The 57671-nt window shown below is 69.7% G+C and carries 43 protein-coding genes and 1 pseudogene (2 of these 44 only partly in view); 20 read left to right on the top strand and 24 right to left on the bottom strand.

The window, feature by feature from the left end; genetic code table 11:
• Positions 1 to 893, top strand: partial view of a preprotein translocase subunit SecA gene (secA, locus tag O9280_RS00970; protein WP_298337700.1) — the final stretch only. Its footprint begins 1855 nt before the window's first position; the window shows 893 of its 2748 coding nt (coding positions 1856–2748); its start codon lies beyond the left edge, outside the window; it ends in the stop codon at positions 891 to 893.
• A 28-nt stretch (positions 894 to 921) separates the two neighbouring features.
• A complete protein-coding gene (locus O9280_RS00965) occupies positions 922 to 1893 on the top strand; it encodes a Nudix family hydrolase (protein ID WP_298337698.1) in 972 nt (323 codons plus the stop codon).
• Positions 1894 to 1931: 38 nt separating this feature from the next.
• Here O9280_RS00965 and coaE read toward each other — a convergent pair whose 3' ends face one another.
• The 4 genes and pseudogenes from coaE to pilB form a co-directional block, all read right to left on the bottom strand.
• Positions 1932 to 2543: a dephospho-CoA kinase gene (gene coaE / locus O9280_RS00960; RefSeq protein ID WP_298337695.1), complete on the bottom strand. Its 612-nt coding sequence runs from the start codon at positions 2541 to 2543 to the stop codon at positions 1932 to 1934.
• Positions 2544 to 2568: 25 nt separating this feature from the next.
• The gene (locus O9280_RS00955) at positions 2569 to 3450 is read right to left on the bottom strand and encodes an A24 family peptidase (protein WP_298337692.1); all 882 of its coding nucleotides are present in this window, start codon (positions 3448 to 3450) and stop codon (positions 2569 to 2571) included.
• A 3-nt stretch (positions 3451 to 3453) separates the two neighbouring features.
• Positions 3454 to 4596, bottom strand: coding sequence for a type II secretion system F family protein (locus tag O9280_RS00950; RefSeq protein WP_343228718.1), 1143 nt, complete (start codon positions 4594 to 4596; stop codon positions 3454 to 3456).
• Positions 4597 to 4716: 120 nt separating this feature from the next.
• Positions 4717 to 6438: pseudogene (gene pilB / locus O9280_RS00945) on the bottom strand (type IV-A pilus assembly ATPase PilB).
• Between the two features lie 121 nt (positions 6439 to 6559).
• Here pilB and O9280_RS00940 point away from each other — a divergent pair.
• From O9280_RS00940 to O9280_RS00925, 4 genes are read left to right on the top strand one after another with little or no spacing between them, the layout of a single operon-like run.
• Positions 6560 to 7426 carry a glycosyltransferase family 2 protein gene (locus O9280_RS00940; RefSeq protein ID WP_298337686.1) on the top strand — a complete coding sequence of 289 codons (867 nt, stop codon included), beginning with the start codon at positions 6560 to 6562 and terminating at the stop codon, positions 7424 to 7426.
• On the top strand, positions 7426 to 8175 hold the full coding sequence (locus O9280_RS00935; protein ID WP_298337683.1) for a class I SAM-dependent methyltransferase: 750 nt from the start codon (positions 7426 to 7428) through the stop codon (positions 8173 to 8175). The genes O9280_RS00940 and O9280_RS00935 overlap by 1 nt, the downstream gene beginning before the upstream one ends.
• Entirely contained in the window at positions 8172 to 8924 is a 753-nt protein-coding gene (locus O9280_RS00930) for a class I SAM-dependent methyltransferase (RefSeq protein ID WP_298337680.1), read from the top strand. The genes O9280_RS00935 and O9280_RS00930 overlap by 4 nt, the downstream gene beginning before the upstream one ends.
• Positions 8921 to 9808, top strand: coding sequence for a hypothetical protein (locus O9280_RS00925; RefSeq protein WP_298337678.1), 888 nt, complete (start codon positions 8921 to 8923; stop codon positions 9806 to 9808). Before O9280_RS00930 ends, O9280_RS00925 begins: the two co-directional genes overlap by 4 nt.
• On the opposite strand, the gene O9280_RS00920 is transcribed toward O9280_RS00925, so the two are convergent.
• The 6 genes from O9280_RS00920 to O9280_RS00895 all read right to left on the bottom strand — a co-directional run bounded on the left by O9280_RS00920 (position 9766) and on the right by O9280_RS00895 (position 16782).
• A complete protein-coding gene (locus O9280_RS00920) occupies positions 9766 to 10713 on the bottom strand; it encodes an NAD-dependent epimerase/dehydratase family protein (RefSeq protein WP_298337675.1) in 948 nt (315 codons plus the stop codon). The genes O9280_RS00925 and O9280_RS00920 overlap by 43 nt on opposite strands.
• The gene (locus tag O9280_RS00915; protein WP_298337672.1) at positions 10710 to 11828 is read right to left on the bottom strand and encodes a group 1 glycosyl transferase; all 1119 of its coding nucleotides are present in this window, start codon (positions 11826 to 11828) and stop codon (positions 10710 to 10712) included. The genes O9280_RS00920 and O9280_RS00915 overlap by 4 nt, the downstream gene beginning before the upstream one ends.
• A 1-nt stretch (position 11829) precedes the next feature.
• Positions 11830 to 13776: a hypothetical protein gene (locus O9280_RS00910; protein ID WP_298337669.1), complete on the bottom strand. Its 1947-nt coding sequence runs from the start codon at positions 13774 to 13776 to the stop codon at positions 11830 to 11832.
• Positions 13773 to 15656 carry a hypothetical protein gene (locus tag O9280_RS00905; RefSeq protein WP_298337667.1) on the bottom strand — a complete coding sequence of 628 codons (1884 nt, stop codon included), beginning with the start codon at positions 15654 to 15656 and terminating at the stop codon, positions 13773 to 13775. The genes O9280_RS00910 and O9280_RS00905 overlap by 4 nt, the downstream gene beginning before the upstream one ends.
• Positions 15657 to 15710: 54 nt before the next feature.
• Entirely contained in the window at positions 15711 to 16136 is a 426-nt protein-coding gene (locus tag O9280_RS00900) for a pilin (RefSeq protein WP_298337664.1), read from the bottom strand.
• Positions 16137 to 16350: 214 nt separating this feature from the next.
• Entirely contained in the window at positions 16351 to 16782 is a 432-nt protein-coding gene (locus O9280_RS00895; protein ID WP_298337662.1) for a pilin, read from the bottom strand.
• A 125-nt stretch (positions 16783 to 16907) separates the two neighbouring features.
• Here O9280_RS00895 and O9280_RS00890 point away from each other — a divergent pair, with 125 nt between their 5' ends.
• Positions 16908 to 19949, top strand: coding sequence for a fused MFS/spermidine synthase (locus O9280_RS00890; protein WP_298337659.1), 3042 nt, complete (start codon positions 16908 to 16910; stop codon positions 19947 to 19949).
• Here the strand turns inward: O9280_RS00890 and O9280_RS00885 are convergent.
• The 3 genes from O9280_RS00885 to O9280_RS00875 are packed head-to-tail and all read right to left on the bottom strand — an operon-like array spanning position 19906 to position 23665.
• Positions 19906 to 20604 carry a hypothetical protein gene (locus O9280_RS00885; RefSeq protein ID WP_298337656.1) on the bottom strand — a complete coding sequence of 233 codons (699 nt, stop codon included), beginning with the start codon at positions 20602 to 20604 and terminating at the stop codon, positions 19906 to 19908. The genes O9280_RS00890 and O9280_RS00885 overlap by 44 nt on opposite strands.
• Positions 20605 to 20612: 8 nt before the next feature.
• Positions 20613 to 22034: a sigma-54 dependent transcriptional regulator gene (locus O9280_RS00880; protein ID WP_298337653.1), complete on the bottom strand. Its 1422-nt coding sequence runs from the start codon at positions 22032 to 22034 to the stop codon at positions 20613 to 20615.
• Entirely contained in the window at positions 22031 to 23665 is a 1635-nt protein-coding gene (locus O9280_RS00875; RefSeq protein ID WP_298337650.1) for a HAMP domain-containing sensor histidine kinase, read from the bottom strand. Before O9280_RS00875 ends, O9280_RS00880 begins: the two co-directional genes overlap by 4 nt.
• A 169-nt stretch (positions 23666 to 23834) precedes the next feature.
• Between O9280_RS00875 and sucC the strand changes: the two genes are divergently transcribed.
• The 4 genes from sucC (at position 23835) to O9280_RS00855 (ending at position 29573) form a co-directional block, all read left to right on the top strand.
• Positions 23835 to 24995: an ADP-forming succinate--CoA ligase subunit beta gene (sucC, locus tag O9280_RS00870; protein WP_298337647.1), complete on the top strand. Its 1161-nt coding sequence runs from the start codon at positions 23835 to 23837 to the stop codon at positions 24993 to 24995.
• A gap of 22 nt (positions 24996 to 25017) precedes the next feature.
• Positions 25018 to 25893 carry a succinate--CoA ligase subunit alpha gene (sucD, locus tag O9280_RS00865; protein ID WP_298337644.1) on the top strand — a complete coding sequence of 292 codons (876 nt, stop codon included), beginning with the start codon at positions 25018 to 25020 and terminating at the stop codon, positions 25891 to 25893.
• A 90-nt stretch (positions 25894 to 25983) separates the two neighbouring features.
• Complete coding sequence (locus O9280_RS00860; RefSeq protein WP_298337641.1) at positions 25984 to 27939, top strand: acyltransferase family protein; 1956 nt, start codon at positions 25984 to 25986, stop codon at positions 27937 to 27939.
• Positions 27939 to 29573 (top strand): NAD+ synthase, encoded by a 1635-nt coding sequence (locus tag O9280_RS00855; RefSeq protein ID WP_298337638.1) that lies wholly within the window; start codon positions 27939 to 27941, stop codon positions 29571 to 29573. Before O9280_RS00860 ends, O9280_RS00855 begins: the two co-directional genes overlap by 1 nt.
• 64 nt (positions 29574 to 29637) lie before the next feature.
• Here O9280_RS00855 and O9280_RS00850 read toward each other — a convergent pair whose 3' ends face one another.
• The gene (locus O9280_RS00850) at positions 29638 to 30477 is read right to left on the bottom strand and encodes an outer membrane protein assembly factor BamD (protein ID WP_298337635.1); all 840 of its coding nucleotides are present in this window, start codon (positions 30475 to 30477) and stop codon (positions 29638 to 29640) included.
• Positions 30478 to 30561: 84 nt separating this feature from the next.
• On the opposite strand from O9280_RS00850, the gene rluD reads away from it, so the two are divergent.
• The 5 genes from rluD (at position 30562) to clpB (ending at position 38515) form a co-directional block, all read left to right on the top strand.
• On the top strand, positions 30562 to 31584 hold the full coding sequence (rluD, locus tag O9280_RS00845) for a 23S rRNA pseudouridine(1911/1915/1917) synthase RluD (RefSeq protein WP_298337632.1): 1023 nt from the start codon (positions 30562 to 30564) through the stop codon (positions 31582 to 31584).
• Between the two features lie 28 nt (positions 31585 to 31612).
• Positions 31613 to 32401 (top strand): peptidoglycan editing factor PgeF, encoded by a 789-nt coding sequence (pgeF, locus tag O9280_RS00840; protein ID WP_298337629.1) that lies wholly within the window; start codon positions 31613 to 31615, stop codon positions 32399 to 32401.
• A gap of 170 nt (positions 32402 to 32571) precedes the next feature.
• The gene (locus tag O9280_RS00835) at positions 32572 to 34680 is read left to right on the top strand and encodes a S8 family serine peptidase (RefSeq protein ID WP_298337626.1); all 2109 of its coding nucleotides are present in this window, start codon (positions 32572 to 32574) and stop codon (positions 34678 to 34680) included.
• 115 nt (positions 34681 to 34795) lie between these two features.
• Positions 34796 to 35770 (top strand): tetratricopeptide repeat protein, encoded by a 975-nt coding sequence (locus tag O9280_RS00830; protein ID WP_298337623.1) that lies wholly within the window; start codon positions 34796 to 34798, stop codon positions 35768 to 35770.
• Positions 35771 to 35932: 162 nt separating this feature from the next.
• A complete protein-coding gene (clpB, locus tag O9280_RS00825; RefSeq protein WP_298337620.1) occupies positions 35933 to 38515 on the top strand; it encodes an ATP-dependent chaperone ClpB in 2583 nt (860 codons plus the stop codon).
• A gap of 18 nt (positions 38516 to 38533) precedes the next feature.
• Here the strand turns inward: clpB and O9280_RS00820 are convergent, their stop codons facing one another.
• On the bottom strand, positions 38534 to 40270 hold the full coding sequence (locus tag O9280_RS00820; protein ID WP_298337617.1) for a 3-hydroxybutyrate oligomer hydrolase family protein: 1737 nt from the start codon (positions 40268 to 40270) through the stop codon (positions 38534 to 38536).
• 85 nt (positions 40271 to 40355) lie between these two features.
• On the opposite strand from O9280_RS00820, the gene O9280_RS00815 reads away from it, so the two are divergent.
• Together O9280_RS00815 and O9280_RS00810 are read left to right on the top strand one after the other, a co-directional pair.
• Positions 40356 to 41150 (top strand): 3-hydroxybutyrate dehydrogenase, encoded by a 795-nt coding sequence (locus O9280_RS00815; RefSeq protein ID WP_298337614.1) that lies wholly within the window; start codon positions 40356 to 40358, stop codon positions 41148 to 41150.
• 17 nt (positions 41151 to 41167) lie between these two features.
• Positions 41168 to 41809, top strand: coding sequence for a response regulator transcription factor (locus tag O9280_RS00810; RefSeq protein WP_298337611.1), 642 nt, complete (start codon positions 41168 to 41170; stop codon positions 41807 to 41809).
• A 38-nt stretch (positions 41810 to 41847) separates the two neighbouring features.
• Here the strand turns inward: O9280_RS00810 and O9280_RS00805 are convergent, their stop codons facing one another.
• Genes O9280_RS00805 through O9280_RS00795 form a run of 3 tightly spaced genes read right to left on the bottom strand, consistent with a single transcriptional unit; the run spans position 41848 to position 48504 of the window.
• Entirely contained in the window at positions 41848 to 45168 is a 3321-nt protein-coding gene (locus tag O9280_RS00805) for a PAS-domain containing protein (RefSeq protein ID WP_298337608.1), read from the bottom strand.
• A 37-nt stretch (positions 45169 to 45205) separates the two neighbouring features.
• The gene (locus O9280_RS00800; RefSeq protein WP_298337605.1) at positions 45206 to 46228 is read right to left on the bottom strand and encodes a PHB depolymerase family esterase; all 1023 of its coding nucleotides are present in this window, start codon (positions 46226 to 46228) and stop codon (positions 45206 to 45208) included.
• An 8-nt stretch (positions 46229 to 46236) separates the two neighbouring features.
• Positions 46237 to 48504: a TonB-dependent receptor gene (locus O9280_RS00795; protein WP_298337602.1), complete on the bottom strand. Its 2268-nt coding sequence runs from the start codon at positions 48502 to 48504 to the stop codon at positions 46237 to 46239.
• Positions 48505 to 48657: 153 nt separating this feature from the next.
• On the opposite strand from O9280_RS00795, the gene O9280_RS00790 reads away from it, so the two are divergent.
• Positions 48658 to 49971 carry a hypothetical protein gene (locus O9280_RS00790; RefSeq protein WP_298337599.1) on the top strand — a complete coding sequence of 438 codons (1314 nt, stop codon included), beginning with the start codon at positions 48658 to 48660 and terminating at the stop codon, positions 49969 to 49971.
• 439 nt (positions 49972 to 50410) lie between these two features.
• On the opposite strand, the gene O9280_RS00785 is transcribed toward O9280_RS00790, so the two are convergent.
• Positions 50411 to 51721, bottom strand: a complete 1311-nt coding sequence (locus O9280_RS00785; protein ID WP_298337596.1) for an amidohydrolase family protein — start codon at positions 51719 to 51721, stop codon at positions 50411 to 50413.
• On the bottom strand, positions 51721 to 53082 hold the full coding sequence (locus O9280_RS00780; RefSeq protein ID WP_298337593.1) for an amidohydrolase: 1362 nt from the start codon (positions 53080 to 53082) through the stop codon (positions 51721 to 51723). Before O9280_RS00780 ends, O9280_RS00785 begins: the two co-directional genes overlap by 1 nt.
• Positions 53083 to 53221: 139 nt before the next feature.
• On the opposite strand from O9280_RS00780, the gene O9280_RS00775 reads away from it, so the two are divergent.
• Complete coding sequence (locus O9280_RS00775) at positions 53222 to 53995, top strand: AMP nucleosidase (RefSeq protein ID WP_298337586.1); 774 nt, start codon at positions 53222 to 53224, stop codon at positions 53993 to 53995.
• A 39-nt stretch (positions 53996 to 54034) separates the two neighbouring features.
• Here the strand turns inward: O9280_RS00775 and O9280_RS00770 are convergent, their stop codons facing one another.
• The 4 genes from O9280_RS00770 to gltB form a co-directional block, all read right to left on the bottom strand.
• Complete coding sequence (locus O9280_RS00770; protein WP_298337584.1) at positions 54035 to 54349, bottom strand: hypothetical protein; 315 nt, start codon at positions 54347 to 54349, stop codon at positions 54035 to 54037.
• Between the two features lie 188 nt (positions 54350 to 54537).
• Entirely contained in the window at positions 54538 to 55464 is a 927-nt protein-coding gene (grxD, locus tag O9280_RS00765) for a Grx4 family monothiol glutaredoxin (protein ID WP_298337582.1), read from the bottom strand.
• A 51-nt stretch (positions 55465 to 55515) separates the two neighbouring features.
• Entirely contained in the window at positions 55516 to 56931 is a 1416-nt protein-coding gene (locus O9280_RS00760) for an FAD-dependent oxidoreductase (RefSeq protein ID WP_298337579.1), read from the bottom strand.
• Positions 56931 to 57671: the 3' end of a glutamate synthase large subunit gene (gltB, locus tag O9280_RS00755; RefSeq protein ID WP_298337575.1), read on the bottom strand. It continues 3732 nt past the right edge of the window; only the last 741 of its 4473 coding nucleotides appear in the window; its start codon lies beyond the right edge, outside the window — the gene reads right to left on this strand; it ends in the stop codon at positions 56931 to 56933. Before gltB ends, O9280_RS00760 begins: the two co-directional genes overlap by 1 nt.

Here is a 57671-nt window from a genome sequence, read left to right as displayed (position 1 = left end):
CGCGCCAGATCGAGAACGCGCAGCGCAAGGTCGAAGCGCACAACTTCGACATCCGCAAGAACCTGCTCGACTTCGACGACGTCGCCAACGACCAGCGAAAGGTCGTGTACGAGCAGCGCAACGAGTTGCTCGACCAGGGCGAGATCCACGAGACGATCGGCGCCATCCGCGACGACGTTCTGGCCTCGCACACCCGCAAGTACGTCCCCGCGCAGTCCATCGACGAGCAGTGGGACCTGCCGGCGCTCGAGAACAGCCTGCGCGACGAGTTCGGCGTCCAGGTCGACGTGCGCGGCGCGATCACCGCCGGCGCCGAACTTGACGACGAGGGCATCCTCGCGAAGGTCGTCGAGGCCGGCCGCGCCCACTTCGCCGGCAAGGAATCGCAGCTCGGGCCGGAGCTGATGCGCCAGCTCGAAAGCCAGGTGATGCTCTCGATGCTCGACCAGAACTGGAAGGAGCACCTCGCGCGCATGGATTACCTGCGACAGGGCATCCACCTGCGCAGCTACGCGCAGAAGCAGCCGAAGCAGGAGTACAAGCGCGAGGCGTTCGAGCTCTTCGAGGAGATGCTCGACAAGGTGAAGCGCGACATCGTGACGCTGCTCGCCCGCGTGCGCATCCGCACCGAGGAGGAGGTCGCCGCGATGGAGGCCGAGGACCGCCGTCGTGCCGAGGCGCAGGCCCGCGCGATGCAGTTCCAGCACCCGGAAACGGGCAGCTATGGTGCCGACGAGGAAGCGGCCGACGTGCTCGAGGAGCAGCAGCGCCTCGCCCGCATCGCCGCCGCCTCGGGCGCCGGCGCCGGTGCCGCCGGCATGGCCATCGGCCGCAACGACCCGTGCCCCTGCGGCTCGGGGCGCAAGTACAAGCACTGCCACGGGCAGGCCTGAGCGCGGCCCGTCGCCCGGCTGACGGGTGATGGACGCGCCGCTGCACGTCGTCGCTGGCGTCCTGCGGGACGCGCAGGGTCGGGTGCTGTTGGCCCGGCGCCCCGCCGGCAAGGCGGACGCCGGCCTGTGGGAATTCCCCGGCGGCAAGGTCGAGCCCGGCGAGTCCGCGCTCGATGCCCTCCGGCGTGAACTGCACGAGGAGCTGGGCCTTCGCGTCCTCGATGGCGCCCCGCTGATCCGCGTGCCGGTGGCATCGACGGACGATGGTGCCCACATCCGATTGCACCTCGACACGTGGGGCATCGCCGCCTACTCGGGCGATCCCGTCGCCCACGAGCACGACGCCCTCGCCTGGGTGGCGCTGGACGCGCTTGACCGCTACCCGATGCCGCCGGCCGACCGTCCCGTCGTCGCCGCCCTGCGCGAGCCCGACCGCGTGCTGGTCACGCCCGAGCCGGGCGACGGACCCGAAGCCGAAGCCCGATGGCTGGCTGTGGCCGATACCGCGCTGGCCAACGGCCTGCGCCGCGTGCACCTGCGCCTCGCCGACCCCGCGCAGCGCCGACGCCTCGCCTTTGAACTGGCCGCGCGATGCCGGGCCACCGGGGCGGGGCTCTGGGTGCATGGCGATGCCGCGCTCGCGGCCGAGCTGGGCGTGGGCCTGCACTGGCGCGCCTCCCAATTGCGTGCACCGGAGGCCGTCGCGCTGACCCGCCGTCACCGCGAGGCCGGCGGGCGCGTCTGTGCCGCCGTGCATGACGCGGAAGAGCTGGCCTTGGCCGAGACGCTCGGTGTCGACGACCTGCTGCTCGGGCCGGTGAAGCCCACGGACACCCACCCGGGCCAGCTGGGGCTGGGTTGGGAGGCGTTCGAGCGCCTGCGAGCCGGGACGGCCTTGCCGGTTTACGCGCTTGGGGGCGTGGGCCCGGCCGACCTCGTCGAGGCGCGGCGGCATGGCGCGCAGGGCGTGGCGGGCATCCGGGCCTTCTGGCCGGCCTGATCGGGCCGGCGTCAGTCACGCGCCGCTGGGCTGGCGGCTCAGCCGTGGTGCCAGCGGGCGTCCAGCCGGCCGACCGCAGCGTCGAGATCAGCCAAGGAGCCGAGGTTGACGATGACGTCGTCGGCCAGCGCCAGGCGCTGGGCCCGCGAGGCTTGTGCCGCGATCATCCGTTCGGCCAGGGCTGCGTCGATGCCGTCGCGGGCCATCAGGCGCGCCCGCTGCACCGTCACGGGCACATCGACGACCACGATGCGGTCGAGCATCGGCCATGTGGCGCGCCCGCCGCCTTCGGCGAGCAAGGGAATGTCGAGGACGACGTAGTGCGTCGGTGCGGCCTCGGCATGGGCCAGCATCCAGGCGCGTATGCGGGGGTGCAGGAGCGCCTCCAGCGCCTGGCGCTGGCCGGCGTCGCCGAAGACACGGGCCCGCAGCGCGGCGCGGTCCAAGCGACCGTCGGCGGCCAGCACCTCGGGGCCAAAATGGGCGACCACAGCGGCCAGCCCTTCCGTGCCCGGTTCGACCACCGCGCGCGCGGCCAAGTCGGCATCCACCACGACGCCGGCATGCCTGGCCTCGAATGCCCGGGCCACGCTGGATTTGCCGGAGGCCACGCCTCCGGTGAGGCCGATGACAGGGCGGGCGGTGACCATCACGCGAATCGGGAGCCGGCGGGGATCAGGGCGCGGTCGCGCCCGGCGGCAGCATCAGGCCCCAGTAAACCGCCGACAGCTCCGGACCGAACAGGAACCACACCCAGCCGGCGATGGCGAGGAAGGGGCCGAAGGGGATCTGCGTGTCGCTGTCCTTGGCCAGCAGCTTCAGTCCGATGCCGCCGATGACGGCGCCGATGAGGGAGGAGAGCAGCACGATCGGCAGGATGGCCGACACGCCGCACCAGGCACCGAGAGCGGCCAGGAGCTTGAAGTCGCCGTTGCCCATGCCCTGCCGGCCCTTGATGAGGGCGTAGGCCGTGCTGACCGACCACAGGCTCAGATACCCGACGAGCGCACCAAGAATCGCGCTGTGCGCCGGCACGAAGAGTGTCATCACGCTGGCGCCGAGGCCCAGCCAGAGCAGCGGGTAGGTGAGGTCGTCGAACAGGAACTTGGTGCGCCAGTCGATGCCGGCCAGTGCGATCAGCAGGCCGGTGAACAGGAGCGCCGCGCCAGCCTCCAGCCCGGTGCCGAAGCGCCACACGCAGGCGGCGAAGGCGAGGCCGGTGAGTAGCTCGACGATCGGGTACTGGACCGAGATGGGCGTCTTGCAGCCTGAGCAGCGCCCACGCAGGGCCAGCCAGCTGACGACCGGGATGTTCTCGTACCAGCGCAGCGCATGCCCGCACTTCGGGCAATGCGAGCCCTTCACCACGATGCCCGGCGGCTTGGGTTCGTCGACCTCCGGCAGTTCGAGGACGTCGCGGGCCTCGCGGCGCCAGCCCCACATCATCCGCGGCGGCACGCGCAGGATGACCACGTTGAGGAAGCTGCCGACCAGCAGGCCGAACAGAAAGACGGCCGCGATCGCGGCCGTCCGGTTCTGCAGCAGGTAGTCAAGCATCGATCAGACGGCCATGCCCAGCTTGAAGATCGGCAGGTACATCGCGATCACCATGCCGCCGACCAGCGTGCCGAGCACCACGATGATGAAGGGCTCCATCAGGCTCGTCATCGCATCGACCGCGTTGTTGACCTCGTTCTCATAGAACTCCGCCACCTTGAACAACATCGAGTCCAGCGCGCCGGATTCCTCGCCGATGCCGACCATCTGCACCACCATCGGCGGGAAGATGCCGATCTGCTTCATCGCGAGATTCAGCGAGTAACCCACGGCGACGTCGTCCCGGACCTTCGCCACCGCCTCGTCGTACATGATGCTGCCCGTCGCGCCGGCCACGGTGTCCAGCGCCTCGACGAGAGGCACGCCAGCCTTGAAGGTGAGCGCCAAAGTCCGTGCGAAGCGGGAGATGGCCGACATGTGCAGGATCTGGCCGAGGACGGGGACCTTCAGTGCCAGCCTGTCGACCGTACGCTGGAAGTCCCGGGACGCCTTGTAGAGAAGACTCAAGCCGAAGACCGCGGCAAGTGAGGCCCCCAGCATCCACCACCAGTTCGCGACCGTGAACTCCGAGGCGCTGACATACAGCTGGGTGAAGGCGGGGAGCTCGGCGCCGAAGCTGGCGAAGGTCTCCTTGAACTGCGGAATCACATAGATGAGCAGGATGAGGCTCACGATCAGGCCGACTGCCATGACGCCCGCCGGGTAGAACAGCGCCTTCTTGATCTTGCCCTTCAGCGCCTGGATACGCTCGAGGTAGGTCGCCAGCGTGTCCAGCACGGTGTCGAGGACACCCGCGCCCTCGCCGGCCTTGACGAGGTTCCGATACAGGTCGTTGAACTGGATGGGGAACGCCTTCAGGGCCTCACTGAAGGCCGAGCCGCCGGAAACATCATCCCGCAAGGCCTTGATCATGTTGGCGAATCGCGGATTCTTCTGGCCGTTGGAGAGGATTTCCAAGGCCTGCACCATGGGCACGCCCGAGGCCATCATCGTGGCCATCTGGCGGCTGAAGAACGTGATCTCCTGCCCGCTGATCGTCTTCCCGGAGCTTCCGAAAAGCGGCTTGCCCTTCGGCTTGATCGTCCCGGGGTTCATGCCCTGCTTGCGCAGTTCGGCGCGCACGAAGTTGACGGACTTCGCCGACATCTCGCCCTTCAGCGTTTTGCCGCGCCTGTCGGTCGCGACCCAGACAAACTCGCTGAGCGGGTTTTCCCGGGGAGCAGGCTTGCCGGCGTTCTTCGCGGTCTTGGCGGTGGCAGACATGGCTTAGTCCTTCGTCACTCGGTTCATCTCGGCCAAGCTGATCAGCCCGGCCTTGACTTTGTTGATGGCGGAGCGGCGAAGGTCGCCGATCCCCTCGCGGGCGCATACCAGCCCGATGTCCATGGCGTTACCGCCTTCCAGGATGATCTTCTGGATCTCTTCGGTCATCGGCATCACCTGGTAGATGCCGACGCGGCCCTTGTAGCCGCCATTGCACTCGTCGCAGCCGACCGGCTCATAGACCTCCAAGCCGCCCTCGCATTCCTCGGGCTTGAAGCCCTCGGCCACCAGGGCCGCCTGCGGAATATGCACCTTTTTCTTGCAGTCGTGCAGGCGGCGGGCCAAGCGCTGGGCGATGATGAGCGTGACCGAGCTGGTGATGTTGTAGGGCGCAATGCCCATGTTCATCAGGCGGGCCACGGTCTGCGGGGCATCGTTGGTGTGCAGGGTGCTCAGCACCAAGTGGCCGGTCTGGGCGGCCTTGATGGCGATTTCGGCGGTTTCGAGGTCGCGGATTTCGCCCACCATCACCACGTCCGGGTCCTGGCGCAGGAAGCTGCGCAGGGCCGCGGCGAAGTTCATGCCCTTCTTGGGGTTCATCTGCACCTGGTTGATGCCGGGCACGCGGATTTCGACCGGGTCCTCGGCGGTGCTGATGTTGCGCTCCTCGGTGTTGAGGATGTTCAGGCCCGTGTAGAGCGACACGGTCTTGCCCGAGCCGGTGGGGCCGGTGACGAGGATCATGCCGTAGGGCTTGTCGAGCGCGCTGAGGTAGAGCTGCTTCTGTGAATCCTCGTAGCCCAGCTTGTCGATGCCCATCTTCGCGGCGCTACCGTCCAAGATACGCAGCACCGTTTTCTCACCAAACAAGGTGGGGCAGGTGGACACGCGGAAGTCCATCGCCTTCGTCTTGCTGATGTTGAGCTTGATGCGGCCGTCCTGCGGCAGGCGCTTCTCGGCGATGTCGAGGCCCGACATGACCTTCAGTCGGGCGGTGATGCGCTGGGCGAGCTTTACCGGCGCTTTCGAGACAATCCTAAGGACGCCATCCATGCGGAAGCGCACGCGGAAATCGTGCTCGTAAGGCTCGAAGTGAAGGTCGGAGGCGCCGCGCTTGATGGCATCCAGCAGCATCTTGTTGACGAACTAGACGACCGGCGTGTCGTCGCCCTTCGCGTCGTTGCCGCCGGCCTCGGCCTTGTCGTCGTCGCCGGCCTCGGAATCCAGCGCATCGAGGCCCTCGTCGTCACCGCCGGCATCGAAAGCCTCGGCCGCGGTGAAAGCGCGGTCGATCGCACGACGCAGCTGCTCCTCGTCGATCAGGATCGGCTCGACGGTGGCGCCCGCGGCGAACTGGATCTCCTCGATGGCGCGGGTGTTCGTCGGATCACTGATGCCGAGGAACAGCCGGTTGCCGCGCTTGTACAGCGGCAGCACGCCGTGCTTGGTGATCAGCTCCTCGTTGACGGCCTTGACCGCGGCGCGGCCAAGGTCGAAGGCGTTGACCTCGAGCAGGGGGATGCCGAACTCGATGCTGTTGGCGGCGGCCACGGCGGCGCTGCCCACCAGCTTCTTTTCCAACAGCCAGTGCACCACCGGCTGCTTGGCCTTGGGCGCTTCGTCCATCGCCCGGCGGGCGTCGGCCTCGCTCAGGGCGCCGTCCATGACCAAGCGTCGAGCGATGCCCGTGATGCCCACCAAATTGGGGGTGACTTGGGCGTTCATGTCCAGGATACGTTGCCTCTCCAGCGGGAACTCTAGCCCAACCCGTCACGCTTTGCCGCCCCAGTCTGCCGTTGCGATGGCGCAGCGGCTAACCTTGGGTCGGTTTCCCTGACGGCCCGCCATGCTCCTGTCGATCGTCCTGCCCGCCCGCAACGAGTCCGTTGGTCTGGCCAAGGTGTTGCCCGTCCTTCGGGAGCGCTTTCCGGAAGCCGAACTGATCGTCGTCGACGACGGGTCCACCGACGGTACCCCTGCGCTCGCGGAGGGATTGGGCGCGCGGGTTCTGCGCACCCCCTATGGCATGGGCAACGGGGCGGCCATCAAGCGGGGGGCCCGGGCCGCGCTCGGCGAGGTGATCGTGTTCATGGACGCCGACGGCCAGCACGATCCGGCCCACATCCCGGCCCTCTTGGCCCGCATCGAGGACGGCCACGACATGGCCGTGGGCGCCCGCGATGCCTCGGGGCAGGCGAACCGGCACCGCGGTCTGGCGAACGCCTTCTACAACCGGCTGGCCAGCTGGGTAACAGGCCACGCCATCGCCGACCTCACCTCGGGGTTCCGCGCGGTGCGAGCGTCCAAATTCCGCGAGTTCCTGCACCTGCTGCCGAACGGCTTCAGCTACCCCACCACCATCACCATGGCCTTCTTCCGCAGCGGCTACCCGGTGGCCTACGTGCCCATCCCGGTGCACCAGCGCGTGGGTACGGCCAGCCATATCCGTCCGCTCAAGGACGGCGTGCGCTTCCTGCTCATCATCTTCAAGATCGCCACGCTGTATTCGCCGCTGAAGCTCTTCCTGCCCACCGCCGTGGCTTTTTTCCTGCTCGGCGCCGGTTGGTATGGCTGGACCTTCCACGACGCCGGGCGCTTCACCAACATGAGCGCCCTGCTGTTCAGCGCCAGCGTCATCGTCTTCTTGATGGGATTGATCAGTGAACAGATCACTGGGTTGACGTATCTCGCGGCGCGGGAGGAGCGGGAGTAGTGAGGAGTCGTAGCGCGCGCTGGAAGCAGGTCGTCGCTGCGTTGCGCAGCACGCCCTTGCATCCGCAGTGGCTTTATCGCGATCCCCGGAGACACTTCCCGGAAGTGCAGATTCTGTCTGGCGAGGGACGCCTCCTTGACATCGGTGCCGGTGATGGCTGGCTTGGCCAACGTTTGCCAAGTGGATGGCACTGCGTGGCGTTCGATCATCCCGAAGTTGGCCGCGATTGGTACGGCGCGCGTCCCGATGTCTACGGTGATGCGGCTGCCCTGCCGTTTGGCGATTTGTCATTCGACGCCGTCGCTCTCCTCGAGGTCGTTGAACACTTGGAGCGTTTCGACGTCGCTCTTTCCGAGGTCGATCGCGTCCTGAAGCCGGGTGGCCTCGTGCTGTGTTCCATTCCCTTCCTTTACCCCGTCCACGATGCACCGCGTGATTTCCAGCGGATGACGGTCCATGGATTGCATCACCTGGCGGATCGCTTCGGGTGGGAGGTCCAGTCGACCCGGCGCATTTCGCCGGGCTTTCAGTGCCTTGCCGTGCAGTTTGGTGTCGCCATCGGGTCCATCATCGTCGCGCCCGACGGGGTTGGTCTGCTTCGCCGAACGCTGGCGGTCGTCCTTTTGCCCATCGTTCCGGTGGTCAATCTTTTTTGCGCCTTGCTATCGACGCTGTTGCCCGATGTGCTGCCCTTGGCGGGCGGGCACATGATCGTCTATCGCAAAGGCAGTCGAGGCGTTGCCGAATGAGCCGGGGATACCAGCACGACTACGCGGCCGGACGTCCGCAGATGTATGACGTCTCCGAACGCCATCGCAAGGCGGCCACGATGGTGGCCGTGCTTTCGCGGTGCATGGGCGAAAAGCTCCGGGATGCTCGCGTTCTGAATGTCGGATGTTCGGCCGGGTTGATCGACGAGGCATTGGCCCCGTCCGTTGGCTCGGTCACTGGCGTCGACATCGATGCGTCGGCCATCGCGAAGGCCGTTTCGCGTGGGCTGCCAGCGAACGTGACGCTCTTGGCGGGTGACGCGATGGCCTTGGAGTTCGCTGACCAGAGCTTCGACGCGGCCATTTGTTCGCAAGTCTACGAACACGTCCCCGACGTCGAACGGCTCATCGGCGAGATTCATCGCGTTCTGCGCCCGGGTGGGGTTTGCTACTTCGCCGCGACCAACCGCTGGGCCGTGGTCGAGATGCACCACGGCTTGCCGTTCCTGTCGTGGCTGCCAACGTGTTTGGCTGATCGCTACATGCGACTCGCCGGCAAAGGCGATCGCTACTACGAGCGCCATCTTGGGTATGGCGCGCTCCGCCGCCTCGTGGCGGGTTTCGCGGTCCGCGACTTCACAGGTCCGATCCTCGATGACCCGGAAGCGTTCGAGGCGGCGTATCTCTTCCGCGGGAAGGTGAAGCGCTTCGCGGCGCGTCTGATGTTCCGGTTCGCCCGTCCGATATTCCCGGGCTACATCTGGGTGCTCGAGCGTCGGGCAACTTGAAGACCCTCGGGCCGCGATGGCGTTGGCTAGGGGGGCTGCTCGCGGTGGCGTGCCTTGGCGCGTTCGTGTGGCAGTTTTCCGAGGGCCTCAATGACATTCCCGACCAAGCGCGCCGCATGGGTTTCGGCCCGTTTGCCGTCGCGGTATCGGGTTTCGCCGCTGGCGGGTTCGCGGTGTTCCTTGCCTATGCGCGGCTCGCGGTGGCTATGGGCATTCCGCGCGTGCCGTTGCCCGTTCTCGGGCATGTGTACTTCGTTGGGCAACTCCTCAAGTACCTTCCCGGTCGCGTTTGGGGGTTCGCCTTCCAGATCGCCCGTGCATCCGATCTCGCACCGCCATCCCGATGGGCCGCGCTCTTGATGGTGCACTTCGCTGCTGCCGTGGCAGCGCTGGTGGCCGTCGCTGCGGCCATCGAGGCAACGACGGGGCATCGTGGCTTGCCGTGGTCTGTGGCTGCCGTGGGCCTTTCGTTCGGAGCAACGGCGGTCATTGCTTTCGAATGGTCTGGATTTCGGCAGCGCCTGCCTTTCCGTGCAGCCATCGTCGCATCGGCGCTGTTGCACCTTGGGGCACTCCTGCAGGCCTTGGCGCTTGTCCCGCTCGTGCGGTCGCTTGCCCCTGAAGACGACTTCGTCGGCGCCGTGCGTGAGGGAGGCCACTACTTGCTTGCTTGGTTGGCGGGCTACCTGGCGGTGATCACTCCGGCCGGCCTCGGCGTGCGCGAAGGTGCATTCGCGGCCTTGTCAGACGGCCTGGCCCCAGCATCGCTGCTCACTTTGGCGGCTGCCGCGCGGCTCGCGATGATGCTCGCCGATCTCTGCCTTGGACTCGCGTTCCTGCGCTATCCGGGCACATCGAAGGCAGACGAGCCGCCTTCGGCCTGAGCGTCCATCCAGCGCATCGTGGCCTCGATGCCATGACCAAGGGTTGTTTCTGGCTTCCAATCCAACACACGCTTTGCACGTTGGATCGACACCGCGATGCGGGCCACGTCGCCGGGCATGTCCGGCGTCAGGCGACGCGCGATGCGCTTTTCGCCCAGTCGCTCGACGAGGTCCAGCACGTCGTTCACCGAATGCGTGACGCCACTACCGACGTTCATTACCTCGAAGCCCGGTGCCGCTGGCAGGCGGGCCAAGCGTTCCACTGCATCGCCGAAATCATCGATGTAGAGGAAGTCGCGTCGCGACAAGCCGCCGCCACGCACCTCGAACGGCGTGCCGTCCCGCTGCGCGGCGATAGCCCATGGAATCAGGGCAAAGCCGGCTTTGGGTTTCTGTCCTGGACCGTAGACGTTGGTGGCCCGCAGGATGCCCACCCGGATGCCGTGTGACGCCCACAGCGCATGCAGGAACGCTTCGGCCGCGACCTTCCCGGCGCCATAGCTGGACAGTGGGCGCGGCAGTCGGGTTTCCTCGGCGTCGCCCTCGGGCACGTCGCCGTAAACCGTTCCCGCACTGGAAAGGTAGATGAGCCGCGTCGCGGTCCTCCCGACGAGCGCTTGGCTGAGCAGGAGGGTGCTCCGGAGGTTCTCGTCCACTTCCAGCATCGGGTTCGCGCGGCTGGTGGCCGGCGTGGAACGCCCCGCGGCATGGATGACAAGGTCGGTCCCGTCGACCAGTGCGTGGTAGTCGTCCAGCGTCGATAAGGTGATCGACCCGCCTTCGATGCGGGCTTGTGGTCTTCGATCAGGTGCGAGGCCGATCCGCACGTCGTCGCCCGATGCCGAGAAGCGCTTCGCGAGATGGCTACCGATGAAGCCTGCACCACCGAGGATCGCGATCTTCATCGGCCGACTCCGGCAAGGTGGTCGTACAAGGCAGCATAGCGGGCCGCGCAGTCATCCCACGTACCGGCGGAAGCCAAAGCCCAGCTTCTCATGGCAGCACCCGTCGCGAGATTGATGGCGGGGTCTTCCAACCGAGGCACGGCTTCGGCGAATCGGTGTGGCGTATCGACGATGTCGAGCGGGCATCCCTCTTCGCGGAAGTCGAGATGCGCGCGCAGGTCGGAGGCCACGACAGGAAGGCCGCTCGCCGCGGCTTCCAGCATGAGTTGGGGTCGCCCTTCCGGGTGGCGGCTCAGCGTGATGATGCCCGTGGCCGTTGGAAACCAGCGCGTGGCCAAGTCGTGAGCGCTCGCGGCTCCGCGATAGTCGATCCAGTCGGGTATTGCGACTTCATCCTGCAATGGGCCGATCAGCACCAGCCTTCGTCGTCCATCGCTGAAAAGCGGCTCGGCCCAGTCGAACAGGTCGCCGATCTTGCCTTTTGTCACCCGGCTGACGACCAGCCAGGTGGGCGTGTCGTCCGCGATGGATCGTTCGATGTCGAACCAGCGCTGATCGATGCCAAAGGATACCGGTGTGACCTCGCATACGTCGCCGAAAAGGCGGTGCAGCCGCTCGGCCATCCAAGGCGCATTGGGCGCGAGCACGACGCGGCGTCGCTTGAACGCGCGACGCAGCATCATGGGCATGCCAGGGATCGACAGGAGACTCATGTCCGTCCCCAAGGCCGAAACCAAGGCGGGCGCGCCGTCGTCTGGCAGGACGAGTGCGTGCTGCAGCCAGTTCACGTGGTGCAGGTCGAAGCGCGGTTCCGATCGATACGCCCGACGCAGGCGATACATCAGCTCGAGGGGCGCGCGCAGCGTGCGCATGCGTGGGCGTCGGAGCACTTGGGCGATGCCGCCGGAGCGAAGCAGGCCGCCCAGGAAGTCGACGTCGTCCGTTTGGCCAAAGCGCTTCGCGCCCGAGGGTATCTCGCCGGGCGGCAGCCAGCAGGCAAGATCGAGCCCCTCGCGCCGCGCCAGTGCGAACAGCAGGTGGCGAAGGAAAACGCCCTTCCAGTCGGCCGAGTCCGACGGGTAGGACGTGCCGCAAAAGCTCACGCGCATCGTCATGTCATTCCGCCGTCGATGGCAGGGGTGTCCCGGAGGGCACTGCGGGACATCGCGACAGGTCCTCGGCGAGCACGGCGAGATCGCCGTCGAGTGCACCTCGCTTGTCGCGCGCCGCCGTTTGCTTCAGCCATGCCGACGCTTCGGGCGAGCAACGGCTCGCGAGCAGGGCGGCCAGCGCCATGCTCGGCGCGGCATCGTCCGTCTCTGCGACATCGAAGGCCCGCCGGTAGGCGGCTTCCGCCGCAGCGAGATCGCCGAACACCCGCCATTGCAGGTCGCCCATGGCGCGGTGCACCTCCGAGGGCGCCGAGCGCAGCGTGGCCGTGCGTTCGGCCACGCTGCGCAGTGATGCGTCGTCCAGCGGGCACGTCTGTTCCAGTTTGCAACGGGCAAGCGTGGTGAGCGCTGTGGCCGAGGCCGGGAACATCGGGTCGCGCACGCCGGCTTCGAGCTTCTGCCACCACGTCCCCGCCTGCCCGGTGCCACCGCGCGAGTGCAGGATCACGCCGGCCTGGGCCGGCAGCAGGCTAGTGCGCGGCAGGGCGGCGCAGCGGGCCAGCTCACGGTCGGCGGCGGCGAAGGCGGGGTGGGTGGGGTCGAACCCGCTGGCCACGGTGTAGAGCAGGGCGCGGTCGTAGCAGGCGCGGGGTGAGCCGGGCGCGCGCTCGGCATGGAGCTCGGCCAGGCGCACGGGAGAGCCCCAATGCCCGGCGCGCAGCAGGGCCTGCCCGGCGGAGAGCACCAGCCAGACGCCCAGGGCCCACGGCAGGACGCGGGCTGCTGCGGGCGGCGTCTGCCGCAGCAGCGCGGCGGCAGCGAACAGCAGGCCGAAGGCCGGCAGGTAGTTGCGGTGCTCGAACACGGGCTCCAGCGGCAGGTAGCTGCTGGTGATCAGGTGCCCGGCGAGGAAGAACAGCACGCCCGCGGCCAGCCCGGGTTGGCGGCGGCGAAAAGCCAGCGCCGCAGAGACGGCCACCAGGCCGGCCAGCAGCGGCAGCACCGCACCCGTCGGGTGGGCGAGGGCCTGCGCCACCGGCCAGTCGTCGTAGTAGAAGACCATCGTCGACTCGCGCGGCAGCAGCACCCAGCCCACGTAATGCCACAGGGCACCGGGCTGGCTGAGCAGGCGTTCGGCCGCGCCGTAGTCGCGGACGGCGTACGCCTCGTTGCTGAAGTAGGCCGGAGCCAGCCCAATGGCGAGTGCCAAGGCGCCTACTGCGCCGGCGATGGCCATGCCGCGCAGCCAGCGGGCATCGCGCGGATTCGCGGTGACGAAGCGGTAGAGCGTGGCTTCGGCCACCAGCACGTAAGCGAAGAACAGGGCCGCACTTTCCTTCGCGCCCACGCCCACCAGCGCGATGCCCCCCGCGCCGACCAGCCAGGCCCAGCCGCGAGAGTCACCGGCGCCCAATTGGCCCCGTCCACGGTGATAGGCCAGCAAGGCCAGCAGCACGGCGGTGGCGGCCATCAGCTCCATCCGCTGCACCACGTAGAGCACGCTCGAGACCTGCAGCGGCAGGGTGGCCCAGGCCAGGGCCAGCAGCACGGCGGCGGTGGTGTGCTCGCGTCCGGGCAGGGCCAGCGCCAGCCAGCGGCGCGCCAGCAAGGCAACCAGCACAGTGTTCATCAGGTGCCAAAGCAGGCTGTGCAGCTTCCAGCCCAGCGGATGCCAGTCGAACAGCAGGCGGTCGAGCATGAAGCTGGCCATGGCCAGAGGCCGGGCGAGCTCGCTCGCCCGCGACGAGAACAACACGTCCTGCCACTGCGCGCCCAGCGTCGCCCGCGTGAGCGCGCCCAGGGCCGGGTTGTCGACCAGGTTGGAGAAGTCATCGAACAGGAAGCTACCGCGCGCGCCTGCAGCGAAGACGGCGGCCACCACCAGCAGGGCGATGGCGAGCAGGGCGGCGGGCGAGCTGCTAGGGGCAGTGTGCGGAGCGGTGGCAGTCATCCGCGGATCATCGCCTCGAGCGCATCGCGCTCGCGAGCGTCCACGCCCAGGCGATGGCGCAGCCAGCGGTGCAGGCGCGGCATGCCTGCCGGGGCGTCAGCGGCCTCGCAGCCCGGGAATCGGTCGTCCAGCCACGCGAGGGCCTCGGCCTTGCCGCCGTGCTGGGCCAACAGGGCGGCGCCGCGCAGCACCGGGCCGCAGGGTAGGGGGGCGGGAAGGGAGACGAGTGCTGCCGTGGCCTCGGGTATGCGCCCCTGATTGGCGTGCCACGCCGCTTCGCTGAAGGCGAGGTCGCGGCGCGTTGCTTCCCTTCGCCAATGGGGGTTGGCTGCGGCGGCCTCCAGCATCGCTGCCGAAGTCGGCGCGCTCTCGCTGCAGTGTTCATAGCGCTGGTCGTGACGATCGATGGCGCTGAGGCTGATCTCCAAACCGCGCTTGTCGGCGCCCATGGCTTGCGGAACGGCCGCGCGCACCTCGGTGGATACCGCGCCCATCGCGCACTCCAAGTCGAGCAGGGTCAGGGCGAGTTGCGTGCTGCTAGCCATGCTTTCTCGCCACGAAGCGAGCCGAGCGAGCCCGCGCGCTGGGTCTTCGTACCAGAGGTCCCAGGTGGCGGCGTTCACCTGCGCCCGCTCCGAGGCCGGGCTGCGTTGGGCCCACACCTCGGCCAGCAGGCGCGGCTGGCCCCATAGCTGGGCTTCGCCATGAAGCACCAGGGCCACGACGGCGACTGCACCGATGCCGATGGCTGCGCGTAGCGCGGCGGCCACCGGCAGCCGGGCCAGGCCGACCGCCACCGGCAGGAAGAGCAGGGCGCTGGGCAGGTAGTTGCGGTGGGCGAAGGCCAGCTCGAGGTTCACCGGGCCGGCTTCGATCAGGTGCCCGCCCAGGTAGAACAGGCTCGCGCTGGCCAGCACCGGTGCCCGGTGGCCGAGGGCCAGGGCTGCGAGGAGAGCGCCTCCGAGCAGGCCAGCAGGTGCCCAGAAGCGCGGGTCGGCCAGGCCGTCGGGCACCGCGGGCGGGTTGAACATGAGGTCGCCCGAGTGCGGGGCGATGGTGATCAGGTCGGCCAGATAGCCCACGAGGATGCCGGGCTGCGCCAGCAGGCGTCCGGCCAGGCTGAAGTCGCGGAACTGCTCGGCGCCGGCCATGGCGCCGGGCACCTGCAGGGCCAGCAGCAGCCCCAGGCCGATGGCTGGCCCCGCCGCCAGCGCCACCACCCAGCGGCCAGGCCCACCGTGTGGCGGGCTATCGCGCCGCAGCAGGGGTAGCAGGGCGAGGGCCAGCACGGGCAGCAGCAGGCCGTTGAGCTTGCAGGCCACCGCGGCGGCGCCGGCCATCAGGTACAGCGCGGCAAAAGTGAGGCGCCGCTCGGGCGCGGCCCGCCACAGGGCAATGAAGGCCAACAGGCCCAGCAGCGTAAAGGTGGCGGCCAGCAGGGCGTGGCGCTGCACGATGTAGAGCGCGGTAGTGCCCTGCATGGGGTGCAGGGCCCAGAGGGCGGCCGCCACGAATGGCGCCCAGCGCAGGGGGCCGGCCTCGGCGCGCAGCAGGCGCGCCCCCAGCAGCGCCACCAGCACGGCGTTCAGGCCGTGGATGACCACATTGGTGCGCAGGAACGGGCCGGGCGCGGCCGGCCAGCCCTGCGCATCGATCAGGAAGCTCGCCATGGCGAGCGGCCGGCCCAGCGGATCGGCGATTCCGCTCGTCAGGTAGAGCAGCAGCGGTTGCCACCCGTCGAAGGGGCCGAAGGCGCCCAAGGCCGGCAGGTTGGCGTAGTCGTCGAACAGGAAATCGCCGCTGAGGCCCGGCCAGAGTGCGGCCCCGACCAGCAGGGGCAGAAAAACAAAGGCCGCCCAGAGGGCGGCCTTTGCTGACATCCAATGACGCATGCGAGGTGCCGTGCGGCGGGGCCCGCAGCCCGGCGCCTACGCTTAGCGGCAGGAGGTCGGCAGGAACTTGTCTTCCACGGTGCTGGCCGGGATGCAGGTCCAAGCCACCGAGCCGCCATTGTCCGTGGCCGACAGGATCAGCGTCTTGGTGCCGATCTGGGTGTTGGCCTTGCCGCCGAAGGTGGCGGTGATCTTGCCGGCCTTGGTGGTGACACCGGTCACGTACTGGCCGGCGATGCTGGCTGCCGTCGCGAGGCCGGCCGAGGCGTTGGTGTTGGGGAAGGTGCCGCGGTTGGAGTAAAACTCGGCGACCGCGGTGCGGGCGCCCGAGGTGAGGCTGAGGCCTTCCGAGACCTGGCCGCGGATGGTGTAGTCCTGGTAGGCCGGCAGGGCGATGGCGGCGAGGATGGCGATGATCGCGACGACGATCATCAGTTCGATGAGGGTGAAGCCTTTCTGCTGCGTCATGACGGTGATCCTTGTTGCAGAGGTGGATGATGCGCCGGAGGGCGCGTGTGGATGGGGCTAGCCTTCCACGGCCACAGGCCTGTTTCCGGCCTAAAGATTAAAGCACGTGCCGTGCCAGCCTCGCGAGGTCACACCGGGTCAACCGCTGTGACAGGCTGCTCAGTGCAGGCCGAGCTGTGGGGCCGACGGTCAGCGCAACGGCACTTTCTGCCCTTCAGCGGCAGATGGTGGCGCGATAGCGGGGCTGCAGGTCGCCACCGGTGCAGCTCCAGCGGACCGAGCCCTCGCCCGCCACGAAGCTCGGCTCGACAACCACCGTCTTGCCCTGTAGCAGCACGTTGGCCTTGCCGCCGTAGGTGATTTCGACGCCCACGGGGACCACCTTGACCTGCGTGACGTACTGCCCGTTGATGCTGGCCTCGGACGGCAGACCCGCCGAGGCGTTCGACGAGGGAAGGCGCCCGTAGTTGGCCACGAACTCCCAGACAGCCGCTCGTGCCCCCGAGGACAGTGACAGCCCTTCCGCGGCTTGCGACCGGATCGTGTAGTCCTGGTAGGCCGGGAGGGCGATGGCGGCAAGGATGGCGACGATCGCCACGACGATCATCAACTCGATGAGGGTGAAGCCGGCGCTGCGCGTGGGCATGGTGGGGCGATCCGAAAGGCCGATCGGCGTCAAGCAAGATTGATGCCGAAGCGGGTACTCGCGCAAGGAGCGACGTGAGATGGGCTACCCTGCGGCCTCTGGACTGACGACTTGGACTTGTACCCATGCTGGACCGCCGGTGGTTCTCTCCCGCCCTTCTCGGGCTGTTCGTGCTCTCGGGCTTCGCCGGCCTGATCTACCAATCCATCTGGTCGCACTACCTCGGGCTGACGCTGGGCCACGCGGCCTATGCGCAGACCCTGGTGCTGGCCATGTTCATGGGCGGCATGGCGCTGGGTGCCTGGCTGGTGAGCCGCTATGCGCACCGGCTGAAGCGCCTGATCCTCGGCTACGCGGTGATCGAGGGCGTGATTGGTGTGATGGGGCTGGTGTTCCATCCGCTCTTCCTCGCCTACACCGGCGTGTCTCAGGAGTCGGCACTTCCGTTTTTTGGCGGACTGGGTCTCGCTTGGTTGTGGCAATGGGGCTCGGCCGCCGCGCTCATCGCGCCGCAGACGGTGCTCTTGGGCGCCACCTTTCCGCTGATGAGCGCCGGTCTGCTGCGCGCCCGGCTGGGCGAGGACGGCGAGGTGCTGGGCGGGCTGTATTTCACCAACAGCATCGGCGCGGCCTTGGGCGTGCTGGCCGCCACCTTCCTGCTGCTGCCGAGCATCGGCATGCCGGGGGCCATGGCGCTGGCCGGCGGCCTGAACCTGCTGGTGGCGGTGCTGGCCGGGGCCTTGGCCCGCGGCCTGCGCGAAGACACCCTGCCACCGCTGCCGGCGCCGGCCGTCACCACCGAGGTGGATGGTCAAGCCAATCCGGAGCTGGCTCAGCTTTACCGCGTCCTGCTGGGCGCCACCTTCCTGTCCAGCGCGGCTTCGTTCGTCTACGAGATCGGCTGGGTGCGCCTGCTCAACCAGGCCTTGGGCACCACCCTGCACAGCTTCGAGCTGATGCTGGCCACCTTCATCGCCGGCTTGGCTTTCGGTGGCCTGTGGGTGCGCAAGCGCGCCAAGGCGGTGAAGGACGTGGTGCAGTACGCCGGCTTCGTGCAGGTGCTGATGGGCATCGCCGCGCTGGTGTCGGTGCCCTTGCTTTCGTCCAGCTTCGAGTGGGTGGGCTGGACGATGCGCGCGCTGGCCCGCACCGAAGAGGGCTACACGCTCTACACGCTGGCCACGGCTGGCATCGCCATGCTCATCATGTTTCCGGCGGCGTTCTTCGCCGGCATGACCCTGCCACTCTTCACCTCGGCTCTGCTGCGCAAGGGCAGCGGCGAGGCGGCCATCGGCCGGGTGTACGCCGCCAATACCCTGGGCGCCATCGTGGGCGTGATGCTGGCGGTGCACGTGCTCATCCCGATCATCGGCATCCGCCTGACGGTGACGATGGCCGCGCTGGTCGACGCCCTCATCGGCCTGTACCTGCTGCGTGCCGTGAGCCCGGGGGTGTGGATGCCGCGGGTGGCCGTGGCCGCCGTGGCCACGCTGGCCTTCTTCGCGGCCAGCGTGCAGTTCGGCCAGCTTGACCCGCGCGAGCAGATGGCCGGGGTGTTCCGCACCGGCAACGTCAGCGTTCCCGAATCGACCACGGTGCCTTTCCTGCGCGACGGTTCCACCGCCACGATCGGCGTCACGGTGGACGGCTCAACGAAGATGATCTCCACCAACGGCAAGCCGGACGCGTCGCTGACGCCCTCCGACCAAGCCCCGACGATGGACGAGATCACCATGCTGATGGCCGCAGCCCTGCCGCTGGCCACGCACCCGGCGCCGGAGCGGGTGGCCATCATCGGCTGGGGCTCGGGCCTGACCACCCACACCATGCTGGGTAGCTCTGCGCCGAAGGTGGTCGACAACATCGAGATCGAGCACGCCATGTGGGAGGGGGCGAAGTTCTTCGCCGAGCGGGTGGACCGCGCCTACCTCGACCCGCGCTCGAAGGTGCACTTCGACGACGCCCGCACCTTCTTCGCTTCCGGCGGGCGCCGCTACGACGTGATCATCTCCGAGCCCTCGAACCCGTGGGTGAGCGGCGTGGCCAGCCTGTTCACCGAGGAGTTCTACCGCTTCCTGCACGGTCACCTCGAGGACGACGGCCAGCTCGTGCAGTGGATCCAGAGCTACGAGATCGACGACCCGATGGTGGCCACGATGGTGTCGGCTCTGTTGGAGGTCTTCCCACAGTCGGAGCTCTACGTGACCAACACCGCCGACCTGCTGATCCTCGCCCGCAAGACGCCGGGGGCGGGCTATCTGCAGGAGCCGTGGGCCACCGAGCCGCTGGCCTCGGAGCTTCGCCGCGTGGGGCTGGGCTCGCCGGCCGACCTCGCGATCCGCCGAATCGGCGGCCCCTCGGTGCTGCGGACTCTCGTGCGCCTGTACGACGCGCCGCCGCACTCCGACTTCTACCCCACGGTGTCGCTGCGAGGACCGGAGACGCGTTTCCGCAATGCGAGCTCGATGATCCTGCAGCGGCTGGTGTGGTCGGGCCTGCCCGTTCTGGATGCGCTGGAGTGTCGGCGCCCGCCGGCCCAAGCGGCCGGCGTGCTGCCCACCGACATGTCGGTGGCGGTCCGCGATCTCTGGCGCGCCGAGGCCCTCGCCGAGGCGATGGCGGGCCGCGGCACCGGCGCCTTCGCCCAGGAGGAGGGCGTGATGCCACCGATGTTCGCCTATCTGCGCACCGCGCCGCAGGGGCCCGGCGACGCCCGCGAGACCTCGCGCATGCTCGCCGCGATTGCCGAGCATTCGGTCGGCATCCTGGCGGCCGAGCGCATCGGCCCGCTGTGGGCGGAGGCTGCGTGGATCGAGCCCGGCCGGCTGGCGCTGCCCGGCGTGGCCGCCCAGCGCGCCGTGCTGGCAGCGGCGGCGGCCCGCGACTGGCCGGCGCTGGGCCGTGAGGCCCAGGCCCTGTTGGGCAGCGAGGACTTCGCGGGCCTGCATCCTGGGGCACGCGAGCAGGTGCTGGTGCTCGCCATGGTGGCGGCGCTGGCCGAGGGCCGTAGTGAGGCGGTGGCCGAGCTGGAAGCAGCCCACGGCCCCCGAGTGGGGGCTGCGGCGCTGGGCGACCTGCGCGGTTTCCTGATGGCCTACGCCGACGGCGAGATGGCCTGCGCGTTCACGGCCGCCGGATCGCCAGCACCCGCGCTTCCCGCTGGCTGAACCACACTTCCAGCTCCTGCTCGCGGGTGATCAGGGGCAGGCGGCGCACGTCGCCGGGCGCGCCTTCGGGCAGGCCGGCGGCGCGCAGCGCCTCGGCCGCCACCGGCTCGGCGGTGGCGTGCACCTCGGCCAGCGCCGCCCCCGACAGCGGCTGGAAGTACGCCGGCCGGTACTCCACGTCGGGCTTGCCGTCGACCACCTCGAACAGCAGGGCCTGCCGGGCTTCGATGTCGTCGGGCGCCACGGCCAGCATGGGCTGCGCGCCCCAGGCCGGGGCGCTCGCGGCCGCGTTGGCGGGGTACACCTCGTTCGCGGCCACCAGGGTGGCCCGGTACGGGCTGAGCACGAGGTAGGCCGGCCGGCTGACCCACGTGGTGTGCAGGCCGTAGGCGAGGGCGGAGGCCTGGAGCAGGGCGATCACCGTGAGGTCGAAGGCCATGCCCGGCTTGCCGCGCTTGTAGACGAGCAGGGTGATGAGCGGCCCGGCCACCAGGTCGACGGCCGCCACGATCAGCACCAGCCGCATGCCGCCCGCACCCTGCAGCAGCGGGGGCGGGTACCACACGCTGATCACCAGGGCGAGGAAGGTGCCCACGAGGAGGGCGCTGAGGGCAAGGTGCACGGCCGCGGCCCGCGCGGCGCCTTCACGGATCATGCGGACTCCTATTCAATCCCGTACTTCTTCAGCTTGTAGCGCAGCGCCCGGAAGGTGATGCCCAGGGCTTCAGCAGTCTTGGTGCGGTGCCAGCGGTGCGCGTCCAGCGCGGCGATCAGCGTCTCGCGCTCGATCTGGGCCAGCGCGTCGGGCAGGGCGCCTTCGGCCCGGGCGTGGGCCAGGGCTTCGGCGGTGGCCGGCAAGGGCGCATCGGGGGGCTCGGGGCTGTCGGTGTCTGACGGCAAGGCACGGCCGGTCGGCACGGCGGCGGCGTTGCCATGAGCGCCCGGCGCCGGCAGGCCGAGGTCGGCGGCGCGGAGGCTCGGGCCGTCGGCGAGGGCCACGGCGCGCTCCAGCACGTTTTCGAGTTCCCGCACGTTGCCGGGAAAGGGGTAGGCGGCCAGGGCGGCGCGGGCGTCGTCGGCGAGGTCGAGCGCAAGGCCTTGCTCGCGGGCGATGCGGGCCAGCACGGCCTCGGCGATGGCCGGGATGTCCTCGCGGCGCTCGCGCAGCGGCGGCACGGGCAGGGCGATCACGTTGATGCGGTAGAACAGGTCGTGGCGGAAGCGGCCGTCGTCGACCAGTTTCGCCAGGTCCTTGTGGGTGGCCGAGAGGATGCGCACGTCGACCGGCACCTCGCTTGGCGCGCCGACCGGGCGCACGGCCTTTTCCTGGATGACGCGCAGCAGCTTCACCTGCATGTGCAGGGGCAGCTCGGCGATCTCGTCGAGGAACAGCGTGCCGCCCTGCGCGGTCTGGAACAGGCCGTCCTTGTCGGCGTGGGCGCCGGTGAAGCTGCCCTTCCGGTGCCCGAACAGCTCGCTCTCCATCAGCTCCGCGGGGATGGCGCCGCAGTTCACCGGCACGAAGGGGCCATCCTTGCGCGGGCTCTGGGCGTGAACGAGGCGCGCCACCAGTTCCTTGCCGGTACCGGACTCGCCGCAGATGAAGACCGGGGCTTGGCTGCGCGCCACCTTGACGGCGGTCTCGCGCAGCTGGCGCATGGCCGGGGAATCGCCGATCAGGCGCGGCGTGTGGGCCTGCGCCGCGGCGCGGCGCTGCACGCCGAGGTTCAGCGCGTGGGTGACGAGCTGGCGCAGCACGGCCAGATCGACCGGTTTGGTGACGAAATCGAAGGCGCCGGCCTTCAGCGCGGCCACGGCGGCCTCGACATTGCCGTAGGCCGTCATCATGGCCACCGGCGTGTTCGGGTGACGTGCGGCGATGTGTTCGATCAACTGCGTGCCGTTGCCGTCGGGCAGGCGCATGTCGGTGAGGCAGAAGTCGAAATCGTGCGCCTGCAGCTGGTCGCGTGCCTGGGCCAGATCACCCGCGGTTTCCACGCGCAGGCCCATGCGCCCGAGGGTGAGCGCCACCAGCTCGCGGATGTCGCGTTCGTCGTCGACGATGAGGGCGCTGCGCGAAATCATGGGGTCCCGGGGCGTCCTGGTCGCTCGCTAGCGTAACGGCCCGGCAGCCGGATGCGGAAACAGGCGCCGCCGCCCGGCACCGCCACGAAGCGCAGGCCGCCCTGGTTGGCTTCACAGAGCTGGCGGGCGATGTAGAGGCCGAGGCCGGTGCCGTGCTCGCTGGTCGTATAGAAAGGCTCGAACAGCCGGGCGGCCACGGCGGGCGGAATGCCGGGGCCATGGTCGACCACGTCGAGATCGACGGCGCCGGGTTCGGCCGAATCGCCGCTGGCGGGCTGGGCACGCAGCAGCACCCGGGCCGGCTGGCCGGGCAGGCGGCCGTACGCGCGGGCGTTGTCGACCAGCACGGTGAGCACCTGCAGCAGATGGCGCGGGTCGACCATGGCGCTCAAGGGCCCGCTGCTGCGCTCGTCGAGCTGGTCGGCACCCAGCGGATGCATGGTGCGGTACTCGCCAACGAAGCGCTGCAGGAGACGGGGCAGGTCCACCACTTCGGCCTGCGCGCTCTCGCGGCGGGCGAGCCCGAGCACGCTGTCGACGATGCCATCCATGCGCTGGCACTGGCCCTGGATGATTTCCAGTAGTTGGCGGTCGGCCTCGGGCATGCCGGGGGATTCGTCCAGCAGCTGCGCGGCGTGGAGGATGGCCGAGAGCGGGTTGCGGATCTCGTGGGCGATGCTGGCGCCGAGCCGGCCCAGCGTGGCGAGGGTGAGCTCCTCGGCGCGGCCGCTGTAATGGCGCGCATCGTCGAGGAAGCAGAGGTACAGCTCATCGCGGACGCCGGTGGCGGCGAAGCGCGGCAGCAGTTCGGGGCCGTCCTCGCCCACCCGCAGGCTGCGCGGCTGCACCTCGCCCGTGCTGCGCCAACGCCGCAGCAGGGCGTCGAGCGGGGGATGCAGGTCGGCGAGGCGCTGTGCTTCGCCCTTCGCGCCGAGCAGGGCCCAGGCGGCCTCGTTGAACAGGCGGATGCGGTGCTGGCCGTCGACCACCAGCACGCCGGTGCGCATGCGGCGGATCACCAGTTCGTTCAATTCCGCCAGCTGGGCCACTTCGCTGCCGCGCTCGTCGGCCAGCGCCTCGGTGCGGGCGAGCTCGCGGCGCAGGAACTGCGAGAAAGCCGCGCCGGCGAGGTAGCAGACGGCGAACATCGCCGGTTCCACCAGCGGTCGGTCGTCGCGGGCGGCCAGGGTGCTGATGGCGAACTCGCCGAACACGGCACCCGCGGCCAGCAGGGCCAGCGCCATCGCCAGCCGGAAGCCGACGATCAGGCTGCCGATGGTGATGTTGAAGAGCAGCAGCAGGCCGATCGCTGCGTCGAGGCCCTGTTGGGCGGAAAGCGCGGTCGCGGCAATGATGATGTCGAGGGCCAGGCCCCAGCCGCCCTGGATGGGCAGGTTCGCGCCCTCGCGGCGGCTGGCCCAGAGCAGGCCCAGCGAGAGCAGCAGGTACAGCGTGGCGGCCCCGCGCAGCAGTGGGCCGTCGACGGCGCTCAGCAGCCCGAGGTGCCCCGGGGTCCAGGCCAGCGTGGCCAGCAGCACAGCCTCCAGCACGCGATACAGGGCGAAGCCGAACAGCTCGCGCTGCTGCACGCCACCTTGGGGCAGTTGGCTGGTCGAGCGGACGAAGGGCATGGGCGCACTGTAGCGGCCCGGCGCGGCCGGCGGGCCGGTGCGGGCGCCGCGTTTTGCCTTCCCCGCCCCGAGCGACGACAATACGCGCCCCGTCGGCGGGCGCATCCCGAATCGCCACCCCGATGGCCCTCATCCCCGCGGCACCGTGCCGCCCTGACCCAGGTGTCCCATGAATTTCCACGAGTACCAGGCCAAAGAGCTGTTCGCCGAGGTCGGCATTCCCGTTCCCGCCGGCCAGATCGCCCGCACCGCCGATGAAGCCGTCGAGGCCGCCAAGGCGCTCGGGGGCGACTTCTGGGTGGTCAAGGCGCAGATCCACGCGGGTGGCCGCGGCAAGGCCGGTGGCGTGAAGCTCTGCAAGAGCCTCGATGCCGTGAAGGAAGCCGCTGCAGGCTTGCTGGGCCGCAAGATGGAAACCTACCAGTCGGGTGGCCGCGCGCTGCCGATCGACGTGGTGCTGGTGACCGAGGCTTCGGACATCGCGAAAGAGCTGTACATCTCGGCCCTCGTGGACCGCGCGACGCAGTCGATCACCTTCATCTGCTCCGCTGAAGGCGGCGTGGAAATCGAGAAGGTCGCGGCCGAGACGCCGGAACTGATCCACTCGGTGCACGTGAATTTCGTGGAAGGCCTGCAGCCCTACCAGTGCCGCCAGGTCGGCTTCGCGATGGGCTTGAACGCCAAGCAGTGCGGCCAGCTCACCAAGATCATGCTTGGCCTGTTCACCCTGTTCAACAAGTACGACTTGTCGATCATTGAGCTGAACCCGCTCGCCATCAACACGCACGGCGACCTGATCGCGCTCGACGGCAAGGTGAACTCCGACGACAACGCCGACTTCCGCCAGCCGAAGACCACGGCCATGCGCGACATCGCGCAGGAAGACGAGGCCGAGGTGCTGGCCGTCAAGTACAACCTCAACTACGTGACGATGGACGGCAACATCGGCTGTCTCGTCAACGGCGCGGGCCTCGCGATGGCCACGATGGACGTCATCCAGTTGAACGGCGGTTCGCCGGCCAACTTCCTCGACGTCGGCGGCGGCGCCACCAAGGAGCGCGTAACCGAGGCCTTCAAGCTCATCCTGAGCTCGGACAAGGTCAAGGCGATCTTCGTCAACATCTTCGGCGGCATCGTCCGCTGCGACATGATCGCGGAAGGCATCATCGCCGCGGTCAAGGAAGTGGACGTCAAGGTGCCGGTGATCGTGCGTCTCGAAGGCACCAACGTCGAGAAGGGCAAGGAACTGCTGAAGAACTCGGGCCTCGCGATCCAGCCGGCCGACGACATCAACGACGGCGCGAAGAAAGCCGTCGCCGCCGCTGCCTGATCACGACACCAAGGAATCGAACATGAGCGTTCTCGTCAACAAGAACACCAAGGTGATCGTGCAGGGCTTCACCGGCCAGCAGGGCACTTTCCACGCCGAGCAGATGCTCGACTACGGCACCAAGGTCGTCGGCGGCGTCACGCCCGGCAAGGGCGGCACCACGCACATCGGCCTGCCGGTCTTCAACACGGTGCAGGACGCGGTCGATGAGACCGGCGCCGACGCCTCGGTCATCTACGTGCCGCCGCCGTTCGCGGCCGACGCCATCCTCGAAGCGGCCGCCGCCGGCATCCGCCTGATCGTCTGCATCACCGAAGGCATCCCGGTGCTCGACATGCTGCGCGTCAAGCACGTGCTGGCGCAGTGCGACGACGTCGTGCTGATCGGCCCGAACTGCCCCGGCGTGATCACGCCCGGCGAATGCAAGATCGGCATCATGCCGGGCCACATCCACATGCCGGGCAAGATCGGCATCGTGTCGCGCTCGGGCACGCTGACCTATGAAGCCGTGAAGCAGACCACCGACGCCGGCCTCGGCCAGTCGACCTGCATCGGCATCGGCGGCGACCCGATCAACGGCACCAACTTCATCGACGCCCTGCAGCTGTTCCAGGACGACCCGCAGACCGAAGGCATCATCATGGTCGGCGAGATCGGTGGTTCGGCGGAAGAAGAAGCGGCCGAGTTCATCAGCGAGTACGTGACCAAGCCGGTCGTCGGCTTCATCGCTGGATCCTCGGCCCCTCCGGGCAAGCGCATGGGCCACGCTGGCGCCATCGCTTCGGGCGGCCAGGGAACGGCGGAAGGCAAGTTCGCCGCGCTCGAGAAGGCCGGCGTCGTCACCGTGAAGTCGCCGGGCGATCTCGGTGCGGCCATCGCCAAGCTGCTGAAGAAGTAAGGGCCGCGGCGCGGAAGCGCCGGGGTTCGTGAGTACCGGAGGCCGCCCGCAGGGGCGGCCTTCGTGTTTTCGTTGACGTAGACTCGCGGCATGGAGACAACGATGGCGCCGCGTGCGTCGATGACGTACCGGGCGGATATTGACGGGCTGCGGGCGCTCGCCGTCATGTTGGTTGTCCTCGCGCATGCGGGCGTACCTGGCTTTGGCGGCGGGTTCTTCGGCGTCGATGTCTTTTTCGTGATCTCGGGGTTCCTGATCACCGGCCTCCTCGTCGACGAGTTCCGCACAACGGGCAGGTTCGATGCCGCCCGCTTCTATGAGCGTCGCGTAAGGCGCCTGCTGCCCGCGTTTGCGATCGTGATGGCGACGACGCTTGCGCTCGCTGCGATCCTTCTCAGTCCCGCGGAGTTGGCCCGGCATGCGAAGGAAGCCTCGTGGGCCGCGGCATGGATGGCGAACATCCATCAAGTCTGGTCGGACACCAGCTACTTCGGCGAGACGCGGGAGTCCGGCCTTTTCCTCCATGCGTGGTCGCTCAGCGTCGAAGAGCAGTTCTACTTGCTCTGGCCGATCCTTCTGCTCGCGGCGTGGCGTTTGGCTCGGGGGGCGTCAGGACTCCGCCGCTTCGTCCCGCTGGCGACCGTCTTGGCCTTCGCCTGGGGTGTCTGGCGTGCCCACATCGACCCGCTGTCCGCCTACTTCCTGCCGGATGCCCGCGCCTGGCAGCTGATGCTCGGCGCGTGCGCCTTTCTCTGGGTCGATACCCGCCGCCCCTCCGGGTCAGGCCGCTGGTTCGGCGTCCTCGGGTTGATCCTCGTCGTTTCCGCGGCGGTTGGATTCGACAAATCCTCCGGCAACCTCATGTTGCTCGCGGCACTTCCGGCTTTCGGCGCAGCGTTGCTGCTGGTTGCCGGAGCGGGCGGTGTTGGCCGCGTCACCAGTGCTTTGGGTTCGCGCTGGCCCGTCGCTGTCGGTCGCGTCTCTTACGGCTGGTACCTCTGGCATTGGCCCGCGCTGATCTTCGCGGCGCTGCTTGCGCCCGACAACCTCTTGGTGCGTGCGCTCGCCGTGCTCGGCTCGTTTGCAGCCGCCGTTGGCATGTACCACTGGCTTGAGCGCCCAATCCGGAAGCGCAGCGCTGATCGGCCTAGTCGCGTGGTTCTCGCTGGCGCGATGGGCTCGATCGCATTGGCGTTGCTTGCTCTTTGGATCTCGCGCGTGACCGTTCAGCCCGAGGAGGGTGGACATGCGGCTCTACATCCGATCCAGGCCTTGGCCGTCGCGCCCGAGTACAACCACTATGGCTGCGATGACTGGTACCGGTCGTCCGAGCTCCGCCCGTGTTTCGTCCCACCCCAGACGGCGGGGGCTCCGACGGTGATCGTTACTGGCGACAGCATCGGTCTGCAGTTCTTCCCTGCGTTTCGTCAGATCTTCGCGGCGCGAGGTTGGAATCTCATCATCGTGACGAAGTCCGCCTGCCCGATGGTGGACCGCCCCTTCTACTACGCGCGGATCGGAAGGGAGTTCACCGAGTGTTCCCAATGGCGCGCGTCGGTAGCCGAGTTCATTCGCGATTTCGACCCAAACCTCGTTCTGGTCGGCTCGGCGGGCGACTACCCCTTCGACGCGGAACAATGGCGCAGCGGCACCGAAGACTTTCTCCGCTCCATCGCAGGCGAGGGGCGGGAGGTCATTTTGCTGGGCCCAACGCCAATGCTGCCCTTCGACGGCCTCCAATGTCTGATGCGACACCACCATGAGGCTCCTGACGCCGTCGATTCGCCTGAGTGTTCGGTCACCCTCGTCGATGCAGAGTGGCGCGGAGTGAACGGAGCGCTTCGTGCAGCAGTCGAGGCCGTTCCAGATACGCGCTTCGTGGACCTTTCGGCTCTTCCCTGTCCCGAAGGCGTTTGCTCTGCATGGAACCGCGGCCAACTCGCGTTCCGTGACTCGCAGCATCTCAACCCGCCATTCGCGCTCACACTCGCCCCGGAGCTTGAGCAACTCCTCGACATTCAAGAGGCATTGGAGTCCTCGCAGTGATGCTGCGCCTCGCCCTCGCCCAGTTCGACTGCCCCGTCGGTGCCGTCGCCGCCAATGCCGACCGCGTGATCGCGTGGATCGCCGAAGCGCGCGACACGCATCGCGCCGACCTCGTCGTGTTCCCCGAGCTGACGCTCTCCGGCTACCCGCCGGAAGACCTGCTGGAGCGCCCCGGCTTCCTCGCCGAGTGCGCCGCGCAGCTGCAGCGCGTGGCCGAGGCCTGCAGCGGCGGCATCACGGCGGTGGTCGGTTGGCCCGAGGCCGTGGGCGGTGTGGTGTTCAACGCGGCCAGCGTGCTGCGCGACGGGCGCGTCGAAGCGACCTATCGCAAACGGAAACTGCCGAACTACGCCGTGTTCGACGAGCGCCGGCATTTCGCCCCGGGCCACGAGGACTGCGTGGTCGAGGTGGCCGGCGTGCCGGTGGGCGTGATCGTCTGCGAAGACCTCTGGCACCCGGAGCCGATCGCCGCGACGGTGGCCGCCGGCGCTCGATTGGTGGTGGTGCCGAACGCCTCGCCCTTCGAGCGCGACAAGCTGGCCGACCGCGACGCCCTTCTGGCGACGCGCACGGCCGAAGCGCGCACGGCCATCGCCTACCTCAACCTCGTGGGCGGGCAGGATGAACTGGTGTTCGACGGCGCCTCGGTGCTGGCCGACGCCGATGGCCGCCTGCATCCGGCCGCGCGCGCCTTCGAGGACCAGTGGCTGGTCACGGATTTCGACGCCGCGAGCGGCCGCTTCGCGCCCGTGCATTGGCCGGCGGAAGACGACGAGTCGCGCGAGTCGCTGGCCTACCGCGCCGCCGTTCGTGGCCTGCGCGACTACTGCGGCAAGAACGGTTTCAAGACGGCGTGGCTCGGGCTCTCGGGCGGCATCGACTCCGGGCTGGTGCTGGCGATGGCGGTCGACGCGCTGGGCGCGGCGAACGTCACCGCCGTGCGCCTGCCCTCGCGCTACACCTCCGACCTGTCGAACGACCTCGCCGCCGAGCAGGCCGCGGCACTGGGCGTGCGGCTGGAGACCGTCGCGATCGAAGCACCGTTCGAGGGATTCCTCACGGCCCTCGGGCCGCTGTTCGACGGCCTCGCGCCCGACGTGACCGAGGAGAACCTGCAGTCGCGCTGCCGCGGCGCGCTGATGATGGCTTTGGCCAACAAGAAGGGTGGCCTGCTGCTGACCACCGGCAACAAGAGCGAGTACGCGGTCGGCTACGCCACCATCTACGGCGACATGTGCGGCGGCTACGCGCCGATCAAGGACCTCTACAAGATGGAGGTGTTCGCGCTGGCGCGCTGGCGCAACGCGCGGCAGCCGGCGGGCTCGCCGCCGGCCATCCCGGAGACGGTGATCACCCGGCCGCCGTCGGCCGAGCTGCGCGAGAACCAGACCGACCAGGATTCGCTGCCGCCCTACGCGTTGCTCGACGCCATCCTCGAAGCGCACATCGAAGGCCGCGAGGGCCGTGAGGCCCTGCTGGCCCGGGGCTTTCCGATCGAGTCCGTCGATCAGGTGCTGCGCCTGGTCCGCATCAGCGAGTGGAAGCGCCGCCAGGCCGCGCCGGGGCCGAAGCTCTCGCGGCGCGCGTTCGGCCGCGAGCGCCGCTACCCGATCACCAACGGCTGGCGAAGCTGAGGCCGGAAACGCGAAGACCGCCCGGAGGCGGTCTTCGTCGGTACCGATTGAGGCCCGCGAGCCGTCAGCGGCCCGCGGCGAACGGATTCAGCTGACCCCAGAGGCCGCCGCGCTCCGGCCAGTCGCCGCTGAGGTAGGGGTGCTCGGGGTAGTTCTTCTCCAGCACGCGGCGGGCGTCGGCGGCGAGGTCGTCCTGGCCGAGTGCGGCATGGCTGGAGGCCAGCAGGGCGATGCCGTCGGCCTCGAACTCGCTCTGCGGGTAGGTTTCCAGCAGGTACTTCGCGCGATTGATGGCCGACACGTAGGCGCCGCGGCGGTGGTAGTACAGGCCGGTGGTCGCTTCGTGGCGGGCCAGGAAGTTCTTCAGGTAGACCATGCGCTGCCGCGAATCGGCGGCGTAGCGGCTGCTCGGGTAGCGGCGCAGCAGCTCGGCGAAGGCCTCGAAGCTGGCTTGCACGCGGGTGAGGTCGCGGGCCGACATGTCGGCGCGGGCGATCCGCTGCAGGAAGGAGCTGTCGCGATCGAAGCCGTTCAGCGCGCGCAGGTAGTACGCATAGTCGATGGCCGGGTGCGTCGGGTAGGTGCGGACGAAGCGGTCCAGCGTCGAGGTGGCGTCCTCGTGCTTGCCCTGCTTGTACTGCGCGTAGGCCAAGTCGAGCTGGGCCTGCTCGGTGTAGGGGCCGAAGGGGAAGCGGCCGGTCAGGCGGGTCAGGTAAAGCTCGGCGCGCGAATAGTTGCCGCCTTCACGCGATTCGCGGGCTTCGGCATACAGGGCCTCGACCGGGAGGGTCTCGGTGTCCGGTTCGCCACCGCCGAACCAGCCCTTCATGGTCTGGCAACCGGTGGTGCCCAGGGCCAGCAGCGACAGGAGGGCGAGGCGGGTCAGGACGCGCGTGGACGGCATGGACGGCACGGAACGGGCACCAGCGGGGTTCAGGACGGTCGATAATAGCGGAATCCCCTGAATCGCCGCCGAGCCGTCCCGCCCATGACCCTTCCCCATTCCGGCCGCCCGGACACCGACGACGCTCGCGCCGAGGACGAACGTGAACTGCTAGAGGCCGTGGTGCCGCTGGAACACGCCGGCCGCCGCTTCGACCAGGTCCTGGCCGACCTGTTCCCGGACTTCTCGCGCTCCCGCCTGACCGGCTGGATCAAGTCCGGCGAAGCCCTGCTGGACGGCGCGGAAGCCAAGCCCAAGCAGGCCCTGCGCGGCGGCGAGACCGTCACCGTGTGGGTGACGCCCTCGATCGAGACGACGGCCGAGCCCGAGGCCATCGCCCTCGACCTCCGCCATGCCGATGACGAGGTGATCGTGCTGAACAAGCCGGCCGGCCTCGTCGTGCACCCCGGCGCCGGTAATCCGCGCGGCACGCTGGTGAACGCGCTATTGCACTTCGACCCGAAGCTGGCCGAGCTTCCGCGGGCCGGCATCGTCCACCGCCTCGACAAGGACACCTCCGGCCTGATGGTCGTGGCGCGCAGCCTGCGGGCCCACGCGTCGCTCGTGGAGCAGCTCTCGAACCGCGAGGTGCACCGGCAGTACCTCGCCGTGGCCTGCGGCGCGATGGTGGCCGGCGGCACGGTGGATGCGCCCATCGGCCGCCACCCGACCGACCGCATCCGCCAGGCGGTGAACGAGAGCGGCCGCGAGGCCGTCACCCACTACCGCGTGCGCGAACGCTTCCGCAGCCACACGTTGGTGGAATGCCGCCTCGAGACCGGGCGCACCCACCAGATCCGTGTGCACATGGCGCATGTGCGCCATCCGCTGGTGGGCGATCCGCTGTACGGCGGCAACCTGCGCCTGCCGAAGGGCGCCACCGAAGCCCTCGTCGAAGGACTGCGCGGCTTCAAGCGCCAGGCCCTGCACGCCGAATCGCTGGCCTTCGTGCACCCGGCCAGCGGAGAGACGCTGCGCTTCGAGGCCGGCATGCCCGACGACATGCTCGCCCTGCTGGCGCAGCTGCGCGAGGACACCGCGGAAGCGGCGAGCAAGGGCATCAAGTGATGGCGATGGTCGGCACGGCGCGGCGCTGATGGACGTCGCGCCGCCATTCTTCGAGTTTGCCGACTGGCCGGCGCCACCCGGTGTGCGCGGCGGCTCGACCCGGCGCCTTGGTTTGGGCGCGTCACCGCCGCCCTTCAACACCTTGAACCTCGGTGGCCATCGTGCGGCCGATGGTGATGCGGCGGAGCACGTGCTCGCGAACCGCGCGGCCCTGCGTGAGGCGCTTGGGCTGCCTTCCGCGCCGCGCTGGCTGCGTCAGGTGCACGGCACGGCGGTGTTCGATGCCGACACGGGCGCGGTTGATGGCGCGCTGGTGCCGGCGAGCGGCGAGGAACCCGAGGCCGATGCCGCGGTGACGCGACGCGCAGGCGTGGTGCTGGCGGTGATGCATGCCGACTGCCTGCCGATGCTGCTGTGCTCGGACGACGGTGCGGTGCTTGGCGCTGCGCATGCGGGATGGCGTGGCCTCGCGGCGGGCGTCGTCGAAGCGACGGTTGCTGCGATGCGCGTGCCGGGCGAACGCGTGATCGCTTGGCTCGGCCCGGCGGCGGGGCCCGCGAACTATGAGGTCGGCGAAGAAGTGCGCGCGGCCTTCGTCGATGGCGATGCGGGTGCAGCTGTCGCGTTCACCGCGACGCGCCCCGGCCATTGGCGTGTCGATCTGTACGCGCTCGCGCGCCGACGCCTCGCGCGGCTGGGCGTGGCGCGCGTGCACGGCGGTGGACGCTGCACGATCGGCGAGCCGCACGCGTTTTTCTCGCATCGCCGCGATGCGCGCACCGGCCGCATGGCCAGCCTGCTCTGGCGCGTTTCCTGATGAAGCCCATGCTGCGCCGCACTCGGCCCGTGCGCGCCATCGCAGAAAAACCGTGATGGCGGGCGCGCTGCAACCCGCGAACTGAGACGTAGCGCAGCAGTTGACAGTGCTTGGCTTTCGCGCGGCGGGCGGAAGCGCAGCCTGCGCGGCATCCGAACCGGAGTCCCGCCATGACCGCCGTCCGCCCTGTCGCTCTCGCCTTCGCTGCTCTGTTCGTCGCGGCGGGAGCTTCCGCGCAGTCGGCCACGCCGACGCCGGAGATCGCCGGCTTCATCGTCACGTATGCGCCCGGCACGGCGGAAGCCGCCAACGCGAACATCGCGGCGCGGCGCCTCGCTGACGCCAGCCGCCAGGTCGCGCGCTCGGGCCTGATGGCGAAGCGCGGCCCCTCGGCCGGCCTCGGCTACCAGCGCCGTCTTTCCGTGGGTGGCGATGTGCTGCGTGCGACGCGCCTTCTGGCCCTCGACGAAGCGGCGGCCGCGCGCGCCGCACTCGCGGCCCAGCCGGGCGTGGCGCGCGTCGAGTACGACTACGTGCTGCAGGCCAGCCTGCGCCCCAATGACACACGCTACGCCGAGCAGTGGGCGATGACGGACGCCGATGCCGGCCTGCGCGCCGAAGCGGCGTGGGACCTCTCGACGGGCACCGGCGTGATCATCGGTGTGCTGGACACCGGCCTCGCGCGTCACACCGACCTCGATGCCAATGTGGTGCCGGGCTACGACTTCATCACCAGCGTCACCACGGCGGGCGACGGCAATGGCCGCGACGCCGACGCGAGCGACCCGGGCGATTTCGCCAACGGCCGCAATTCGAGCTGGCACGGCACGCATGTCGCAGGCATCGCTGCGGCGCGCGGCAACAACGCCGCCGGCATCGCCGGCCTCGCCTTCAGCGCGAAGGTGATGCCGGTGCGCGTGCTCGGTCGCGGCGGCGGCACCACTTCCGACATCGCCGACGCCATCGTCTGGGCTTCGGGCGGCGCCGTCGCCGGCGTGCCCACCCTTTCCGCCGCGAATGCGGCCGACGTGCTCAACCTCTCGCTGGGCGGCCCCGGCACCTGCACCAGCGCCCTGCAGTCGGCCATTGCCAGCGCGGCCTCGCGCGGCGTGCCGGTGGTGGTGGCGGCGGGCAACGATGCCCGCGACGCCGGCGGCTACACGCCGGCGAACTGCCCGGGCGTCATCACCGTGGCGGCCGTGGGGGCGAACAGCGCCCGTGCCTCGTTCTCGAACTTCGGCGCGGTGGTGGATGTCGCCGCGCCGGGTGTATCGATCCTCTCGACGGCGAACGCCGGCACGCAGGTGCCGGGTGGTGAGAACTTCCTCGCCTACAGCGGAACCTCGATGGCCGCGCCGTACGTCAGTGCGACGCTCGCGCTGGTGCAGTCCCGCCGGACGGCATTGCGCCTCGCGCCCTTGACCGTGGCGGATCAGGAAGCGCTGCTGAAGCGCAGCACGTATGCCGCAGCGGCGGGTTGCAGCGGCTGCGGTGCCGGCCTGCTGAGCGCGCAAGCGGCGGTGCAGGCGGCGGGCGGCGCGAGCACGACGCCAACCACGCCGACGAACCCCACCACGCCGACGAACCCCACTACGCCGACGACCCCGACCACGCCGGGCACCACCTTCACCCAGACCTTCCTCAACCTGACCGCCAGCACCGGCACGCAGATGCGCACCAGCATCGCCGTGCCGGCCGGCGCGCGCGACCTGCGCATCGAGACCAGCGGTGGCACGGGCAATGCCGACCTGTTCGTCGGGCAGGGCACCGCCCCGACGACCGCGCAGGCCACGTGCAAAGCCAACGCTGCCGGCAACGCGGGCCTGTGCGCCTTCGCCACGCCGGTGGCCGGCACCTACCACGTGCTGATCAATGCCACCGCGGCGTTCAGTGGCATGACCGTGAAGATCAGCTACGTGCAGGGCGGCAGCACCACGCCCGCGACCTTCGCGAACGACACCGACGTCGCCATCCGCGACAACGCGACGGCGGCCAGCCCGATCAACGTCAGTGGTCGCGCGGCGACGCTCTCGGCGCCGGTCACGATCGATTTCGCGTTGAAGCACCCGGCCTCCGGCGAGCTGAAGGTGGAGCTGGTGATGCCCGATGGCCTCGTGGTGCTGCTGCACAACCGCGCGGGCGGCGCCACGCCCAATCTCGCCGGTCGCATCAGCTTGCAGGCGCCGGGTCGCGCCGCGAACGGCACCTGGACCCTGCGCGTCACCGACCAGGTGACCGGCAACACCGGCCTGATCGATCGCTGGAGCCTCGCGTTCTGAGGCCGGGTCCGGCCCGTGGCTGAACGACACGCGTGGCCATGACGAACGGCAGGGCGACGACGACCGGTTGGTGAGGCGATGCTCGCCTCACTGCCCTTGTCCCCCGGAGTTCGTGATGCGCCTCGCCCCCCTCGCTCTTGGCCTCCTGCTGGCCGGCTTCTCCGCCGCAGCGTTCGCGAACGCCGCCGACATCGAATCCCTGTTGAAGGTCCGCGACCCCGGTGCTCTGGCGAAGGCGCAGGCCTTCGTCGAAGCCAACGAGGCCAACGCGCGCGCCTGGGTGCTGCTGGCCCGTGCGCAGCTGCAGAAAGGCGAGGCTGACGAGGCCGTCGAGAGTGCGGAACAGGCGGTCGAACTGGCGCCGAACGATGCGCAGGCGCAGCTTTGGCTGGGCAACAGCTTGGGCATCCGCATCGGGCAGGTGAACATGCTGCGCAAGTTGACGATGGCGCCGTCGCTGCGTGACGCGTACGAGGCCGCCGTGCGCCTTGATGGCAACCTGCTGCAGGCCCGCAGCGCGCTGATCCAGTACTACCTGTACCCGGCAGCACCCGGTGGCGGCGTGGAGAAAGCGCAGGCGCAGCAGGCGGAGATCGCGCGGCGCAACCCGGCGCGCGGGCATCTCGCGGAAGCGACCATCCAACGCGCCCACTTCAAGGACGACTCGGCGGCGATGCGCGCCATCGATGCCGCCGTGGCCGCGGTGCCGGCGCTGCCGGCCGACGACATCGATACCCGCGTGATGGTGGGCAACAGCCTCGTCGCGCTCGAGCGTTATGCCGATGCCCGAACCTTCTACCTCGCATGGGCGGGCGTCCAGCCGCGGCAGGCGGCGCCGCACTACCAGCTCGGCCGCCTCGCTGCGATCAGCGGGCAATTCCTTGACGAGGGCGGCGCCGGGCTGAAGCGCTACCTCGACGGCGGATTGGCGCGCGGCGAGAACGACCCGGACAACACCAGCGCCTGGTGGCGCCTCGGGCAGATCCAGGCCAAGCAGGGTGATGCCGCGACGGCCCGTGCGTCGTTCCAGACGGCGCTGCGCCTCGATCCCGCCAACACTGAGGCGAAGAAGTCGCTCGACGCGCTCTGAGGAAGGCCGAGGCCCGCGGCCGGATGCAGTCTGCCGGCCTGAACGGTTCGGTGAGGCCGGCTTGAGCCCGATCAAGCCGGCCTTGAATCACCCGGTCATCATCCGCATCTGGAAGCCATCGCGGCCCGCTCCGTGGGCCGCCGCCCCTTTCGGAGACGACCCATGCGGATGGACAAGCTCACCTCCCGCTTCGCCCAGGCCTTGCAGGACGCGCAGTCGCTGGCCCTCGTGCGCGACCACAACCTCATCGAACCCGCGCACCTGCTTATCGCGCTGCTGGACCAGCAGGGCGGCGGCACGCGGCCGCTGCTGGCGCAGGCCGGCGGCAACGTGGTGCTGCTGCGCGAGAAGATCGGCGAGGCGCTCGACAAGCTGCCGAAGGTGACTGGCCAGGCCGGGCAGGTGAACCTCGGCAACGAACTAGCCCGCCTGCTCAATGTGACCGACAAGCTGGCCAGCCAGCGCGGCGACGCCTTCATCGCCAGCGAACTGTTCCTGCTCGCCTGCATCGAGGACGGCGGCGACGCCGGCAAGTTGCTGAAGTCGGCTGGCTTCGACAAGGCCAGGCTCGAAGCGGCCATCCAGAAGATGCGCGGGGGCGAAAAAGTGCAGAGCGAGAACGCCGAGGACCAGCGCCAGGCGCTGGAGAAGTACTGCATCGATCTCACGGCGCGTGCCGAGAGCAGCAAGCTCGACCCGGTGATCGGCCGCGACGAGGAGATCCGCCGCACCATCCAGGTGCTGCAGCGGCGCACCAAGAACAACCCGGTGCTGATCGGCGAGCCCGGCGTCGGCAAGACGGCGATCGTCGAAGGCCTCGCGCAGCGGATCATCAATGGCGAAGTGCCCGAAGGGCTGCGCGGACGCCGCGTGCTCTCGCTCGACATGGGCGCGCTGATTGCCGGGGCCAAGTTCCGCGGCGAGTTCGAGGAGCGTCTGAAGGCCGTGTTGAACGACCTCGCGAAGCAGGAAGGCAACGTCATCCTGTTCATCGACGAGCTGCACACCATGGTGGGCGCCGGCAAGGCCGAGGGCTCGATGGACGCCGGCAACATGCTGAAGCCCGCGCTCGCGCGCGGCGAGCTGCACTGCATCGGCGCCACCACGCTCGACGAATACCGCAAGTACGTCGAGAAGGATGCCGCGCTGGAGCGCCGCTTCCAGAAGGTGTTCGTGGGCGAGCCGAGCGTGGAAGACACCATCGCCATCCTGCGCGGCCTCAAGGAGCGCTACGCCGTGCACCACGGCGTGGAGATCACCGACCCGGCCATCGTCGCCGCGGCCACGCTCTCGAACCGCTACATCGCCGACCGTCAGCTGCCCGACAAGGCCATCGACCTGATGGACGAGGCGGCGTCGCGCATCCGCATGGAAATCGACTCCAAGCCGGAGGAGATGGACCGCAAGGAGCGCCGCCTGATCCAGCTGAAGATCCAGCGCGAGGCGCTGAAGAAGGAGAAGGACGAGGAGTCGAAGCAGCGCCTCGCCGACCTCGAGGCCGAGATCGCCAAGCTGGAGCGCGAGTTCAACGACCTCGAAGAGGTGTGGAAGGCCGAGAAGGCCATCGTCAGCGGCACCACCAAGGTGAAGGAGCAGATCGAGCACCTGAAGCAGGAGCTCGAAGCGGCCCACCGCCGGCAGGACCTCGCGCGTGCGTCGGAGATCCAGTACGGCGCGCTGCCGAAGCTGGAGAAGCAGCTGGCCGATGCGCAGGCCGCCGAGACCAAGGGCTTCACCCTGCTGCAGGACAAGGTGACGGCCGAGGAGATCGCCGAGGTGGTGTCGCGCTGGACCGGCATCCCGGTGAGCAAGATGCTCGAAGGCGAGCGCGAGAAGCTGCTGAAGATGGACGAGGTGCTGGCCGCCCGCGTGGTCGGCCAGCGCGAGGCCGTGCGCGCGGTGTCGGATGCGATCCGCCGTTCGCGCGCGGGCTTGAGCGACCCGAACCGCCCCAACGGCAGCTTCCTGTTCCTCGGCCCCACCGGCGTGGGCAAGACCGAGCTGTGCAAGGCGTTGGCGAGCTTCCTGTTCGACACCGAGGAAGCGATGGTGCGCATCGACATGAGCGAGTTCATGGAGAAGCACTCCGTGGCCCGCTTGATCGGCGCGCCTCCGGGCTACGTGGGCTACGAGGAAGGTGGCTACCTCACGGAAGCCGTGCGCCGTCGCCCGTACAGCGTGATCCTGCTCGACGAGGTCGAGAAGGCGCACCCGGACGTGTTCAACGTGCTGCTGCAGGTGCTCGACGACGGCCGCCTGACGGATGGCCAGGGCCGCACGGTGGATTTCCGCAACACCGTCATCGTGATGACGTCCAACCTCGGCAGCCAGCACATCCAGGAGCTGAGCGGCGAGGGCGACGCGGCCTACATCCAGATGAAGACGGCCGTGATGGGCGTGGTGCAGTCGCACTTCCGCCCGGAGTTCATCAACCGCCTCGACGAGATCGTCGTGTTCCACCCGCTGGGCCGCGAGCAGATCCGCGAGATCGCGCGCATCCAGACCAGTTACCTTGGCAAGCGCCTCGCCGAGCGGCAGATCAAGTTCAGCATCGACGACAAGGCGCTGGACGTTCTGGGCAACGTCGGCTTCGATCCGGTGTACGGCGCGCGGCCGTTGAAGCGGGCGATCCAGCAGCAGATCGAGAACCCGCTGGCGCAGAAGATCCTCGGCGGCGAGTTCGTCGCGGGCGATGCCCTGCAGGTGAGCAGCGAGGGCGGGACGATCACCTTCCGGAAAAACTGAGTCGGATGCGCCGGCGGCCTAGCGCCCCGGCGTACTGATCGTGCGGTCGCCCGGCAGCGGCGCGACTTCGCGCAGGTGGGCCAGCATCGCGTCGAGTGCGGCGTAGGCCTGCGGCATCAGCGGCACGTAGCGGGCGGCCAGCGCCGGATTGCCGAGGAAGGCGTCGAAGTGCTGCGCGCGTTCGATACGCCAGTAGCCGAGGCGCGCGCCGTGCTCGCGGGCGAACGCGGCGTAGGGCGCACTGGTCGTCCACTCGGGCACGAGGCCGTCGTCGAGGCCATGCAGCAGCAGGATCGGCAGGCCGTCGCGCGGCGGCATCGCGCGGGTGGCGGCGATGGCCTCGCGCACGGTGGTGTCGTCCGTCGCCAAAGCGCGCAGTCCGAGCAGGCCTGCCATGCGACCGTTGTCTCCCGGCGGGTCGAGTAGCAACACGCCGTTGCCGGGCGGAATGCCGCTGCTGTCGCTCCACCACAGCGCGGCTTCGGCCGGCGAGGGCGGCACCGGCACACCCTGCGCGTCGCGCACGGCATAGCCGTAGCCCAGCGGCATCGCGTCGGCGGGCGCACGCGCGTAGGCGGAGGTATAGCCCGCCGCCACCGCGCGCCAGAGGTCGAAGGCGACGCTCAAGCTGCCCGCGCGCATCGCTGCGTCGGTCCAGCCGGCGGCTTGCATCGCGGTCCATGCGTTCGTGGCTTGCGCCGCGACGTCATCACCCTCGATCTGCCCGGCGGCGACGAGCGCCGTGCAGCTTGCGGCGTAGGCGGGTGGCATCGCAGCGCCCGGCCGCAGCAGCGCGTCGTCGTCGAAGTGCGGTGCGGCCAGCGCGCAGGGCATCAGCAGCGCGGCGTAGGTGGCGACGTCCAACAGCGGGCGCGCCCCATCGACATGGATGTTCGGCGACACCGCGACGACGCCATGAAGGCGCGGTGCGCCGTCGATGCGGCGTTCGTTGGCCGCTTCGTCACCGGCCGCCCGCAGCACCGCACCCGCCCCGTTCGACACGCCGGCGGCGATGACGATCAATGCATCGGGGTCGATGCCCGTTTCGCGAACGAGCACCTCGCGGCCGAAGGCGGCAGCCTGCAGCACGTGGCGGCCCCAGTCGGCTTCCGGGTGGTCGCCGGAATGGGCGTGCGGCACGTGCACCGCATCGTCGCCGCCTTCGATCGGAACGCGCCGCCAGTCGGTGCCCGCACCCTTGTCGGTGTAGGCGACGGCGCAGCCTTTCGGCAGGCCCCAACCGCCGGCCAGCGCGATCGCGCCGTAGACGCCGCGCGAGCCGGAGGAGGCGGTGACGACCAGGCAGGGGCGTTCGCGGTCGAAGCTGTCGGGCAATTGCAGCAGCAGGCGATGCGGGTGCTTCGCGCCCGGCACGGTCGCGCTGCCGTGGAATTCGTGGCCCGGCACCGGCCGGAGATCACCGTAGGCCGTGCCTAGGCCGCCCGTCGGGCTCACGTCGGCGATGCCGCGCCAATTCGTCCAGACCGCGCGGCGCCGCAGCTCCGCGAAGGTTGGTGCGGCCGCGTCCGCCAGCGAGGGGATGGGGCCGCGCAGGCCATCGATGCCGAGGCCGGCGGTGAGCAGGTCGTCCCCGTCGCGATGGGCGCTCGTGGTCGGCACCGTCACGGTGTTCGCGATGGCCGGCGCCTCGGCCTGCGCCGCGCCACTGCCCAGCAAGGCCAGCAGCGCGAGAGTCATCGGCTGGATCGCGGCGAGGGCGCGCGGGCGGAAAGGCGAGGGCGAATCGGGGTTCATCGCGGCAGTCTGCGGTCCGGGGGCGGCAGGGCCATCGTACTTTCGTCCAAAGGCCGCGAGGCCCACCGCGCGGCAAGCTGGCGCCATGACTGATCGATTCCCCGAAGGCCGCATCGCGCTCGTGACCGGCGCCACCTCCGGCATCGGCCTCGCCGTCGCCGAAGCCCTGGGCGCCGCCGGCGCGCACGTGCACATCAATGGCCTCGGCAGCAGCGGGCAGATCGCGGCCGCGCTCGCGGCGGTCCGCATGGCCGGTGCGCCGTCCGCTTCGCACCACGTTGCCGACCTGCGCGACCCCGACGCCATCCGCGCGATGATGGCGGCCGTCGGCTCCGTGGACGTGCTCGTCAACAACGCCGGCATCCAGCACACCGCCTCGCTGGCCGAGATGCCCGACGAGCGCTGGGATGCGCTGATCGCGATCAACCTCAGCGCCTGCTTCCACACCATGAAGGCAGCACTGCCCGGCATGGCCGAGCGCGGCTTCGGCCGCGTCATCAACATCGCGTCCGTGCACGGGCTGGTGGCCTCGGTGAACAAGGCGCCCTATGTCGCGGCGAAACACGGCCTGATCGGCCTGACGAAAGTCGCCGCGCTGGAGATGGCCGCGCAGGGCTCGCGCGCCTCGGGCGGTGTCACCGTCAACTGCGTCTGCCCGGGCTGGGTGGAGACGCCGCTGATCGAACCGCAGATCGCCGCGCGCGCCGTCGACGGCGACCGCGATGCCGGCATCCGCGCCCTGCTGGCGGAGAAGCAGCCCAGCCTGCGCATGACCCTGCCGGCGGAGATTGCATCCCTCGCCCTGTGGCTGTGTCGCCGCGAAGCCCACAACCTCAACGGCGCGGCGCTGCCGGTGGATGGCGGGTGGACGGCGCAGTGAGCGGCTAAGCTGCCGCCATGCACCACCTGCTGATCGTCGACGACCACCCGCTCTACCGCCTTGCCCTGCGGCAGACGCTGGCCGCCGGCTTGGCCGGCGCGCGTATCGATGAGGCCGGCGATCTCGCCAGTGCCCAAGCCGCGCTGGCCGAAGCCCCGGACACCGACCTCGTGCTGCTCGACCTGCAGCTGCCCGGTACGCACGGCCTGCTCGCGCTGGGCGAGCTGCGTGCCGCGCATCCGGGCGTGGCGGTGGCGATCCTCTCCGGGCAGGACGACCCCGCCACCGTGCGCCGCGCCCTCGCCATGGGCGCATGCGGCTACCTCACCAAACACGCCGGCACCGAGGAGCTGCATGCCGGCGTGCGTGCCCTCTTGGCCGGCGAGACGTGGATGCCGTCGGCCTTGCGCGAGCTGCTGGCGCGCACGCCGCGCGACGCCGCCTCAGAATCGCTGGCTGCGCGTCTAGCGACCCTTTCGCCGCAGCAGTTGAAGGTGCTGCAGCGCGTCGCCGAAGGGCGGCTCAACAAGCAGATCGCCGATGAGCTCGGCATCCAGGAGCGCACGGTGAAGGCCCATCTCACCGTCGTCTTCGAAAAGCTCGGCGTGCGCAATCGCACGCAGGCGGGCGTGCTGCTGAGCGGGCTGGCCGGGGAGTAGCCGCGGCCGACGCGGGGCGCGCCGCGCCGCGTGGCGACTCAGGCGCGGGCCAATGCGGCCAGCAGTGACTTCAGGCGCAGGGGCTTCAGCGGTTTCGTCAGGGGCGTGGCACCGACGGCCAGCACGGCCTGGCGGACAGCCTCGCCGTGGTCCGCGCTGACGACGATCCCGATGCCGCGCGGATGGCGCAGCGTGAGGGCCTGGTGCAAGGCATCGCCGGTGGCGCCGTCGTCCAAGTGGAAGTCGAGCACCCAGGCCTGTGGCGACAGGGCGGCGGCTTCGCGCAGGGCCTCGTCGGGCGTTGTGGCGGTGCGCACCGTCGCGCCCCAGCTTTCGAGCCACTGACGCGTGGCCTCCAGCACGACGTTGTCGTTGTCGACCACCAGAATCCGCAGCGGCAGGTCCGCCGCGGCAGCGGCGGGCACCGGGGCCGTCGCGGCATGGGTGGATCGAGCGGCGACGCGGGCGACGGTGATCGAGAACACGCTGCCGCGGCCCGGGCGGGAGCGCAATGCGAGCGGAGCGTCGAGCAGTCTTGCGAGACGGTCGGCGATGGCGAGGCCGAGGCCGAGGCCCTGTCCGCCGCGCTGCAGGCGGCGGAACTCCTCGAACACGAGGCGCTGCTGCTCGGGCGCGATGCCGATGCCGCTGTCCCAAACCTCGATGGCCAGCGCGTTCGTTCCGCGTCGGCGCACACCGAGCACGAGTCCACCGCGCGGCGTGTAGCGCACCGCGTTGGCGAGGAAGTTCTGCAGCACGCGGCGCAGCAGTTGCGGGTCGCTGCGCACCCAGGCGGACGTCGGCACGCAGCGCAGCGAGAGGCCCTTCGCCTCCGCCATGACGCCGGCTTCCCGCGCCAACCCGTCGAGCAGCGGTTGCAGCGGCAGGTCGACCGGCTGCGCGGCGAGGCCGCCGGCATCGAGCCGCGAGATATCGAGCAGGCCGCCGAGCAGGTCTTCCGCGGATTCCAATGCGCCGGCGATGCGCGCCACCTGCGGTGCGACGCCCGCGTCCTCGCTGCGCTGCGCCAGCGCATCGGTGAACAAGCGCGCGGCGTGCAGCGGCTGCGTCAGGTCGTGGCTCACGGCGGCGAGGAAGCGCGTCTTGGCCTGGTTGGCGCGCTCGGCTTCCGCCTTGGCCTCCACGAGTTCGCGCGTGCGCTCGTCCACGCGGGCTTCGAGGGTCTCGGCATCGCGGCGCAGCGCGTCCTCGCTGGCGCGGAACACCGTCACGTCGGTGAAGGTGGCGACGAAGCCGCCGCCGGGCATCGGTTCGCCACGGATCTCGATCACCGCATCGCCGATGCGCCGCTCGCTCAAGTACGGCGTGCCGGCGCGCATGTGCGCGAGGCGTTGTTCGAGGCCGCGGGCGACATCGAGATCGCCCGTCAGACCGCGACGCAGGTTGTGTTCCACCAGCGCCGCGACGGGCAGACCCACCTGCAGCAGGCCCTCGGGGTAGCCGAAGATCTCGCGGTAGCGGCGGTTCCACACCACGAGGCGCAGCTCGCGGTCGACGACGCTGATGCCTTGGCTCATGTGCTCGAGCGCCACTTCGAGAAGCTGCTGGTTGAAGCGCAGACCCTGCGTGGCCTCGTCGACGAGTTCCGCCACCTGCTCCGGCGCCGGGCCGCTGGGCTGGCGCAGCGCATCGAGCAGCAGGCGCGCGGAGGAGGCGCCGACGACGGCCGCCAGTTCGCGTTCCACGCGGGCCAACTGCGCCGCGGGCAGCAGTCCGGTGGCCGGCGCATCGCGCAGCGCGGCGTCGAGGCGATCCGTAGCCAGGAAGCGCGAGGCCAGCCGCCTCACCGCGGCGACATCGAGCGGGCCATCACGGCGGTCGCCCGCCGTACCGCGCCAGCTCGCCAGCAGCAGCGGCACGGCGGTGCCCACCAGGAGGCTGGCGGCCACGCCGCGGCTCAAGGGGCTCCAGCCGCCCAGCCCGAACAGGCCGTCCGGCGACAGCCACGCCCATCCGAAGGGCGCGCTGTTCCGGTCGACGAGCGCGAGGCCCATCGGCTCGGCCACGCCCGGCAGCAGCACCCACGCCCAGACCAGGAAGCCTGCGACCAGGCCGGCGATCACCGCCCAGGGCGGCGTCTGCGGCCGCCACAGCGCGAAGCCGACCGCGGGGGCCAGCGTGCCGAGGCCGGAGAACGACAGCGCGCCAAGGTCGGCGAGCGCGCCGTCGTCGCCCAGCACGCGGCTGTAGCCCCAGGCCAGCGCCAGCACCGCGGCGATGGCGAAGCGACGCTGGCGCAGCACGGCACCGCGCAGATCGCCGTCGCCGGCGCGCCAGCCGCCACGCAGGCGCAGCGGCGTGAGCCAGTGGTTGCCGATCATCACGCTGAGCGTCAGCGTGGCGAGGATCAGCATGCCGGTCGCCGCCGACAGCCCGCCGAGGAAGGCGAGCAGGGCCATGCCGGGCGCACCGTCGGCCAAGGGCAGGGCCAGCACGTAGAGATCGGCGGGCACGCCCATGGCGCCCAAGGTGGCTTCGCCCGCCATCGCCAGCGGCAGCACCGGTAGCGCGATCAGCACGAGGTAAAGCGGGAACAGCCAGCGCGCGGTGCGAAGGTGGCCTTCGTCGCGCGCTTCGACGATGCCGACGTGGAACTGGTGGGGCAGTGTCAGCATCGCCAGCGCGCCGAGCAGCACCAGGGCGGGGAAGCCGTCGGTGCCGCCTTCGACGACGGGCAGCGGCGTGTCGGACCAGCCGCCGGGCCGCATCAGCAGCCACAGCCCGAGGCCGAGCATCGCGGCGAGCTTCAGCAGCGATTCCGCCGCCATCGCCAGCACGAGGCCGCGGTTGTGCTCGACGGCCGACGCCCGGCGCGTGCCGAACAGCATCGCGAACGCGCCGAGGGCGATCGCCACGTACAGCGCACTGTCCTGCTCCGGCGGCGCGGCGAGGTCGCTGCCGCGGGTGATGAGGCCATGGCTCATGGCCACGGCTTTCAGCTGCAGTGCGAGGTACGGAACCATGCCGATCACCGCGATGGCGGTGACGGTGGCGGCCAGCGCGGAACTGCGCCCGAGGCGTGTGGCGATGAAGTCGGCCAGGGAAGTGCTGTTGAGCTCGCGCGCGAGTCGGAAGAGCTTCAGCACCACCGGGAAAGCCAGTGCATACAGCAGCAGCGTGCCGAGGAAGGTGGGCGTCAGCGCCCAGCCGGAATCACGCGCCTGCTGCACCGTGCCGAAGAAGGTCCAGCTGGTGCAGTACACCGCCAGCGAGAGCGAGAACACCACGCCCCAATGCTTCGACAGCGCCTGCGGATGGCGTTCGCCCCACACGGCCGTGCCGAACAGCAGGCCCAGCCACAGCACCGCCGCCAGCAGCACGCCCCATTCGTTCAACATGCCAATGGGCCCTCGCGACGCGAGGTGGCGTTCGTGTTCAGCGCGTGCCGGCGAGGCGGTCGAGCACGGCCGCGACGAAGCGGATCTGCCCGCCCGTCCTCAGGTCGTAGTCGGCGCCGCCGTAGCCCCACCAGTCCCAGCATGCTTTCGGATTCAGCGGCATGTAGCTCGATTGCGTCTGAGGATAGACCACGACGACGCGATGCACGTCGGCCCAGCGGTTGAAGCCGGCATCGCGCACGAAAGCCTCGCCCACGGTCTCCTCGTTCTGCTGGCAGCCGTGGAACACCACCAGCACGCCGCAGGCCGCACCGGCGCAGGCCTTCGGTGTGTAGACGAAGCCGGTATCGGCCAAGCCCGCCGCACCGTCGGGTGCCAGTTCGCGTTGGTCGAAGCGGGCCAAGGTGCCGTCGCTGGCCGCTGCGGCGGCCGCGGGCGGTGAAGCTTCGACGCCGAACAGCGCGGCCATCGTTTCTCCGGCCGCATCAATGCGGCAGTCGAGCAGCCACGGGGAAACGGGCTGCTCGCACGGGGCGCCGGCATCCAACGTCGGCCAGCCGTGCCCGAAGGCCCGCTGGTCGTCGAGCGTCACCTTGGCCGAATCGCCCGCGAGGGCGCGGAGCACGTCCGCCGTCACCGGAGCGAGCGACGGCGAGACCAGCGCATCGCCCGTGCCGTGCATGACGAACACGCGGTCGCCGTCGAACGCCGACAGGGGATCGATCGTGCCCTGCGCGGCGCGCTGTTCCGCGCTCGCGACGAGCGTCGCCGTCTCCGGCAGGGCGGGCTGCGCCGTCATGCACGGGCCGAGTGCGATCTCGAGTTGTCCCTGCGCGCAGCCGTAGGGCCCGCCGGCCACAAGCGCCGCGCCGTGCACGCGCGTGTTCAGCGCGACGTGCACCTGGGTGGCCATGTACGCACCGGACGAAAGACCGGCCACGGCCACGCGCGAGGCATCGAGCGTGATCGCAGCCAGCGGCGGTGCCTGCTCGCCGCTGCAGCCCGCGAGGCCGCCGAGCATCGCGGCGAGGACGAGGACCAGCGGGTGGCGGTGGGTCATCGAAGCGCTCAGAAGTCGTAGCGGACCGACAGGCTGTACTGGCGCGGCGCGCCGTAGAAGCCGGTGTAGACGCCGAGCGCCTGCGCGAGGTTGTAGCCCGTCGTCAGGTACTCCTTGTCGGTCAGGTTGGTGCCCTGCAGGGACACCGACCACGGGCCGCCGCTCTGCCAGACGACGCCGGCCGTCACGAGGCCGTAGCCGTCCTGGCTGATCGGCAGGCGGCCGAAGGGTGCAGCCGGCGGCACGTTGCTGCGGATGATTTCGGTCGTGGCCACGACCTCGCTCTGGTAGCTGTAGCCGACGCGCGCGGTGAGTTCACCGGCGTCACCCACGGCCGTGCGCCACTCGAGGTTGATCGCGCCGGAGAACTCCGGGGCGTTGGTGAATTCCTGCTCGTTGGCGATGTCCACGCCGGCGAACAGGAACTCGTCGTACTGGGCGTCCAGCCAGGCGAGGTTGCCGCTGATCGTGAAGGCATCGCTCAGCAGCCACTGGTACTCGGCTTCGAGGCCCTGCACGGTGCCCTTGCCGGCGTTCGTGAAGTCGCCGAAGAAGCCGCCCGCCGGGTTCGCCGTGAACACCGAGAGCTGGATGTCCTCGTACTTGTTGTGGAAGGCGGCGAGGTTCAGGAACAGGCGCTGGTCGAGCAGGCCCATCTTGGCGCCGACCTCGAAGCTGTCCACGACTTCGTCGTCGAAGGGCAGGGCGGAGCGCGGCACCAGCGTCGCCTGCGCGCGGATGTTGTAGCCGCCGGACTTGAAGCCGCGCGACGCGAGGCCGTAGACCATCACGTTGTCGCTGACGTCGAAGTTCAGCGCGATCTTCGGCGAGGTGTTCTTGAAGTTGATGGTGCGGTCGAAGTTCGCCGCGGCCGGGTCGTCGGTGAGCACGGCCGGCGTGCAGTCGCGAAGGGTGGTGAACGCGGCGCTGGTGTAGCAACGGTTCAGCACCTTCGCGCGCTTGTCCTCGTCGGTGTAGCGGGCGCCGACATCGAGCGACAGCCGGTCGCTGAGGTCAAAGGTCCAGTCGGCGTACAGGGCGACGCTCTCGGTGAACACCGTGCCCTGCGTGTCGCCGAAGCTCAGGTTGAAGAAGTTGTTGAGCACCTGGCCGCCGGCCTCGCCATCGAAGGCGTAGAGGCCGATGACGCCGCGCGAGCGGCCGCCGCCGTCCCAGTTCGCCTGCAGCTCGTGGCTCACCTGCTCGTCGGCGTAGAGGGCCCTCACGTCGGCGATCTGGGCGGGCGTGGTGTCGAAGTCGATGTTGGTCTCGGTGTCGCTCTGGCGCTTGGCGAGCACGTACTTCAGCGTCAGGTCCTCGGTGGCGCGCCAGTTCACCGTCGTCGACGCGCCCTCGATGGTCGTGTCGTTGATGTTCGGCAGGCCGTTGCGCACGTCGTAGCGGTCGTTCAGCGGCGGGAACGCGCCCAGGGCCGGGAAGAACGCGGCGTTGAAGCGGTTCGCTTCCAGCATCTGCGCGCCGCGCACGCCGCTCTGGTCGTCGACCATGTCGAAGGCGAACTGGATGTCGAGGTTGTCGTTGACGAAGGCGCCGAGCTGGCCGCGCACCGCGAACACATCCTTGTCGCTGACATCGGCGCCCGTGACGCGGTTCTCGCCGAAGCCGTCGCGATCCAGCTTGGCGACCGCGATGCGGCCGCGAAGGCCGCCGTTCGCCGCGATCGGGCCGCCGATGGCGGCCTTGACGTCGAGCTGGCCGTAGTTCCCCACGGTGACGGAGGCGTTGCCGTCGAATTCGGTGGGCAGGCCGCGCGAGATGTACTTGATGGCGCCGCCGATGGTGTTCTTGCCGTACAGCGTGCCCTGCGGGCCGCGCAGCACTTCGATGCGCTCGACGTCGAACACATCGAGCAGCGCGCCCTGCGGACGGGCGATGTAGACGTCATCGAGGTAGAGGCCGACGCCCGGATCGACGCCCCACAGCGGATCCGCCTGGCCGACGCCGCGGATGAACGTCGTCAGCGTCGAGCTGGAGCCGCGGGCCGCATAGATCGTCAGGTTCGGCACCTGCGCATCGAGGTCGGCGATATCGCGCGTGCCGAGGCGGTCCAGCGCGTCCGCGGTGAAGGCCGTCACCGCGATCGGCACGTCCTGAAGGGTCTCCTCGCGCTTCCGCGCGGTGACGGTGACGGCATCGAGCGTCTTCGCTTGCGACGCGTCTTCGACCGGCGCCGACTGCGCGAAGGCGGCCGGCGTGGCGACGAGGCCCGCGAGCAGGGCGGCGTGGATGGCGGTGCTGAGTGCGCTGCGGAACATCGGTCTTCCCCCAATAGTGTGGAGCGCGCCCCCCGGCGCGGTTGCTGCGCAGACTAGGCCCGGGCCCCGGGGGTAGCACCTGTACGTTCGTCCAATCACGCGCCCCGGAGGCCGCCGCGCATGCTGCCGCCGTCCCGTACGGAGCCCGTCCCGATGCTGAGCGCCCTCGGCCTCGCCCTCGCCCTTGCCTTGCTGATCGTGCTGACCATGCGCGGTTGGAACCTGTTCGTCGCCACGCCGCTGTGCGCTTTGCTGGTCGCCCTGACCTCCGGCATCGCCCTGCTGCCGCCACTGGCCCTCGAGGGGGCACCGAATCTCGTCGGTGCCTACATGGGGGGCTTCACCGGCTTCGTGACGAACTGGTTCTTCATGTTCCTGCTCGGCTCGATCTTCGGGAAGCTGATGGAGGACAGTGGCGCGGCCGATGCGATCGCCGCGGCGGTGATGCGCCATCTGGGCCCATCGCACGCGGCGCTGGCCGTCGTGCTGGCCTGCGCCATCCTGACCTACGGTGGCGTCAGCCTGTTCGTGGTCGCGTTCTCGGTCTACCCGGCGGCGCTCGCCCTGTTCCGTGCCGCCGACCTGCCGCGGCGCTTCATCCCCGCGGCGCTGGCCTTCGGCTCCGTCACCTTCACCATGACTTCGGCGGGTTCGCCGGAAATCCAGAACTGGATTCCGATTCCCTACCTCGACACCACGCCTTGGGCGGCGTGGGAGGCGAGCCTCGTCACGGCGCTGTTCATGGCGGTGGTCGGCCAGCTCTGGCTGGGCTGGATGCTGAAGCGGGCCAAGGCCCGGGGTGAACGCTTCGAATCCCGCGAAGGCGATCCCGGCGAGCTGCGCGCCGATCTCCCGCCACTGTGGGCCGCGTTTCTGCCCACGCTCGTGGTCCTCGGCGTGTCCTTCGCGCTGCACGACGCGTTCGGCGTGTCCGCACTGATCGTCGCGCTGCTCTCGGGTTGCGCGGCCGTCGGGCTCTTGTGCGTGCGCACGTTGCGGCAACCGGCCAAGGCCATCGGCGAGGGCAGCACGGGGGCGTTGATCGCGATCGGCAATACCGCGGCGGTGGTCGGTTTCGGCGCCGTGGCGAAGCTGTCACCCGCCTTCGGCGTGGCCGTGGAGGCGATCACGCACATGCCGGGTTCCGGCGTGGCGACCGCGGCCATCGCGGTGAGCCTGATCGCGGCGATGACGGGCTCGGCCTCGGGTGGCCAGGCCATCGCGCTACCGATCATCGCGCCGATCTTCCTCGCCCAAGGCGTGAATCCGGACCAGCTGCACCGCTCCGTGGCGATCAGCTCGGGCGTGCTGGATTCGCTGCCGCACAACGGCTACGTCGTCACGACCATCCGCGCCATCTGCGGCGAAACCCACAAGGACGCCTACCTGCCGGTCGGCGCCCTGACGGTCATCGTGCCGGGCCTCGGCTTGCTGCTTTGCCTCGGGCTGTTCGCGCTGGGGCTGTGACGGGTTTGCGTTGCGAGGGTCGGCCTGTGGGCGACGCTCGCCCGCCCCATCACCATGAATGTGATCGACCCGGCGGCCCGCTCGAATGCGACGTCCATGTCGCTCGAGCGGCGGCTCATCCCTGAGCCGCCCTTCGGGCCATCGCCTGGCCATCGCGCTGGGGCTCCTTATTCGCGTCGCCCGCAGGCCGACCCTCGAATACCGACCGTCGCGGCCGAACAAAATCTCGCGAGCTTGCGCCGGTGTCGCGGCCCCACCTCAGCTAGTGCGGCGCGTGCGATGGATTCCAGGCGAGGCTGCGCCGCGCCCGCGTGGCGGTGGGCCAGCGACAAGCGAGCCATGGATGGCGAGCGCGCGGCTCGGGGCAGGACAGCCCCGAGTCCGCGAAGAGCGGCCTACCGTTACGCGTGGCAGGCGCCGCTCTTGCCCTTGAAGGCGCTCAGCGCCCCGCCGGATACAGCCGCGAACGCTCGCCCTTCGGCGCGAGGTAGCGGTCGCGCAGCAGCGTCTGCCGCGACTGCATGGGCACCGCGCGGCCGCCGACGAACACCTGCGTGGCGGTCGTCGTCACTTCCAGCGGGTCGCCGTTCCACAGCACGAGGTCGGCCGTCTTGCCGACTTCGATGCTGCCGATCTTCGCGTCGATGCCGAACACCTTCGCCGGCGCCGAGGTGAGGCCCGCGAGCGCGGTCTCCCAGGGCAGGCCGTGGGCCGCGGCCACGCCGGCGAGCTGGCGGATCTTGCGGGCATTGTGCGTGGCGTCGCCGGCCTGCGAGAACGCGACGGTGACGCCGGCGGCATGCAGCTTGGCCGCGTTGTCGAGGCGCGCGCCGAGCTGGTCGAAGCTGCCCGGGAGGTTCACCAGCGCGTCGAGCAGCACCGGCACCTTCGCCGCGGCGAGTTCGTTTGCGACGATCCACGCTTCGGCGCCGCCATTGATCACCGGCTGGAAGCCGTAACGCTGGCCCAGCGCGATCACCTGGCGGATGTCGGCGGCGCGGTCGACGGTGAACACCACGCGGCCGCCGCGCAGATAGCGGCTCATCGCGTCGCGACCGGCCGGCGTCAGCAGGCCGTGGCCCGGCGAGACCATCATCATCGGCGACGCGGGCGGCTTGGCCTCGCGGATCGCCTGGTCGAGCAGCATGTACTGGCCGGCCCGGCTGCCGCCGGACATCGCCACGGCGCCGTTGGAGAGATCGACGAAGAGCGAACGGCTGCCGTCCACGAGGGCGTCGAAGCCACCGTCGAAACGCACCGCGCCGCCCTGGCCAGCGACGAAGCTGCCTTCCTCGAGCGCGCCGGGGGCGAGCACGGTGAAGGTGAGGCCCTCGATGCGGTTGACGCCGATCACCTGCGAGCGCGGGTTGTAGGCGGGCAGCACGTCGAACTCTGGACGCCAGCGCGTCTCGCCCGGATGCACGTGCGGCGTCGCGGCGCCGAGGTTCTGGTGCACCGTGCTCGATTCCGCGCTGATCTCTTCGAGGCCGAGCGCGGTGAGGCCGGCGAACAGGCCCGGCGTCAGCGGCTGGCCCTTGGCATCGATGCGGGTGGCACCGGCGGGCGCGGCCAGCTCGGCGCCGACGGCGCTGATGACGCCATTGGTGATGACGACATCGCCATTGGCCAACGTGCCGGCGGCACCGGCGGTATGGACCTTGGCGTTGTCGATGAAGACGACCGACTGCGCGGAAGCGAAGCCGGCGAGGGCCAGCGCGACGGCGCCGGCGAGGACGGAGAGGGCGCGCATCAGAGGGGCTCCTGGCCGAGCGTGAAGTCGGAGACCGGCTGCAGCGCCGGGTCGTTGTGGTCGAACATCAGCGCACCATCGATCCAGACCTTCTCGGCCCTGGCGTAGACGCTGAAGGGGTTCTGGTTCCACAGCACCACGTCGCCCATCTTGCCGCGCTCGAGCGTGCCGACCTGCTCTTGGATGCCGAGCGTCTGCGCGGCGTTCTGGGTGATCCAGCGCACGGCGTGTTCGGGCGCGATGTCGATGCCGGCGCGACGGCCGACGCCGATGACCTTGCCGGCTTCCTGGTTGAGGCGCTGGATGCCTTCGGCCGAATCCGAGTGCACCACCGCACAGCCCTTGCCCTCATTCGCACGGTCGACGATCAGGATGTTCTCCTGCACCGCGTCATAGGCCTCGGCCTTGAAGCCCCACCAGTCGGCCCAGAGCGCGCCGCAGGTGCCGGCCTCGGCGAGGCGATCGGCGATCTTGTAGGCCTCGACGCCGTGGTGGAACGCGGCCACCTTGAAGTCGAACTCCTCGGCGAGGTCGAGCATGATCGCCATCTCGTCGGCGCGGTAGCAGTGGATCTGCACCTGGATCTCGCCGTTCATCGCGGCGGCGAGGGTCTCGAGGCGGAGGTCCTGTTTCGGCGGCTCCTCGTCGTCGAGCTTCCCGAGGTACTCGCGGGCGTCGATGAAGGCGTTGCGGTAGCCGGCGACGTTGCCCATGCGGGTCATCGGTGCCGCGCCCTGCCCGCCATAGAAGCGCTTCGGGTTCTCGCCGCAGGCCATCTTCAGGCTCCACGGTGCGCCGGGGAACTTCATCTGCTGGTAGGTCTCGCCCGGCACGTTCTTCAGCACCACGCCGCGGCCGCCGATCAGGTTGCCGCTGCCCGGCAGAACCAGCATCGAAGTCACGCCGCCGGCGAGCGCCGTGCCGAAGCCCGGGTCCTGCGGCCACACGGCGTGCTCGGCCCAGACCTGCGAGGTCACGGGGTTGGTCATCTCGTTGCCGTCGCTGTGGGCGTCGAGGCCCGGCGAGGCGTACACGCCAAGGTGCGAGTGCACGTCGATCAGGCCCGGCGTGATCCACTTGCCGGTGCCATCGACCACCGTCGAGCCGCGAGGGGCGTCGAGGCCCTGGCCCACGCGCGCGACCTTGCCGTCGCGCAGCAGCACGTCGGCGTTCTCCAGCCGCGTGCCGTCGCCCACCAGCACGGTGGCATTGCGGATCAGCGTGTCCTGCGCGGCGATGCGTTCGTAGGTGCTGGGGTACGGGTCGTCCTTCAGCACGGTGACCCGGGCGTCGGCGGTGGCGCCGAGGCCGAGCGCCAGGGCGGCGGCGAGGGCGGTGGTTCGGAGATCAAGCGGTCGCATCGCGGGCTCCAGCAAGGGAAGCCGACACCCTAGCCCGGCCCCAAGGCCCATCAACTAGGCCGAAGGTCATGGGCCCCGGCGCGGGCGCGGGCGGCCCGCGTGGCAAAATCCCCGGGCGAACGAGAAGAGAAGGACACCCATGAAGGACAAGAACGAGATCGTCTCCAACTGGTTGCCGCGCTACACCGGCGTGCCGCTGGAGGAATTCGGCCCCCACGTGCTGCTGACCAATTTCGGCGGCTACCTCGACGTGTTCTCGCGCTTGACGGGCGCCGAGGTCGTCGGCCGCGACCGCCCCATGCCGAGCGCCACCGTCGACGGCATCACCATGATCAATTTCGGCATGGGCAGCGCCAACGCGGCGACGGTGATGGACCTGCTCAGCGCCGTGTCGCCGAAGGCCGTGCTGTTCCTCGGCAAGTGCGGCGGCCTGAAGCGCAAGAACCAGCTCGGCGACCTCGTGCTGCCGATCGCGGCGATCCGCGGCGAGGGCACCAGCAACGACTACCTGCCGCCGGAAGTGCCGGCGCTACCGGCCTTCGCGCTGCAGCGCGCGGTGTCGACGATGATCCGCGACCTCGAGCACGACTACTGGACGGGTACGGTCTACACGACCAACCGCCGCGTCTGGGAGCACGACGAGGCGTTCAAGGAATACCTGCGCAAGCTGCGCTGCATGGCCATCGACATGGAGACGGCGACGGTGTTCGCCGCCGGCTTCGCCAACAGCATTCCCTCGGGCGCGCTGTTGCTGGTCTCGGACCAGCCGATGATCCCGGAAGGCGTGAAGACGGAAGCGTCCGACAAGGTGGTCAGCGCGAACTTCGTCGAGCGCCACATCACCATCGGTATCGAGGCGCTGAAGCTGGTGCGTCGCCACGGGAAGTCGGTGAAGCACCTGCGCTTCGACTGAAGCGCGGCGGGTTCGGGGGCGGCCATGCCGCCCCGCGGCTCACCAGATGAAGCGGACGTTCAAGACTTCGGCGCTGGTGTTCTCGGCGCCCATGCGCACCGTGCACTCGAGCACCTGCACGGTCTGGCTGGCGAGACCGGCGTCGACGGTGACCTGCGAGGCCAGCAGGAAACTGCCGCGGCCGTCGTCCTTCATCGTTTCCGCCAGCATCTTCAGATCCAGCGTGTAGGGCTTGGCGCCCAGCTGGGTGCGCACCTGCGCATCGCAAGCCTGGGCGGCCACATCCGCCGGGGTGGCGCCGCCACCACAACCGACCAGCAGGCCGAGGGCCGCCGTCGGGACCATCCAAAACATTCCACGGTTCATCGCCATCTCCGTGCCACCGCGCCGGGTTTTTCCCGGCTTTTCGGGGCGTCACTCCGCTGTTTAGCGCAAAAACTCTACACGCGCCATGAACGGAAGGGTGGATCGCGCCCGGCGCGGCCTTCGTTGACGTGGATTGACGGTGATCCGGGCGCCTTGCGCCCGGTGGGCCGTTCGCCTCAGTAGCGGGGGACCGAGCCGTCGACGTCGGTCGACCAGGCGTCGATGCCACCTTCCACGTTGTAGACCTGCGTGAAGCCGAGGCCGCGGAAATGCTCGGCGGCCTGCCGGCTGCTGTTGCCGTGGTGGCACAGGAAAGCCAGCTTCGTGTCCTTCGGCAGCGCCGCGAGGTCGTCGTGCGTGGTCTCGTCGAGGACCGCGTGCGACGCCGGGAATGCGGCCAGGGTGCGGGCCTGCGGCGGGCGCACGTCGATGACGGTGAACTCGGCGAGACGCGCCGCGAGGTCCTTCACCGACAGCGGGCGCACTTGGGCCGGGGCGTTCGGGTTGGTGATCGACAGGCCGGCACCGCGGACGCCGTTGTCTACCCAGTCGATCGCGATGCCGTTGGCGCGCGGCGCGCTGGCGAGGTCGAAGTGCACGGTGATGCCGTTCGCCGTGGCGCTGACTTCCTGCCCGGTGGCCGGCTTCAGCTCGAAGCGGCTGTTGAACTTGGCGTCGACCGCCATGTGCAGGGCGAGGCCGTCGCCCTGGTCGGCCATGGCCTTGCGGATCTGCGCGGCGGCCTCGTCGGTGATCGTGATCGTCGGTGGCGTGCGGTCCGGCGTGGCGCCGCCCAGCAGGGCATGCAGCTCACCGGAGTTCATCATCTGCTCGATGATGTCCGAACCGCCGACCAGCTCGCCCTTCACGTAGAGCTGCGGGATGGTCGGCCACTGGCCGTAAACCTTGATGCCCTCGCGGATCTCCGGGTCCTGCAGCACGTCGACGTGGGCGTACTCGGCGACGATGCCGCCCACGATGCTCGAGGCCTTCATCGAGAACCCGCACTGCGGACGCTGCGGGCTGCCCTTCATGAACAGCACCACCTCGTGCGAGCTGAGGATGGATTCGATGCGGGCGCGGGTGTCGGCGGAGAGGCTCATGGCGGGCGGGAGGTCGAAACGGGAAGGGCGGCATTGTACGCCGCCCCTCCGTCATGCCGCCGTGCGGATGGCGATGCCCTTGAACTGCCGCAGCATGGCCGCCGCCGCGTCGCGGCCGTCGCGCACCGCCGTGACGACGAGGTCGGCGCCGCGCAGCGCGTCGCCGCCGGCCCAGAGCTTGGGCACCGAGGTCTGGTAAGGGGAAGCGCCGCCTCCGACGATCAGGCCGCTGTCGGCGAGGCGCACGCCGTGCTCGGCCAGCCACGCGGGCGGGCTGGCGCGGTAGCCGAAGGCAAGGATCACCACGTCCGCGGCGAGCGTTTCCGATTCGCCCTCGACGATCGAGAAGGCCCCACGTCCGGCGGCCTCGGTGCGGGCCACGCGCAGGGCCTGCACGCGGCCCTCGCCCTCGATGGCCAGCGGCGCGCGATGGAACAAGAACTCGACGCCCTCGTCGCGGGCGTTCTTCACCTCGCGGCGCGAGCCCGGCATGGATTCGGCGTCGCGGCGGTACACGCAGCTGACTTCGGCAGCCCCCAGGCGACGCGCGGTGCGCACGCAGTCCATGGCGGTGTCACCGCCGCCGAGCACGCGCACGCGCTTGCCCTTGAGGTCGAGCATCGCGGCATCGTCGGCGTCGAGCGTGCGGCCGAGCACGCGGCGGGCGTTGGCGATCAGGAAGGGCAGGGCCGGCAGCACGCCGGGCAGCGATTGCCCCGGGAGGCGCGCGTCGACCGGCGTGGTGGCGCCGGTGCCGACGAACACCGCGTCGTGCCCGGCGATGAGCTTGCCGAACTCGATGTCGCGGCCCACGTCGAGGCCAAGCTGGAAACGCACGCCCATGCCTTCGAGCACCTGCCGGCGCGTAGCGATCACCGACTTCTCAAGCTTGAAGGGCGGGATGCCGAAGGTGAGCAGGCCGCCGATCTCGTCGTGGCGGTCGAACACCGTCACCGACACGCCCGCACGCACGAGGCGGTCGGCGCAGGCGAGGCCGGCCGGGCCGGCACCGACGACGGCGACGCGTTCCTTGCGCGGCTTCACCCGCGACAGGTCGGGGCGCCAGCCCTGCTTGAAAGCCTCGTCGACGAGGTACTTCTCGATGCTGCCGATGGTGACGGCGTCGAAGCCGGTCTCCAGCGTGCAGGCGCCCTCGCAGAGGCGGTCCTGCGGGCAGACGCGCCCGCAGATCTCGGGCAGTGGGTTGGTCTCGTGCGCGAGCGTGGCGGCTTCGAACAGGCGGCCCTGACGCACCAGCTCCAGCCATTGCGGGATCGCGTTGCCGACCGGGCAGCCGTTGCTGCAGTAGGGGTTGCCGCAGTCGAGGCAGCGCCCGGCCTGGGCTTTGGCTTCGGCGGGTTCGAACTTGCCGTAGATCTCGACGTCCAGGCCCAGGCGCGTGGCGACGGCCAGTTCCTTCGGCATCTGCCGGGGCAGGTCGAGGAAATCGAATTGCGCGCGTGGCATCAGGCGGCCCTCTTCAATGCGGCGACCAGCGAATCGAGGCTCGCGGCCTTCGGCTTCACCAGCCAGAACTTGCCGATCACCTCGCGGAAATCCTCGAGCAGCTCGCGCGCCTGCGCGCTGCCGGCCAGCTTCGCGTGCGTGCGCAGCAGGTTCCGCAGGTGCTGCAGGTGGTTCTCCATCGATTCGGCCTCGAGGCGATGGATGTCCACGAGCTCATGGTTGTAGCGGTCGACGAAGCCGCGGTCGATGTCGAGCACGTAGGCGAAGCCGCCGGTCATGCCGGCGCCGAAATTCAGGCCCGTGCGGCCCAGCACCAGCACCTGGCCGCCGGTCATGTACTCGCAGCCGTGGTCGCCGATGCCCTCGATCACCGTGGTGGCGCCGGAATTGCGCACGCCGAAACGTTCGCCGCCGCGACCCACGGCGTAGAGCTCGCCGCCGGTGGCGCCATACAGCGCCGCGTTCCCAAGAATGGTCGCGTGCTGTGGGGTGTAGCGGTGCCCCGCGGGCGGCGCGATCACGATGCGGCCGCCGGCCATGCCCTTGCCGACGCCGTCGTTGGCTTCGCCGTGCAGGTGCAGGTGCACGCCCTTCGCGTTGAAGGCGCCGAAGCTCTGGCCGGCACTGCCGTGGCAGTGCAGTTCCAGCGTGCCGGGCGGCGCGGCGTCGCCGAAGGTCTTGGCCAGCGCACCGGCGAGGCCGGCGCCGAGGCTGCGGTCCTGCGTGTCGATGCGCACTTC

The sequence above is a fragment of the Silanimonas sp. genome (assembly GCF_027531545.1).
In the GTDB taxonomy this organism is placed as follows: domain Bacteria; phylum Pseudomonadota; class Gammaproteobacteria; order Xanthomonadales; family Xanthomonadaceae; genus Silanimonas.
This window is presented reverse-complemented; position numbering and strand designations above follow the sequence as displayed.

What these genes read in the sequence shown, in the direction of transcription:
- O9280_RS00965 (WP_298337698.1), top strand. Translation starts at nt 922, where the DNA reads ATGGACGCGCCGCTGCACGTCGTCGCTGGCGTCCTGCGGGACGCGCAG.
- O9280_RS00940 (WP_298337686.1), top strand. Translation starts at nt 6,560, where the DNA reads ATGCTCCTGTCGATCGTCCTGCCCGCCCGCAACGAGTCCGTTGGTCTG.
- O9280_RS00860 (WP_298337641.1), top strand. Translation starts at nt 25,984, where the DNA reads ATGGAGACAACGATGGCGCCGCGTGCGTCGATGACGTACCGGGCGGAT.
- O9280_RS00835 (WP_298337626.1), top strand. Translation starts at nt 32,572, where the DNA reads ATGACCGCCGTCCGCCCTGTCGCTCTCGCCTTCGCTGCTCTGTTCGTC.
- O9280_RS00855 (WP_298337638.1), top strand. Translation starts at nt 27,939, where the DNA reads ATGCTGCGCCTCGCCCTCGCCCAGTTCGACTGCCCCGTCGGTGCCGTC.
- pgeF (WP_298337629.1), top strand. Translation starts at nt 31,613, where the DNA reads ATGGACGTCGCGCCGCCATTCTTCGAGTTTGCCGACTGGCCGGCGCCA.
- O9280_RS00915 (WP_298337672.1), bottom strand. Translation starts at nt 11,828, where the DNA reads ATGACGATGCGCGTGAGCTTTTGCGGCACGTCCTACCCGTCGGACTCG.
- O9280_RS00920 (WP_298337675.1), bottom strand. Translation starts at nt 10,713, where the DNA reads ATGAAGATCGCGATCCTCGGTGGTGCAGGCTTCATCGGTAGCCATCTC.
- O9280_RS00795 (WP_298337602.1), bottom strand. Translation starts at nt 48,504, where the DNA reads ATGTTCCGCAGCGCACTCAGCACCGCCATCCACGCCGCCCTGCTCGCG.
- clpB (WP_298337620.1), top strand. Translation starts at nt 35,933, where the DNA reads ATGCGGATGGACAAGCTCACCTCCCGCTTCGCCCAGGCCTTGCAGGAC.
- rluD (WP_298337632.1), top strand. Translation starts at nt 30,562, where the DNA reads ATGACCCTTCCCCATTCCGGCCGCCCGGACACCGACGACGCTCGCGCC.
- O9280_RS00810 (WP_298337611.1), top strand. Translation starts at nt 41,168, where the DNA reads ATGCACCACCTGCTGATCGTCGACGACCACCCGCTCTACCGCCTTGCC.
- O9280_RS00875 (WP_298337650.1), bottom strand. Translation starts at nt 23,665, where the DNA reads ATGCCCTTCGTCCGCTCGACCAGCCAACTGCCCCAAGGTGGCGTGCAG.
- O9280_RS00930 (WP_298337680.1), top strand. Translation starts at nt 8,172, where the DNA reads ATGAGCCGGGGATACCAGCACGACTACGCGGCCGGACGTCCGCAGATG.
- O9280_RS00770 (WP_298337584.1), bottom strand. Translation starts at nt 54,349, where the DNA reads ATGTTTTGGATGGTCCCGACGGCGGCCCTCGGCCTGCTGGTCGGTTGT.
- O9280_RS00910 (WP_298337669.1), bottom strand. Translation starts at nt 13,776, where the DNA reads ATGACTGCCACCGCTCCGCACACTGCCCCTAGCAGCTCGCCCGCCGCC.
- O9280_RS00790 (WP_298337599.1), top strand. Translation starts at nt 48,658, where the DNA reads ATGCTGAGCGCCCTCGGCCTCGCCCTCGCCCTTGCCTTGCTGATCGTG.
- O9280_RS00850 (WP_298337635.1), bottom strand. Translation starts at nt 30,477, where the DNA reads ATGCCGTCCACGCGCGTCCTGACCCGCCTCGCCCTCCTGTCGCTGCTG.
- O9280_RS00800 (WP_298337605.1), bottom strand. Translation starts at nt 46,228, where the DNA reads ATGACCCACCGCCACCCGCTGGTCCTCGTCCTCGCCGCGATGCTCGGC.
- O9280_RS00895 (WP_298337662.1), bottom strand. Translation starts at nt 16,782, where the DNA reads ATGCCCACGCGCAGCGCCGGCTTCACCCTCATCGAGTTGATGATCGTC.
- grxD (WP_298337582.1), bottom strand. Translation starts at nt 55,464, where the DNA reads ATGAGCCTCTCCGCCGACACCCGCGCCCGCATCGAATCCATCCTCAGC.
- O9280_RS00890 (WP_298337659.1), top strand. Translation starts at nt 16,908, where the DNA reads ATGCTGGACCGCCGGTGGTTCTCTCCCGCCCTTCTCGGGCTGTTCGTG.
- O9280_RS00780 (WP_298337593.1), bottom strand. Translation starts at nt 53,082, where the DNA reads ATGCGACCGCTTGATCTCCGAACCACCGCCCTCGCCGCCGCCCTGGCG.
- O9280_RS00760 (WP_298337579.1), bottom strand. Translation starts at nt 56,931, where the DNA reads ATGCCACGCGCGCAATTCGATTTCCTCGACCTGCCCCGGCAGATGCCG.
- O9280_RS00785 (WP_298337596.1), bottom strand. Translation starts at nt 51,721, where the DNA reads ATGCGCGCCCTCTCCGTCCTCGCCGGCGCCGTCGCGCTGGCCCTCGCC.
- coaE (WP_298337695.1), bottom strand. Translation starts at nt 2,543, where the DNA reads ATGGTCACCGCCCGCCCTGTCATCGGCCTCACCGGAGGCGTGGCCTCC.
- O9280_RS00775 (WP_298337586.1), top strand. Translation starts at nt 53,222, where the DNA reads ATGAAGGACAAGAACGAGATCGTCTCCAACTGGTTGCCGCGCTACACC.
- O9280_RS00900 (WP_298337664.1), bottom strand. Translation starts at nt 16,136, where the DNA reads ATGACGCAGCAGAAAGGCTTCACCCTCATCGAACTGATGATCGTCGTC.
- sucC (WP_298337647.1), top strand. Translation starts at nt 23,835, where the DNA reads ATGAATTTCCACGAGTACCAGGCCAAAGAGCTGTTCGCCGAGGTCGGC.
- O9280_RS00830 (WP_298337623.1), top strand. Translation starts at nt 34,796, where the DNA reads ATGCGCCTCGCCCCCCTCGCTCTTGGCCTCCTGCTGGCCGGCTTCTCC.
- O9280_RS00805 (WP_298337608.1), bottom strand. Translation starts at nt 45,168, where the DNA reads ATGTTGAACGAATGGGGCGTGCTGCTGGCGGCGGTGCTGTGGCTGGGC.
- O9280_RS00820 (WP_298337617.1), bottom strand. Translation starts at nt 40,270, where the DNA reads ATGAACCCCGATTCGCCCTCGCCTTTCCGCCCGCGCGCCCTCGCCGCG.
- O9280_RS00815 (WP_298337614.1), top strand. Translation starts at nt 40,356, where the DNA reads ATGACTGATCGATTCCCCGAAGGCCGCATCGCGCTCGTGACCGGCGCC.
- O9280_RS00905 (WP_298337667.1), bottom strand. Translation starts at nt 15,656, where the DNA reads ATGTCAGCAAAGGCCGCCCTCTGGGCGGCCTTTGTTTTTCTGCCCCTG.
- sucD (WP_298337644.1), top strand. Translation starts at nt 25,018, where the DNA reads ATGAGCGTTCTCGTCAACAAGAACACCAAGGTGATCGTGCAGGGCTTC.
- O9280_RS00885 (WP_298337656.1), bottom strand. Translation starts at nt 20,604, where the DNA reads ATGATCCGTGAAGGCGCCGCGCGGGCCGCGGCCGTGCACCTTGCCCTC.
- O9280_RS00950 (WP_343228718.1), bottom strand. Translation starts at nt 4,596, where the DNA reads ATGTCGGCGAAGTCCGTCAACTTCGTGCGCGCCGAACTGCGCAAGCAG.
- O9280_RS00955 (WP_298337692.1), bottom strand. Translation starts at nt 3,450, where the DNA reads ATGCTTGACTACCTGCTGCAGAACCGGACGGCCGCGATCGCGGCCGTC.
- O9280_RS00880 (WP_298337653.1), bottom strand. Translation starts at nt 22,034, where the DNA reads ATGATTTCGCGCAGCGCCCTCATCGTCGACGACGAACGCGACATCCGC.